At 37.0% G+C, this 57,671-nt stretch carries 39 protein-coding genes and 1 tRNA gene (2 of these 40 only partly in view); 19 read left to right on the top strand and 21 right to left on the bottom strand.

The features are described 5' to 3' along the window. Both BW964_RS15830 and BW964_RS15825 read left to right on the top strand, forming a co-directional pair. Positions 1 to 2,897: the 3' portion of a S8/S53 family peptidase gene (locus BW964_RS15830; protein WP_076508600.1), read on the top strand. 343 nt of this gene lie to the left of the window's left edge; only the last 2,897 of its 3,240 coding nucleotides appear in the window; its start codon lies beyond the left edge, outside the window; the stop codon is at positions 2,895 to 2,897. An 87-nt stretch (positions 2,898 to 2,984) separates the two neighbouring features. Next, positions 2,985 to 3,500: a DUF6702 family protein gene (locus BW964_RS15825; RefSeq protein WP_076508598.1), complete on the top strand. Its 516-nt coding sequence runs from the start codon at positions 2,985 to 2,987 to the stop codon at positions 3,498 to 3,500. Positions 3,501 to 4,128: 628 nt separating this feature from the next. On the opposite strand, the gene BW964_RS15820 is transcribed toward BW964_RS15825, so the two are convergent. From BW964_RS15820 to radA, 4 genes are all read right to left on the bottom strand, one after another. Then, positions 4,129 to 4,725: an acyl carrier protein phosphodiesterase gene (locus BW964_RS15820; RefSeq protein ID WP_076508596.1), complete on the bottom strand. Its 597-nt coding sequence runs from the start codon at positions 4,723 to 4,725 to the stop codon at positions 4,129 to 4,131. Next, complete coding sequence (locus tag BW964_RS15815) at positions 4,722 to 5,429, bottom strand: VanW family protein (protein WP_076508595.1); 708 nt, start codon at positions 5,427 to 5,429, stop codon at positions 4,722 to 4,724. Before BW964_RS15815 ends, BW964_RS15820 begins: the two co-directional genes overlap by 4 nt. Beyond that, positions 5,426 to 6,094, bottom strand: coding sequence for a class I SAM-dependent DNA methyltransferase (locus tag BW964_RS15810; protein ID WP_076508593.1), 669 nt, complete (start codon positions 6,092 to 6,094; stop codon positions 5,426 to 5,428). The genes BW964_RS15815 and BW964_RS15810 overlap by 4 nt, the downstream gene beginning before the upstream one ends. A gap of 77 nt (positions 6,095 to 6,171) precedes the next feature. After that, positions 6,172 to 7,521 (bottom strand): DNA repair protein RadA, encoded by a 1,350-nt coding sequence (radA, locus tag BW964_RS15805; RefSeq protein WP_076508591.1) that lies wholly within the window; start codon positions 7,519 to 7,521, stop codon positions 6,172 to 6,174. 55 nt (positions 7,522 to 7,576) lie between these two features. On the opposite strand from radA, the gene BW964_RS15800 reads away from it, so the two are divergent. Both BW964_RS15800 and BW964_RS15795 read left to right on the top strand, forming a co-directional pair. After that, positions 7,577 to 7,987 carry a hypothetical protein gene (locus BW964_RS15800; protein ID WP_076508589.1) on the top strand — a complete coding sequence of 137 codons (411 nt, stop codon included), beginning with the start codon at positions 7,577 to 7,579 and terminating at the stop codon, positions 7,985 to 7,987. 61 nt (positions 7,988 to 8,048) lie between these two features. Beyond that, complete coding sequence (locus BW964_RS15795; RefSeq protein ID WP_076508587.1) at positions 8,049 to 8,618, top strand: YceI family protein; 570 nt, start codon at positions 8,049 to 8,051, stop codon at positions 8,616 to 8,618. Positions 8,619 to 8,763: 145 nt separating this feature from the next. Here BW964_RS15795 and BW964_RS15790 read toward each other — a convergent pair whose 3' ends face one another. From BW964_RS15790 to BW964_RS15755, 8 genes are all read right to left on the bottom strand, one after another. Then, entirely contained in the window at positions 8,764 to 10,458 is a 1,695-nt protein-coding gene (locus BW964_RS15790) for a bifunctional alpha/beta hydrolase/class I SAM-dependent methyltransferase (RefSeq protein ID WP_076508586.1), read from the bottom strand. 3 nt (positions 10,459 to 10,461) lie between these two features. Then, positions 10,462 to 11,832, bottom strand: a complete 1,371-nt coding sequence (locus BW964_RS15785) for a phosphatase PAP2 family protein (RefSeq protein WP_084175925.1) — start codon at positions 11,830 to 11,832, stop codon at positions 10,462 to 10,464. Continuing rightward, positions 11,739 to 12,500 (bottom strand): SDR family NAD(P)-dependent oxidoreductase, encoded by a 762-nt coding sequence (locus tag BW964_RS15780; protein WP_076508584.1) that lies wholly within the window; start codon positions 12,498 to 12,500, stop codon positions 11,739 to 11,741. Before BW964_RS15780 ends, BW964_RS15785 begins: the two co-directional genes overlap by 94 nt. 658 nt (positions 12,501 to 13,158) lie before the next feature. After that, positions 13,159 to 14,196 carry a patatin-like phospholipase family protein gene (locus BW964_RS15775; protein WP_076508583.1) on the bottom strand — a complete coding sequence of 346 codons (1,038 nt, stop codon included), beginning with the start codon at positions 14,194 to 14,196 and terminating at the stop codon, positions 13,159 to 13,161. Between the two features lie 4 nt (positions 14,197 to 14,200). Beyond that, the gene (locus BW964_RS15770; protein ID WP_076508582.1) at positions 14,201 to 15,004 is read right to left on the bottom strand and encodes a phosphatidate cytidylyltransferase; all 804 of its coding nucleotides are present in this window, start codon (positions 15,002 to 15,004) and stop codon (positions 14,201 to 14,203) included. Next, the gene (locus BW964_RS15765; RefSeq protein WP_076508581.1) at positions 14,994 to 15,596 is read right to left on the bottom strand and encodes a CDP-alcohol phosphatidyltransferase family protein; all 603 of its coding nucleotides are present in this window, start codon (positions 15,594 to 15,596) and stop codon (positions 14,994 to 14,996) included. Before BW964_RS15765 ends, BW964_RS15770 begins: the two co-directional genes overlap by 11 nt. A gap of 48 nt (positions 15,597 to 15,644) precedes the next feature. After that, positions 15,645 to 16,151 carry a hypothetical protein gene (locus BW964_RS15760; protein WP_076508579.1) on the bottom strand — a complete coding sequence of 169 codons (507 nt, stop codon included), beginning with the start codon at positions 16,149 to 16,151 and terminating at the stop codon, positions 15,645 to 15,647. Next, positions 16,132 to 16,680 (bottom strand): hypothetical protein, encoded by a 549-nt coding sequence (locus BW964_RS15755; RefSeq protein ID WP_076508578.1) that lies wholly within the window; start codon positions 16,678 to 16,680, stop codon positions 16,132 to 16,134. The genes BW964_RS15760 and BW964_RS15755 overlap by 20 nt, the downstream gene beginning before the upstream one ends. A gap of 106 nt (positions 16,681 to 16,786) precedes the next feature. Here BW964_RS15755 and BW964_RS15750 point away from each other — a divergent pair, with 106 nt between their 5' ends. Further along, on the top strand, positions 16,787 to 18,394 hold the full coding sequence (locus BW964_RS15750; RefSeq protein ID WP_073334257.1) for a CTP synthase: 1,608 nt from the start codon (positions 16,787 to 16,789) through the stop codon (positions 18,392 to 18,394). 180 nt (positions 18,395 to 18,574) lie between these two features. Next, on the top strand, positions 18,575 to 20,371 hold the full coding sequence (gene yidC, locus BW964_RS15745) for a membrane protein insertase YidC (RefSeq protein WP_076508576.1): 1,797 nt from the start codon (positions 18,575 to 18,577) through the stop codon (positions 20,369 to 20,371). Positions 20,372 to 20,461: 90 nt separating this feature from the next. Here the strand turns inward: yidC and BW964_RS15740 are convergent, their stop codons facing one another. Next, on the bottom strand, positions 20,462 to 21,046 hold the full coding sequence (locus tag BW964_RS15740) for a ribonuclease HII (protein WP_076508575.1): 585 nt from the start codon (positions 21,044 to 21,046) through the stop codon (positions 20,462 to 20,464). A 314-nt stretch (positions 21,047 to 21,360) separates the two neighbouring features. On the opposite strand from BW964_RS15740, the gene BW964_RS15735 reads away from it, so the two are divergent. From BW964_RS15735 to argS, 7 genes are all read left to right on the top strand, one after another. After that, the gene (locus tag BW964_RS15735; RefSeq protein ID WP_076508573.1) at positions 21,361 to 24,336 is read left to right on the top strand and encodes a SusC/RagA family TonB-linked outer membrane protein; all 2,976 of its coding nucleotides are present in this window, start codon (positions 21,361 to 21,363) and stop codon (positions 24,334 to 24,336) included. Positions 24,337 to 24,346: 10 nt separating this feature from the next. After that, complete coding sequence (locus BW964_RS15730; RefSeq protein WP_076508572.1) at positions 24,347 to 25,975, top strand: SusD/RagB family nutrient-binding outer membrane lipoprotein; 1,629 nt, start codon at positions 24,347 to 24,349, stop codon at positions 25,973 to 25,975. 383 nt (positions 25,976 to 26,358) lie between these two features. Continuing rightward, positions 26,359 to 29,352 carry a SusC/RagA family TonB-linked outer membrane protein gene (locus BW964_RS15725; RefSeq protein ID WP_076508570.1) on the top strand — a complete coding sequence of 998 codons (2,994 nt, stop codon included), beginning with the start codon at positions 26,359 to 26,361 and terminating at the stop codon, positions 29,350 to 29,352. A 12-nt stretch (positions 29,353 to 29,364) separates the two neighbouring features. Next, complete coding sequence (locus tag BW964_RS15720; protein ID WP_076508568.1) at positions 29,365 to 30,786, top strand: SusD/RagB family nutrient-binding outer membrane lipoprotein; 1,422 nt, start codon at positions 29,365 to 29,367, stop codon at positions 30,784 to 30,786. A gap of 413 nt (positions 30,787 to 31,199) precedes the next feature. After that, positions 31,200 to 34,223, top strand: a complete 3,024-nt coding sequence (locus BW964_RS15715; RefSeq protein ID WP_076508567.1) for a SusC/RagA family TonB-linked outer membrane protein — start codon at positions 31,200 to 31,202, stop codon at positions 34,221 to 34,223. A 5-nt stretch (positions 34,224 to 34,228) separates the two neighbouring features. Next, positions 34,229 to 35,665: a SusD/RagB family nutrient-binding outer membrane lipoprotein gene (locus tag BW964_RS15710; RefSeq protein ID WP_076508565.1), complete on the top strand. Its 1,437-nt coding sequence runs from the start codon at positions 34,229 to 34,231 to the stop codon at positions 35,663 to 35,665. 120 nt (positions 35,666 to 35,785) lie between these two features. Continuing rightward, a complete protein-coding gene (gene argS / locus BW964_RS15705) occupies positions 35,786 to 37,546 on the top strand; it encodes an arginine--tRNA ligase (protein ID WP_076508564.1) in 1,761 nt (586 codons plus the stop codon). 97 nt (positions 37,547 to 37,643) lie between these two features. Here the strand turns inward: argS and BW964_RS15700 are convergent, their stop codons facing one another. From BW964_RS15700 to ccoN, 5 genes are all read right to left on the bottom strand, one after another. Then, positions 37,644 to 38,573, bottom strand: a complete 930-nt coding sequence (locus tag BW964_RS15700; RefSeq protein ID WP_076508562.1) for a YihY/virulence factor BrkB family protein — start codon at positions 38,571 to 38,573, stop codon at positions 37,644 to 37,646. A 1-nt stretch (position 38,574) separates the two neighbouring features. Then, complete coding sequence (tamL, locus tag BW964_RS15695) at positions 38,575 to 40,899, bottom strand: translocation and assembly module lipoprotein TamL (RefSeq protein WP_076508560.1); 2,325 nt, start codon at positions 40,897 to 40,899, stop codon at positions 38,575 to 38,577. Next, positions 40,899 to 45,923, bottom strand: coding sequence for a translocation/assembly module TamB (locus tag BW964_RS15690; protein ID WP_084175922.1), 5,025 nt, complete (start codon positions 45,921 to 45,923; stop codon positions 40,899 to 40,901). The genes tamL and BW964_RS15690 overlap by 1 nt, the downstream gene beginning before the upstream one ends. 287 nt (positions 45,924 to 46,210) lie before the next feature. Next, a complete protein-coding gene (locus tag BW964_RS15685; protein ID WP_076508559.1) occupies positions 46,211 to 47,098 on the bottom strand; it encodes a cbb3-type cytochrome c oxidase N-terminal domain-containing protein in 888 nt (295 codons plus the stop codon). Positions 47,099 to 47,117: 19 nt separating this feature from the next. Then, complete coding sequence (gene ccoN / locus BW964_RS15680; protein ID WP_076508557.1) at positions 47,118 to 49,397, bottom strand: cytochrome-c oxidase, cbb3-type subunit I; 2,280 nt, start codon at positions 49,395 to 49,397, stop codon at positions 47,118 to 47,120. A 185-nt stretch (positions 49,398 to 49,582) separates the two neighbouring features. Between ccoN and BW964_RS15675 the strand changes: the two genes are divergently transcribed. From BW964_RS15675 to BW964_RS15650, 6 genes are all read left to right on the top strand, one after another. After that, positions 49,583 to 49,876, top strand: coding sequence for a helix-turn-helix domain-containing protein (locus BW964_RS15675; RefSeq protein WP_076508556.1), 294 nt, complete (start codon positions 49,583 to 49,585; stop codon positions 49,874 to 49,876). 117 nt (positions 49,877 to 49,993) lie between these two features. After that, the gene (locus BW964_RS15670; RefSeq protein WP_076508554.1) at positions 49,994 to 51,421 is read left to right on the top strand and encodes an amino acid permease; all 1,428 of its coding nucleotides are present in this window, start codon (positions 49,994 to 49,996) and stop codon (positions 51,419 to 51,421) included. A gap of 184 nt (positions 51,422 to 51,605) precedes the next feature. Then, positions 51,606 to 52,409, top strand: a complete 804-nt coding sequence (locus BW964_RS15665; RefSeq protein WP_076508552.1) for an AraC family transcriptional regulator — start codon at positions 51,606 to 51,608, stop codon at positions 52,407 to 52,409. A gap of 108 nt (positions 52,410 to 52,517) precedes the next feature. After that, complete coding sequence (locus BW964_RS15660; RefSeq protein ID WP_076508551.1) at positions 52,518 to 53,132, top strand: hypothetical protein; 615 nt, start codon at positions 52,518 to 52,520, stop codon at positions 53,130 to 53,132. A 4-nt stretch (positions 53,133 to 53,136) separates the two neighbouring features. Then, positions 53,137 to 54,240 carry an agmatine deiminase family protein gene (locus BW964_RS15655; protein ID WP_076508990.1) on the top strand — a complete coding sequence of 368 codons (1,104 nt, stop codon included), beginning with the start codon at positions 53,137 to 53,139 and terminating at the stop codon, positions 54,238 to 54,240. Positions 54,241 to 54,608: 368 nt separating this feature from the next. Next, complete coding sequence (locus tag BW964_RS15650; protein WP_076508549.1) at positions 54,609 to 55,247, top strand: HdeD family acid-resistance protein; 639 nt, start codon at positions 54,609 to 54,611, stop codon at positions 55,245 to 55,247. Between the two features lie 269 nt (positions 55,248 to 55,516). Here BW964_RS15650 and BW964_RS15645 read toward each other — a convergent pair whose 3' ends face one another. From BW964_RS15645 to BW964_RS15635, 3 genes are all read right to left on the bottom strand, one after another. After that, entirely contained in the window at positions 55,517 to 57,136 is a 1,620-nt protein-coding gene (locus tag BW964_RS15645) for a T9SS type A sorting domain-containing protein (protein WP_076508548.1), read from the bottom strand. Between the two features lie 167 nt (positions 57,137 to 57,303). Further along, positions 57,304 to 57,377 (bottom strand) — tRNA-Gln (locus tag BW964_RS15640). Positions 57,378 to 57,588: 211 nt separating this feature from the next. Beyond that, a protein-coding gene (locus BW964_RS15635; RefSeq protein ID WP_084175919.1) for a tail fiber domain-containing protein crosses the window boundary here: on the bottom strand, positions 57,589 to 57,671 show its final stretch. It continues 904 nt past the right edge of the window; the window shows 83 of its 987 coding nt (coding positions 905-987); its start codon lies beyond the right edge, outside the window — the gene reads right to left on this strand; its stop codon occupies positions 57,589 to 57,591.

Genomic DNA, 57,671 nt, shown 5'->3' with positions numbered 1-57,671 from the left:
CAACCGCACTGGTGACCATTGAAGATATTGAAAAGCTGATGAAACTTCCTTATGTGACTTCAGTAATGGCACCCGCTTTTGACGAGCTTCATAATGATGTGAGCAGAGCTCAATCCGGAGCAAGCCTCTTGCAGGATGGAGTTTTTAATAATACGGCCTATAACGGGACCGGAATTTTAGTGGGAGTTTATGATACAGGAATAGATTGGAAACATCCCGATTTCAGAAAAGCAGCCGACCAGACGAAAAGCCGAATTGTTTCCATCTGGGATCAGACATTAACTGCTCAGGCAGGTGAAATACCACCAGCAGGATTTGCAACGGGAGTAGAATATACAAGAGCTCAGATTGAAGATGAATTAGATGGAAGCCCTGCAGGTTTTGTCCGCGAAAATGACATCAACGGTCATGGAACCCACGTATCCGGAACAGCTGCAGGAAATGGGGCTGGTTTTGCAGATAAAAGACATAAAGGTTTTTCTTCCGAAGCAGATATCGTTTTTGTGAAAGGAGGAAATGGTTCTTTTCCTACTACCAATACAATCAACGCGCTGACCTACTTTCAGAATGTAGCTACCGCATTAAATAAACCCATCGTTGTTAATATGAGTATCGGAGGGCAGGGAAGCGCCCACGACGGCACCTCTTCTCATGAAGTAGCTGTTAACAGTTTTACAACGGCAGCCCCCGGAAGGGTAGTGGTGATTTCTGCAGGAAATGATTATGGAGCCAACCTTCACCGGAAAGTTGATATAGAACCTAGCGCTGCACAGTCTTATACCTTTACTGTAGGAAGTAATACTTCTGCGTCTTCGGTATTTGCATTTCTGATGTATGCCAATAATGATACTGCTGTTACTGCAAAACTGACAACACCCGATGGGCAGCAATATACCCAAAACGTAAGTACCAATACGGCACATAGCATATTGGGCGGAGGTTTTACGGCATCGATGTACAATTACTGGGGTACAGACAATAACAAACGTTATGTACAGTTGGTCATCAGTAGAAATGCAGGTTCTACAGTGAACTGCGCCGGAACCTATACTTTAGAAATCACGAATAACGGAACTCAGGCGATCACCACTCACGGGTGGTTATATAGCACGGGAACAGGCATTACTGCTGCCCTTCAAAATGGAGATAATGAATATGTTGTGGGAACTCCCGGTAATGCTTCTAACGCTATTACTGTAGCCTCATATATGGGAAGAGGAAGCTGGTATACTGCTGCAGGCGGATATTTAACACCCACTCCACAAGAATCTATTTCCTCATTCAGTGGACAGGGACCTAGGGTAGATGGTTTTCAAAAACCGGACATTACTGCTTCAGGTCAGAATGTTATTTCCTCCAGATCAGGAGATTCAGCTCCTGGAGCAACGGATATTATCAACGGGACCTCTTTATATGTGAAAAATCAGGGAACCAGTATGTCTTCGCCGGGAGTGGCAGGAGCGGTAGGATTGCTGCTTCAGGCTAATCCTACATTGACAGCAGCACAGGTGAAGAGCCGGCTTACCGCCAATGCAAGAAAAGACGGAGCTACAGGAAATATCCCGAATACACGATGGGGATACGGAAAATTGGATATTTATAAGGCTGTAACGGATGAACTGGGATGTGTAAAATCCAATTTTGAAACAGTCACTTATGATGAACCTTATATTCTGGTAAACGCAGAAAATAACAATTATTTTGATAATGCGGCGTTGGCCGTTCGATATACACCGACACTTACAGGGAAACTAGGAGGTTTTTCTTTCTCAACAGGAACATCCGCTATTCCAAGTGATATGGCTGTGGATATTCAAATAAGAAAAGTAAATGCCAATGGAGATCCGGGTGATATCATTGCTGCCAAAACAGTTTCTTCATGGGTGAACGATATTCAGAGGTTTACGTGGAACTATGTGGATTTGTCAGGATTAAATGTGCAGATGGTGACAGGAAAGGACTTTTATATTGTAATTAACGGACTGAGTGGAAGAATTTCTATGAAGAACGAATCCGTTTCAGCCAGCGGGCGCAGTAAAACTTCAACCAATGGAACCACCTGGACGGCGAGAACTTTTGATCTTAAAATGAGAGCAACGGTATATGAAAACATCGCTGAAGTGAAAAACCTGGCGACCTCAAATCTGAATAAAACAGCGACAGTATCCGGAGGATATAACTATTTTACCAATACCTGCCAGTTGATTGCCAGAGTGGAAAAAGAAACAGCGAGTACCGTTTCGGGGGATATCACTTCAAAAGTATGGGTTGATAATGCGCAGTCCAATTATGTTTCAAGGAGATATGAGATCAATCCTGCAACCGCTGCTGCTACTGCTACAGGGAAAGTTACTTTATATTTCAAGCAGGCAGATTTTGATGCGTACAACCTTACCAGCAGCGTGAAGTTGCCTATGTCTGCCACTGATAATGCAAACAAATCCAATCTTGTGATTGAAAAATATGCAGGAACCAGCGCTAGCAATACCGGTACCACAGCGTCTTTCGGAAGTTCAGCTACCATTATCAATCCTAATGTAAGTGATATTGTCTGGAATGAAACCTATCAGTATTGGGAAGTGAGTTTCCAGACTACAGGTTTTGGAGGATACTTTGCTAAAGCCAGCTCCAGCGTACTAGGAGCGGCAGAGGTTAAAATAAATGCAGAGGTTACGATTACGCCAAATCCGGCAAAAGATTACGTTAATGTCATTTTAGGAAAATATACCAAAGCATCAGTAACAATCTATGATGCCTCAGGAAAATTGATTAAAACAGCAAGTATTGATACTTCTGCCAATAGAATTAATGTTTCAGAATTGGTAAAAGGGGTATATGTATTTACCGTTGTATTGAATGATAATACCAAAGTTACCAAGAAAGTAGTGAAAGAATAATCACTGTTAAAACTTGTCAATAAAAGCCTTAAAAAGCAGCAGTTGCATAACTGCTGCTTTTTTTATATTTGTTTAAAAATAAATTCAATGCAGGGTACATTTCTTTTCGCCTTTCTTTTTACGATAGCTTCCTTTTTTCAGAGTTTTGCAAAAACCGACTATGTTCATCCTTATCATGTAGGTTCTGTAGAAATTAACTATAATGCCAAATCCAAATCTTTTGAAATTACCGGAAGGTTCTTTCTGGATGATCTGGAAAACGGATTAGGTAAAAAATACGGAAGCTCCTTTCATTTTAATGATGAAAAGTATAAAGCTAAGCTGAATGAGGCTTTGGAAAAATACTGTGCAGAATATTTTAAGCTAAAGGCTGAAGGCAGATTTTTGAAAGTAAATTATGTAGGTTATGAAGAAGACAGCGAATCCGTGAATATTTTTCTGGAATCAGAAACGGTTTCTTCCCCCAAAAAAATAGAGACTGCAGTAAGTTTTCTGTATAACCTTTTTGATGATCAGATCAATATTGTTCATCTGATTGTGAACGGACAAAGACAAAGCGAAAAACTTACTTATCCTAACCGTTATCTCTACCGCCAGTTTTAGTCTTTTTTTGTTGATTTTTTTTAAATTACAATTCCACTTTAGAATGAATATTAAATCACCGAATATTGATTAATAATTTTGAATTGTATTTGTTTTAAAATTATTTTTAATGAGTAATTCTTTGTTTAATGTCTTTTTTATTGATAATAATTCAAGAATAAATTATATTTAATTAATTAACATTATAATATTTGTTTTTTGTTTAAAAAAAATTATATTTGTGTAAGTGCAATTTTGAGTAATTAATTTTTGATTAATGATTTGTTAAAGAAAATTTTTCATGAAATTTAAGATTGATAAATAAAATTAAATAGAGATCAGACACTATCATGAAAAAGATAAAAACGATTGAGATGAAGAACGTTTTTTTAATTGATGATCTTCTTTACGATTAAGTAGGGATTAGTACATTGATTTTTAAAATATACTGACAACCAGTTAAAAAAGTTATAAACAGCAATATAAAAGATCAGCTCTTTAAAAGCAGAAATAAAAAGATTTAGAATGGGATGACCCAATGGTTTTAAATAAGCCTTTACGGTAACATTCCCGTTTTATTATATCAAACACAGCGGATTCTAACAACACAAATTGTTAAAAAGCACTTACGTTCCCTGTAGGTGTTTTTTTATTTGTTGTCCAGTTGAATTTCTGCATTGATACTCTTGGCATGAGCCATCAGATCAGGAAAAAAATCGTTATAACACTCCTGAAGAAAAGGTTTGTTCTTCATAAATGCTTCAAAAACAGGGATGTCGGGTTCCAGGTATTTGGCTTTATTGAGAACATTGCGCATGCTGAATTTGATTCCCCAGTCTTCGCGGTAATTGTACAACCAATCGTCTTCCTCCATTTTTACCAGCATTTTTTTGAAATGTTCAGGAAGCCATTCTTCATTTTCGTTCAGTACTCTGTAAACCCTGAGCGAATGGGCTTTCCATTCAGCTAAAGAATGCAGACTAAAATCAGTTGCCACAAAATAATCCATAGCAACGTCTACAAAAGCACCGGCATATAATCTGACAAGAGGAGAGAATACTTTTTTGGCCTCATGAATAGCCGGATGAGAATCTGTGAATGTATCCACAGCCCTGTGCATCGTGATTCCATCCTGAATGTCTTTCGGAAAAGAATAGCGATCTCTGTTACGGATGAAATCTTCAAGAAACTGTCCTACGATCTGTCCGTCCGAAAAAGTAAGAAAAGAATGGGCTAAATAATTCATAAACGAATATAAAAATTTTTACACAATAACCTGCCTTCTGCAAAGGTCTCCACCCAGACTCCTTTTTCAGCATTGGTATATTTAAAATCAATACGATTTAAAAAGATCTTTTCCGCAGAAACCAGATGAAGGCAAAGTTCATTGTCACTCACGAAACTTTTGAACTGCACAGGATGAGAAAAGCAATTTTGAATCTGCAGATCTTTATAGCCATACACGACTGTACAGTCTGAGCCTAATGGTGTAAAACGCTCATGTTCTTGATAAATATCTATAGAATGAGGATATCTTTCAATAATCTTAAGTCCTGCCTGTAGAGCAGCATAATACAGAATGGATGAAAACTGGCAGATTCCACCTCCGGCTCCACTGGATAGATGATTTTTAATCAGATTCCGGCCTTCTCTGAAATTGTTCTTGGAAGTGGGTTGACCAATTAATTTCCAGAAAGAAAAAACTTCACCGGGTTGTAAGATCAGATGATGAATTTTCTCACCAACTATTTTTAAGTTGTGGATTTTATTTTCAGTGAATTCTCCCTTTTTTATGACTTGCTTCACTTCAAGAATGTGCTCACCGATTCTTTTTGAATCATATTCTTTTGGGTAACGATAACGGGATTGCAGCTCGCTAAAATACCGCTGCCACAATCTGATGTGCAGTTTTAATGAATCGGGAAGAAGTTTTTTTAAGATCCTTTTCATTTCTTTTCCAGAACTACGATATGATAAGAAGCCCACTTTTTCAGAAAAGTACGGCAGAGAAGAATATCTAAAGGTAAAAAAAGCTTTCTGATGCTCTTGGGAAGTCGGTGCACGGGAAATAATAAAATACCAGTAGTATTCCTGATAATCCATTTTTCACCGGATACAATTGAAATTTCAGAGGCCGTAAAAGTATTCCCGGCATGCCAGTCTTGCTGAGGTGAAACAGTCTTTCTCCTGGTTTTTGTAGGATAATCGAAAATCAAGATTCCATGATGATCTAATTTCTGAAAACATTCATCAAGGAATTTTATTGTTTCCTCTTTCGTCTGATGCATGATCACATGAAAGCAGAATATGCAGTCAAAGACTACATCAAACGGGATTTTTGAAATTTCACCAACAGCGGTTAGTTTTCCCGGATTTTTTTCTTTCGCAATACGGAGCATTTTCTCACTGAAATCTGTACCATGGCTGGCAAACTTAAGCAATCTGCCCGTTCCACATCCCAGATCCAGAACTTTTGAATAGTTTTTATCCTTGAAAAAAGAATGTAGAAAAACATTCTCCTGCTCGTCGATATACCTACCGTAAGAATTTCCAAAACGGTTTTCTTCATAGGATTCTGCAAGTTGGTCATAGTATTCATGGATACTGTTTTTCATTGTTTTAAACTCTTTAAGGATACTACGAATCCAGCATTGTCCGTCAATATCTATTCCAATTTCTTCCGGAAATATTATTAGAAAATTCTTTCGTGAAAATCCTCAATTTTGCTTACTTCTTCAATCTTGATTCCAAATTTTCTTTTCGGAATTTTATTGAGATTAGAGACAAATATTTTTTCGTACCCTAATTTTTCAGCTTCTGTAATTCTCTGTTCAACCTGTGCGATAGGGCGAATCTCTCCACTTAACCCGATTTCTCCGGCAAAACAGAAATGTTCGGAAATCGCAATATCTTCGTTGGAAGACAGAATGGAAGCCACCACCGCAAGATCCAGAGCCGGATCGTCCGTTTTAATTCCTCCCGTAATATTTAAAAAGACATCTTTCGCGCCCAACTGAAAGCCTGCACGCTTTTCCAGAACAGCCAGAAGCATATTCAGTCTTTTGGCATCAAAGCCTGTGGAACTTCTCTGAGGAGTTCCATAAACAGCCGTGCTTACCAGGGCCTGAATTTCAAGCAACATCGGTCGGTTTCCTTCCAACGTCACTGCTACCGAGTTTCCGGAAAGTTCTTCAAATTTTTTGGTAATGAGGATTTCTGAAGGATTTCTGATCTCTTTTAAACCCTGGGAAACCATTTCGTAAATTCCGATTTCTGCAGTAGATCCGAAACGGTTTTTATTCGCTCTTAGCAATCTGAAAAGATGGTTTCTGTCGCCGTCAAAATTTAAAACGACATCTACCATGTGCTCCAATACTTTCGGTCCTGCAATCTGACCATCTTTTGTAATATGGCCTACCAGAAAAACGGGAGTGTTATTTTCTTTTGCATATTTAATGATCTCATTGGAACATTCTCTGATCTGGGAAACGGTTCCCGGCGAGCTTTCGATTAATTGGGATTGTAAAGTTTGAATAGAATCGATGATCATGAAATCCGGTTCCAGTTTTTTGGCTTCGTGAAGGATTTTTTCCAATGCAGTTTCAGTAAAAAGAAAACAGTTGGGATTCTGAACATCGGTGAGTCTGTCCGCCCTCATTTTTATTTGTGAAGCACTTTCCTCTCCTGAAACATAAAAAACTTTTTTCTTCATCTTTAAAGCGAGCTGAAGCAAAAGCGTAGATTTTCCGATTCCGGGTTCACCACCAATCAAAGTGACCGAGCCCAGCACAATGCCTCCTCCCAGAACACGGTTGAGTTCTTCAGAAGGTGTTTTGATTCTGGGTTCTTCGCTGGTCACTACTTCAATAATGTTGATGACATGCTGTTTTGATTTTGAAAAAGGAGGAGTTTTAGATGAGGTTTTCTCAACGACTTCTTCCACAAGGGTATTCCATTCTCCGCAATTTTTGCATTGCCCCATCCATTGGGAATATTGGGTTCCGCAGTTTTGACAGAAATATGCTGTTTTCAGTTTTGCCATACTGCGAAGTTAAAAAAAATGAATCTCCTTTCAGAATTTTAATTAATTTTCAACCATGAAAAATATTCTTCTTAAAAGTGTGATCCTATTTGTTGTGATGAGTGGTCTCAATGCGCAGCTAGCCAATTGGAGCGGAAGAATTCTTAACTTGTCTGCTGGTCAATTGGGAATGCTTCCCACAGTGGTTTTTTTTGGATCTCTCATCATTGCAGTCATTGGGTCGGTCACCATATTGATATTCAGGAGAAGCTATGATTCCCTGTGGAAAATGGCCGTTTTATTTGAAATCCTTTATCTGCTGATGCTGTTGCTGTCGGGTATTAATCCTTTTATTTATTTTATTGAAGCAACGGATAATCATTTGATAGACTTAATGTTGTACCTCAATTCAATCATTGTTTTCCTTATACTGTATGTTTTTGGTCTCCTTTATTCTAAAATGATGGGAGCTAACGTTAAAAACTAACCTACATCAAGAATAGGGTAATCAATATGTATTATCTTTACTCAACTAAAAATAAGTTATAATGAAAAAAGTATTTTTATCTTTCGTTTTTACGCTGTTAAGCGTTTTGGGTTTTGCACAAACGGAATGGACTGTAGATCCTATGCACTCTTCCGTAAATTTCAATATCAAGCATATGGGAATCAATTTTGTGCAGGGAAGATTTGACAAATTCGAAGGAAAAGTAATCGCGGAAGCAGCCAATTTAGATAATGCCACTTTTGCTTTTGAGGTAGAGGTGAACTCAATCAATACAGGAACAGAGATGAGAGACAAGCATCTTAAAAGTCCGGATTTTTTTGATGCTGAAAAATATCCTGCCATGAGTTTTCACAGTAAATCGATCACAAAGGATAAAAATAATACCTATATACTGAAAGGAGCTCTGAAAATAAAGGAAGCTGTAAAGGATGTGAGCATTCCTGTAACTTTTGGAGGAGTTACTAAAAATCAGCAAGGAAAAGAAGTAATGGGCTTCCAGGCAAAATTCACGGTTAACCGTTTAGACTACGGAATCAAATATGACCCGACTGGTGCGGGCGTAGCTAAGGATGTAGATGTAAGTTTATATTTTGAACTGGTAAAACAATAGTTTTACAGACCATTTAGATAAAGAAAGGTTTTTCAAGTAATTGAAAAACCTTTCTTATTATTGAGCTCTCGCAAATTCAGCCGATCAGGCAGATCTAACGCAAACATCTGTTCAATCTGCTCAATCTTAGCGTGATTTTTTAGTTTTAAGAATTAATCTTCCCGGAAGAAACTGTAAAAATACCGTAATCATCAATCAGCATATTTTCCTTTCGGACCCCGCTGTGTTTCATGACTCTGTCAAGCTCTTTCTGGGAACGTCTTCTCATGATCCAATCTTTGTTCTGATGATTATTCAAAACATAAGCAATCATTTTAAGTTGCGGATGCCACGGCTGCCCTGTGTAGACGATAAAAGAATCTTTTTCAGAAATAGCAGATGCTCCCTTAACGGCTTTAGTAGCCATTTCATTATCTCCAAAAAGTTCCAGAATTCCTGAAATAATGGTAATGTTAGGTTCAAAATCTATCTTTTTATAGGTTTCAGAATCAAAACAGTCAAAATTCGTAAAACGGATATTCTGATAATTTTTTTCTTTGATTACTTTTTCTCCGATCTCAATATTAGCTTTAACAAATTCATTAATAACAATCTCGGCATCAGGATATTTTTCTTTAATATCGAATAAATAATTTCCTGTTCCACCGGCAATATCAAGAATTTTAATTTTTCTGCCTTCTTTCTTAAGGTTTTCAATGTTCTGCTCCAAAAGCTGAATCAAATGTTCCTTACGGATACGAATTCCTTTCCAGCCAATCGCATTGAGGTAATTTTTATCCATCATTTTCCCAAAACCAAATTTTCCTTTCGGCTGGTTCTGATACACATAATGGAGTGAAGCACCGGAATCAAAGCCATATTTCAGACCGATCGCCATTCCGTTGCTTATTTTTCCGATGGTATTCAGTGAAAATTTCTGAAGTTTGAAATTCAGATTATTTCCGATATTATTCTGAAGATCCTCATATTCCTTTACAGAAAAGCGGTCAGGATGAAGGGAAGCTGTTTTGTGGGTTCTGCTGAAACACTTTTCAGCAAAATCAACTATTTTGTCGTATACTTTTTCTTTTCCGGTATCGAACAAGATTCCATGGAAAAAGCCTGATAATACTTCATATTTCTTTAAATCCGTATCAAGCTTGTCATAAAAAGTTTTCTGTTCTTTATTGAAAACCACATGATCTTTTTCTGCTGCCAGGATCAATGCAGGGGTATCCATGGCTTCAGCATCTTCTACCAGACGTTTTCCAGCTTTGGCAAGGTCAATAAGAAGTTCGGCGTCGATAGATCTTGTGATCAGTGGATCTGTGTCATACGCTTTTTGCTGTTCCGGGTCATGGGTAAGCATTTTAGACTTCACATAGCTTTTGATAATCAGTCCTTTTTTAAGCTTTGTTCCAAGCGTGATCATTTCATTGGCCAGCGGAACGATGAGATTGATTTTAAAAGCAGGTGCCAGAAGAGCCATTCCGGCAATATCAGGAGCGAAATCATGCGCCCAGGCTGAAGCGACAACACCTCCGATGCTGTTAGCCAAAACGAAAACATCAGAAATATTTATAGCATATTTTGATCCTAAAAATTTGGAGAAAGAATCCAGATCTCTCACATAATCCATGAATACGGAAGACGTTTTTGTCTCGGTATGTCCGTGTCCGCGAAGATCAAATGCGAAAATATTGTATTTTGAAAACTGAGGAGATTGTGCAATATCATTCAGTCTTTCTGAATGCTCATGACCGCGGTGGATGATGATGATGCTTTTTTGTTGTGGCTGATAATTCCATTCACGATAGAAAATAGTACTGCCGTCGAAACTCTTAAAATGTCCGCTGTTCATAGTTTAAATTTTTTTCAAAAAATCCTTGAGATAAGGATGAATGACTGCTTCTTTATGAATGCCTTTCATGGTATCCACTGCTTCATCTAGAGGTAAAGATAGAATATTTTTCATTACTAAAATGCCTATAACAGAGCTTCTTGTCAATCCCATGGTGCAGTGAATGACTATTTTTCCGTCTGCCCTAAGCTTTCTATAGTTCTCTGTGATTTCATTGACCAGCTTTTTCGTCTCATCGATATCCAGAGTTCCGATATCCAGAAAAGGAACCGAATGATAGGAAGATTTCTTTTTTAAGTCCTGTATTTCTTCCATTTCTGCTGAAAGATCATAGACCAACATATTACTGGTCACCTCAAAATAATGCAGATCTTCCCGGCCGGGTCTTGACGAAATGTATATGCGAGGAACGATCTCCAGCGGTTTTTTGTTCTTCCGTAAAAATTTCCAGAAAATCAAATAGATCATCCGATAAGGCGTATAAAAGACCTTTTTCCACAATGAAATTTTTCCGTTTTTATCCTTTAGAAAATGAGTGGTATTTTTTTGGTAGTGATACCCAATAATGATCGCCATTCCTGCAGGCCAAAGCAGAATCAACCATAGATGACTGTAAAAACGATCCAAAAGAACGGAAGCTGATATTAAAATCCATCCAGACAAAAAATAAAAATTGGCAACGTGGAAATTTCTGTATTGGAAATCATGTTTTCGGTACGGAAAGATGATAAAACTGAGATGCGCAAGGACTGTTCCTGCAAGAATATCCATGAAATGATGCTGGTAGGTTGTCAGAGTAGAAATTCCCACTGCAATAAGCCATACCATCAGAAAGGTGCGGAATCTTTTTAAGTTTCTGAAGACGGTCCAAAAGATCAACGCATAAGCGATGTGCAGAGACGGAGACTGGTTGAAAGGCGAATCAAACATCTTGAGAAACTGAAAAGAGTAGTCTACAATAGAACCGTCTGTTGTGGGTTTTGTTAAAGAAAACCGCAGTGGAAACAGAATAAAACAAGCGCCTGCAACGATAGTCGTAAAAAGCATTCTCTTGGTTAAAACCTTAAGCTGTTCATGATTTTTACACACAAAAAAGACTAGACAAAAAAAGCAGACACTCGTCATGTACGGAATAATGCTCCATGGTAAAAATGGAATGTGCTTTTCAAAATCAAATGTGAACGATGGTACTTTTTCAGACTTTGAAGTATACCATGCTGCAAAATTGTAAACCGTCATGAATACAAACGCACAGAGCGCAAAAGCATAGGTTTGCTGTTTTAGGGTTGGTCTTGTTTCATCCATCGGGCTTTCCTGAACATGATTGTATTTAATAAAAAAGAAGGAAGTAGGGACAGCGATTTCATCATCCATTTCATTTTTGCAGGAAAAATCACTAGTTTTTCCTGGTTTTCAATCGCTTTGGAAATAATGTTGACAGCTGTTTGTACATCAGTAAGGAAAGGTTTTTTATGAAGGTCATTATGATTGAGCTGTCTGAGTTTTTCAGTGTCTACATATCCCGGGGCGATTGCTGTTACAGAAATCCCGAACGGTTTCAGCGCCCGACGGTAAGCATCAGAAATCTGGATCACCGACCGTTTTGTTTTGGTGTAAAGACTGGAATTTTCATAATCTAAAATCCCGGAAACAGAAGCAATGACTGCGATGCTGCCTTTTTTCTGTCCTTTCATCAGTTTACGGGCTGTTTCAAAACAGTTTACAGTCCCTAAAATATTGGTTTGAAGCATTTCTTCAGCTTCTTCGTAAGAAATTTTTCCAGCTACATCTTCTGCATAGCTTCCTGCACAGTTGATAAAAAGGTCAAGATTTTCGCGATCGTTCAAAAAGGAATGTACCGCAGTGGCAATAGAATCCATATCACAAACATCTGCCTGAAATGCTTTTAACTTTTCAAAATTATTTTCAGAAATCTTTGCCGGATTTCTCCCGCAGATTCCTACAGTATATCCTTTTTCAAGATAATGCCGGGCAAGAGCATAGCCGATACCGGACGTTCCGCCTGCGATAAAAACATTCATTGGGTTGTCGCGATTTGAATTTTGTGTAAAAATAGATTTTAAAACTGAAAGTTGGATTTTTATCGACCACAAAAGGTTCAAAAGTTTTTAAACACTTTTAGTGGTTTTAAGTGTAAGGGTTTGAGGATAGAAGTTCACATGAGTTTTTGGAAAAATCAAAGATTTTCAATATTCGATGGAAACTGAAAGTTGGATTTTTATCAACCACAAAAGGTTCAAAAGTTTTTAAACACTTTTAGTGGTTTTAAGTGTAAGGGTTTGGGGATAGAAGTTCACATGAGTTTTTGGAAAAATCAAAGATTTTCAATATTCGATGGAAACTGAAAGTTGGATTTTTATCAACCACAAAAGGGACAAAAGTCTTGAAACACTTTAGTGATTTTAAGTGTAAAGGGGTTGAGGATAGAAGTTCACATGAGTTTTTGGAAAAATCAAAGATTCTCAATATTCGATAGAAACTGAAAGTTGGATTTTATCAACCACAAAAGGTTCAAAAATTTTTAAACACTTTTAGTGGTTTTAAGTGTAAGGGTTTGAGGATAGAAGTTCACATAAGTTTTTTTGAAAATCACTGATTTTCAAAATTCAATAGGCCCATTTACTGAAAATACCAGCAATATCATTCGGCTTTAGCCAAAATATATTTCATCATAAAAAATCATCTACGAATAGATTTCATAGTCTGATCAAAACCATACTGCCACTGCATTTCCATGTCTTCTGCAAATTGTTCATAGGTTTTCGGGAAAGAAAAATCAATCTCAAATTTTCTCCAATTAATTCCTTTTTTGAGATAATGTCCTTTTAAATCCTGCTTAATTCCCGTTGTATCGATCTGGAAATCTGCTGAAAGTTGTTCAATCTCTAAAAGTCTTTCATTACCACTGAAACCAAGTACAGCCCGGACAAAAGCTTCTTCAACAGAACTGTAAGATTGTTTTTTTTCGGTGATGATTTCGTCGGCAAGATGACTGGCCAATTCGATCGGGATAAGGTCGATGGCTCCGCCTGCAAAATATTTTCCATGAAGGAAAGCGGGTTCTACATAAAACATGTCGGAAATAGAAATACGGGTGCTTTCAAGCAAAGAAATATCGGTTCTTATCAACGGAAGCATTTCTACAGCGCTATTCATTACATTGTCGGATCCGATAATGATCTGTTCCGGATTGATTTTTTCTGCCGTCTTCTGGTCAGTGATTATGATTTTTTGATAAAGCTTCCTGCCATTTCTTTCCTGTCCGGTCTCATTGGGATCAAAGAGAAGTTCAGATCCGATGATGACTGTAGGAATACTTTGCGAAAACTGAAGGTTCTTTAATGAAGGAAAAACTTCGGACAGATCCTGGGGCATTTCAACAAGGTATCTGTTAAAAACATCTTCAATCAAAGGAGCTCTTTTTTTGTACAGTAATTTTTTTATTGAGAAAATTCCGATTTGAGAAAGCTTTTTATGTTCTGTTAATACTGTTCCGGATACAAACCTGAAGTATTCCTCCGACTTGAGATATTCTTTTCGGGAAATGTTGTCAGGAAAAGCATTGATCACCGTTGCGGCAAATGCTCCGCCGCATGAAGCAATTACTATATCAGGCTTCAGATCCAATTCTTCAAGGGCGGCGAACATTCCAAGATAAATCATCAGCCTGGTTCCTCCTCCTGAAAACAGAACCGCTCTTTTAAATTTTCCACTCATGATTTTAATTTTTTACAAGGAGAGAAAGAATCCAGAAGAAAATAGGAGCATTGAAAATCAGGCTGTCCATCCGGTCGAGTAAACCGCCATGTCCGGGAAGAAGTGTTCCTGTATCTTTTACATTGGCTTTTCTTTTTAAATAGGACATAAAAACATCTCCGAAAAATCCTGAAATCCCCAGAATAGTTCCCAAAATCGTATTCACTAAAATATCTGTCTTTAACAAGAAAAAACCTAAGATATTACTCAATATCACCGTAAGAAAAACCCCACCGATGAACCCTTCCATAGTTTTATTGGGACTTATTGCAGGGGTAATTTTATGCTTTCCGAAAAACTTGCCCATCAGATATTGAAAAACATCATTAAGTTCAGTCACAACCACAACGAAAATAATAGAATTTAACCCGGAAACGGGTTCCCTGATGAAAGAGAGATGGGGAAAAGCAAACAGGCAGACCAGTAGTGCAGTGAAGACTCCGTAAAGTTGTTTTAACGATGTTTTCAAAATTAAAAAGTACAGCAGAACAACTAATGACAAAATAGAACTGTATATAAAATAGTTTTCAATGGTGAAAAAATATAACAGGAAAAACTGTGCGGCTCCAAGAAATAAAGAAGAAATACGATGGTTTGAATTAATCTTGAATAATCTTAAAAATTCAAAGAAACACTGCAAGCTGATCCATGAAACGAAAAGCTTCATAGCGAGAGGATATGATATTCCCATTACAAAAACGAGGATAATATAGATCCATGTTTTAACCCTTAAAGGAACGTCTGCAAATTTGTTTTCTTCAGGCTTCATGCAGTGATTTCTTTAGTCGGATATAGGTACTGATGGTCAACAGAACAATAATAGACCAGAAAATATAGAATGAAATTCCTGAAATGGTCGCTCCGAAAAACAGGGTCAAACCATAAATTCCCAGAATCAGAGCACGGTCACTTTTCCCCATCGGACCATCGTAACGGCGTTCTTTTCCAACCACTTTTCCTATCAGACCTGCAAATTCATTGATGATGCTTAATAGTATAAAGATCACGATAAGGTATAGACTTTCGGGCTGAAATTTTAATAAAGGAAAAAAGATGATCACATCGGAAACCATATCGCCCACTTCATTTAAGACTTCACCCAGTCTGCTGGTCTGATTGAATTTTCGGGCCATCATTCCGTCTAATGCATTCAGAGCCATTCTTAATAAAAGGCCTATGGGAAGGCTTAGAAAAAACCATTTGGAGAGGTTTGCATTCCAGAATAGGATTCCTATAAGAACAGATAACACTATTGAAGCTATCGTAATTTGATTGGCTGTGATCTTATTTTTATGCAGGAATAATAAAACCGGAGTAAGCAGCTGCTGGAATTTTGGTTTTAATTTATATACGGAAATCATGATGGCTATTTCAAATTTTTAGTTTTGTCGACAATATGTATGTAGCTATTAAATACTCTGAAAGTCTTTTACTATTATACAGTTTGAAATAATTATATCTCTAATGAAAGCTTTAACAGATTTAGGTTTGTGATCGGATATCTTTTCATTATTTTTAAAAACAGAGATTTCAGAATGAGGATACATACAGTTAGTTGGGCAATGGAGAATTTTAAAGGTATAATTGTCTGGAGATCCTTCTGGTGAAAAAGACTCACTAAGAATATAATTTGAATTGATTTTTACAATTCCGTAATTTAGAAAGTGATCATCACAATCATTAGCCATTATATTAAAAAGAACATCATCAGCTTGAGAGTATTTTTCTCTATTGCATGAGTCATCCTTTATTGGAAATATTGCCGCAGAAATTTTATTATCATCGATTTTGCTACTATCTATAGAAATTCTTGTTCTTCGGAATAAATTTTCATCAGTGAAATCTTCATCAATTGGCCTTGCATTCCAATGTAATTCTGTTGGAATACAAATTTTCTCACAAGGATTCTGATCCATAAATATCCTGTTTTAGTATATTCAGCAATTGTGGAAGATGATCAGTCGTTAAATCCCAAGCCTTCCTTTTGTCGTTTTCTCTGATAAGAAGAACAATGTCATTATCATGAAAAAACTCTATTAAATAGTATTTATCATTGTAAATAAATTCCAATAAATAACTTTCGGTAGTTTCTTTAGGTTCGATGTTTTGAATACCTAGTATTGCTAAATATTTTTTTGTAATTTTAAGACTGGAGATAAGTTTGTTTGAATCAGTTTGCTCTATTATTATATTTCTATTATAATACCTTGGATACCTATGTCTAAATTGAAACATATATTTTCCCTTTCTTTTTTTTGATACCGTCCTGCTTTGATTTTTTCTGTTCCCAAATGATAAAGGAAAACGTGAGTTTGCCGGATAGGTATATAAAATTATATTTTTAGATGAATCTTGAGTTAGATTGTATGTGTATACACGCATCTTTTCATTTGATTCACCTGAAGAAGGGTTTATTTTAATATTTTTTTTATCTATCGTTGACATTTTTGATATAGCTGATAATCAATAGTAAATATACTAATTAATTATAATAGAAACAAAAAATTGACTTGTGTCTCTTTTTCCCATAACTTTGCACAAACCTAATCTAATGAGTAAAAAGAATACAAAGTACATCTTTGTGACAGGAGGTGTAACTTCATCTTTGGGAAAAGGAATCGTGTCTGCTTCTCTGGGACTTTTATTAAAATCACGCGGTTTTAATGTAACGATCCAAAAACTTGATCCTTATATTAACATCGACCCGGGAACACTGAATCCATATGAACACGGAGAATGCTACGTAACCGAAGATGGCGCAGAAACGGATCTGGATTTAGGCCACTATGAGCGTTATCTTGATGCTCCTACTTCCCAAAACAACAACGTGACGACTGGGAAAATCTACCAAACGGTTATCGAAAAAGAAAGAAAAGGAGATTTCTTAGGGAAAACAGTTCAGGTAATTCCTCATATCACCAACGAGATCAAACGCAGAATCAAAATGCTTTCCAAGCAGAACTACGATATCATCATTACCGAGATCGGAGGGACGGTAGGAGATATTGAATCTCTTCCCTACATTGAAACGGTACGCCAGTTGAAATGGGAGCTTGGTGAGAAAAATTCTATGGTGATTCACCTGACGCTATTGCCTTATCTGGCTTCCAGCGGCGAATTAAAAACAAAACCATCTCAGCATTCTGTTCGTCAATTGATGGAAAGCGGAATTATGGCAGATGTTTTGGTGTGTAGAACGGAGCACAATATTCCAAAAGATCAGAGAGCAAAACTGGCTCAGTTCTGTAATGTTTCTTTAGATAATGTCATTGAATGTAAAGATCTGGAAACGATCTATGAAGTTCCGATGTATCTTCAGAAACAAAACTTTGATGATGTCGTTTTAAAAGAGCTTGATCTTAAAAATGATAAAGAAGCTGATCTGAAAGACTGGAAAACTTTCCTTAAAAAATTTAAAAACCCTAAAAGAACGGTAGAAATTGCCTTGGTAGGAAAATATATTTCTCTGCAGGATTCTTATATTTCTATCGCTGAAGCTTTCAAACATGCAGGAGCAAGTCTTGAAACTGAAGTGAAAGTAAGATGGGTATACAGTGGAGATATCACCGCTGAAAATATTAAAGAGACCTTAAGTGGGGTAGACGGAATCCTTATCGCTCCAGGTTTTGGCGATAGAGGAATTGAAGGAAAAGTACTTACGGCTCAATATGCTAGAGAAAATAAAGTTCCGATGTTGGGAATTTGTTTGGGAATGCAGATCATGACGATTGAATTTGCTCGAAACGTTCTTGGTCACTCAAAGGCCAACTCAATGGAATTTGATACGTCTACACCAGATCCTGTGATTTCTATTATGGAAGAGCAGAAAAATGTAGTAGACAAAGGAGGTACAATGCGTCTTGGAGCATGGAAGTGTTCATTGAAAAATGCTTCTAAGCTATATGATATCTACGGAGCTAAAAATATTTCTGAAAGACACCGTCACCGTTATGAATTCAACAGTGATTATCTTCAGGAGTTTGAAAAGAACGGCTTCCTGGCAACAGGGACCAACCCTGAAACAGGATTGGTAGAGGCTCTTGAAATGCCGGATCATCCATTTTATGTAGGAGTGCAGTATCACCCGGAATATAAAAGTACAGTAGCAACGCCGCATCCTCTGTTCAGAGCTTTTATCAAGGCTTGCGAAAAGAAATAAGGTAATAGTATACCATAAACGTCTTATCATAAACTCAGGCTGATTATTCTCAGCTTGAGTTTATTATATAGTAACATGGTAATGCATAGAGTTTTGATAAAAAAACAGTATTTTTGTCAGCTCAAAAAGTAGCACATTGTGATACTTGGGTTAAATTTAAAATTTTAATATAAAAATAAAATGCAAGAAAACAAGGGAATCGATAAAAGTCAGATGATCAGTTTTGCGGTTTTATGTCTGGTTCTTTTCGGATTCATGTTCTATTTTCAGAACAAGCAGTCGAAAGAAGAGCAGTTAAAAGCTCAGGGACAGAAAACGGAGCAGGTAAAAAATGCTGTACAACAGACTCAGGCAAGCAATATCAATCCAAATGTAACTCCCAGTGCCATTCAGACTGCCAGTTTGAACAACAAAGAACTGAATGTGGAATTCTCAAGCTTGGGAGGACAGGTTTCTAAAGTACAGCTTTCGAAATACAAAGCATATGATCATAAAACAGACAGGGCAGATCTTCCTCTTTATCTGATCGATAAAAAAAATTCAAACTACGGCTTTCAGTTTAAAGATAAAACCGGAAAAGTAATCAATACTAAAGACTTAGTTTTTACACCGGCTGTTAATGGAAATGCTGTAACGATGACAGCGGATTATAATGGTGCTGTTATTCAGTTTATTTATACCTTACTTCCAAAATATACACTAGACTTTAAAGTAAGAACGAAAGGGCTTGCTGCCGTTACTTCTGATAATAAAGCAGACTTTATTTGGGATTACAGTGTAAGAAACCTGGAAAAAGGGAGAGCACAGGAACAGTCTCACTCGGAGTTCTCCTATGCTTTCAATAATTATAAAGATTATGATTATGATGGCAGAACGGAAATGAGTGAAGAAAAAGAAACCCTTAACTGGATTGGTGTAAAACAACAGTTTTTCTCTTCTGTTATCGAAGCTAAGAACGGTTTCACCCATAGTAAAGGAAATCAGGAAGCAATTGAAGAAGGTGAATATCTGAAGAAATTGAATTTTGAAGGATTCGTTCAGATGACAGGAAGCGAGCTTAATCAGGATTTTACGTGGTACTTTATGCCGCTAGATTTGCCTTTGTTGAAATCATATGACAAAAACTTTGACGAAATTCTACCATTAGGATGGTCTTTCATTGGAGGAATGAACCGTTATTTCTTCATGCCGATGTATAATTTCATCGCAGGATGGGGACTTACAGCAGGTTGGGTGATTTTCTTAATGACCATCATTGTGAAACTGATCTTATCGCCGATTATGTACAAACAACATAAATTGAGTGCGATGATGAAAGTGATTCGTCCTGAAATTGATGAAGCAAATGCAAAATTCAAGGATGCAGATCCAATGAAAAAGCAGCAGGCTACAATGGAAATCTACCGAAAGGCGGGTGTGAATCAGATGGCAGGATGTTTACCGGCATTGGTTCAGATTCCTATTTTCTATGCTTTATTCCGTTTCTTCCCGAACTTTATTGATCTTAGAGGACAGGGATTCTGGTTCGCAAAAGATTTGACGGCTTATGATGATCTGATCAAACTTCCATTTAAAATTCCTTTCTTAGGAGATCATTTAAGCGTTTTTGCACTGGCGTGTACGATTGTTATCTTGATTTATACAGTAATGACTTCAGGGAATATGCAGCAGCCTCAGCAGGAAGGAATGCCAAACATGAAAGTATTGATGTATATCTTCCCGATTACTTTCCTATTCTTCCTTAATACATCAGCATCTGGTCTTTCATGGTATTATTTTGTATCGAATGCGATCAACATTTTAATTATCCTGGTTATTAAATATCTGATCCTGGATGAAAAGAAAATCCATGCACAGATTCAGGCTAATAAAGAAAAGCCTAAATCAGAAGGCAAGTTCCAGAAGAAAATGAGAGAGATGATGGAGAAAGCTCAAAATCAACAACAGATCCAGGAGCAACAGAAAAAAAAGAAATAAGTTAACACTTTATCATAACAAAAGAGAAGCAGTAATCTGCTTCTCTTTTTATTTTATAGTAGGTGCTCAATCTCTTGGTAAAAGACTTGTCTAATCATATTTAAGTCTGAACGACTGTCTGTGATGTATTGTGGGACCATATTTTATTAAAGCTTGCTGATGAGCTTTCGTGGCATAACCAAAATTGGTATTCCAGCTATATTCGGGATGTTCTTCATGGAGCTCGATCATTAACTTATCCCTGTAGTTTTTCGCCAAAATGGAAGCAGCCGCAATCGACAAAACTTTTGAGTCGCCTTTTATGATGCATTGATGAGGAATAAAATTATAGGGATGGAATTTATTTCCATCTACCAAAATCAGCTCAGGTCTTATCGTCAATTGATCTAAAGCACGATGCATCGCATGAATGCTGGCATTAAGAATATTGTGTTCATCAATGAATACAGGTGGTAACTCTGCGATGGCGTAGTTCTTTACATTATCTTTGATATAGCTGTCCAGTTCCATTCTGGTTTTGAATGTTAACTTTTTGGAGTCATTAACTAAATTCTGCTTAAAGCTATCATCTAAAATAACCGCAGCGGCAACTACCGGCCCGCTTAGGCATCCTCTTCCTACTTCATCACATCCTGCCTCAATGTAGTGATCTGTCCATTTTTGTAATAAATCCATGAGTTTATTTATATCATATTATAAATGATAGGTAAAATTAGTGAAAATTGCATTTAAGGGGATCTGCTTTTTTTTTAGAAATATTTTATTTTTAATAAATATATTACTTCTATTTAACATAATTGCTGTATTATACTTAATAAGAAGTTTTTTGTGTTCTTTTGAATAATATGGTTTTTTTGTTGATATATTTCTAAGTATTCGGTTTATTGGTGTTATGATATTTGCTAAATTAAATATTTTTAACGAAATATTTGGTGATTTTAAGAAAGTTTCACATATTTGCAATCATAAAAAAAATAATCAATTTAAACATGAAGAAATTAACTACAAGTGTTTTAGTGGTAGTTCTAACTTCGACTTTTGCAATAGCAAGTGGACAGAAGCGAGATACTATTAAGACAACGGAGATTGGTGAGGTAATCATGACCGGAGCCATGAACAGAAAAATGAAGCTTGATGCTCAGACTTCAACAGCTGCCGTTATTAGTAAAGAAAAGCTTACACAGGCTGGAGCTCCCAATGCTATTGCGGCTTTAGCAAGTAAAGTTCCGGGACTTACTATTAATAAAACAAGCAGTAGTGTTGATGGTACATATGATATCAAAATCAGAGGCTCGAGAACATTAACCGGAAGTACTGCCCCACTAATCGTTATTGACGGTGTGATTTCTTCTATGAATATTTTTCAGTCATTACCTTCTGATGCGATTGAATCTGTTACTACTCTATTAGGTCTTCAGGGTGCTGCTCTATATGGATCTCAGGGTGTAAATGGTGCGATTATCATCACAACTAAAAAAGGGAGTGGTTCGAGAAAACCAAGAGTTAGTTTTAACAGCAATGTGGAATTCGAAAATGTACTTTTTACTCCTAAAAGACAACAAAAATATGGTCAGGGTTGGTATGGTGATAGAATCCACGTTGAAAATGGTTCTTGGGGACCAGCGTTTAGTGATCCAGCTTATGCCGGGCAAAATGTAGCGATTGGTGTTCCTTTTTATGATGTGAACGGCGATGGGATTATTTCTGTTAATCCAGATGGAGATGTTCCTGCTGCAGATGCAGCAGCATCTGTTTTTGCTCCGTTTGCTGCAAGAAGCAAGGATAACGCCAAGGAATTTTTTAATACGGGATTGAATTTAAATAATACATTGAGCGTAAGTGGAGGAAGTGAAGGCGCCTATGCAGGATTGACAATTAACCGTCAAGACAGAGAATTTATTGTTGCCGATGATAAGTTGAAGAAGACCTCTATCACATTGAATGGAGGCTTTAAAATGGATAAATTTACTTTAGATGGATCGGTGACGTATATCAATAGCTCTGTTAATACTACTGATCCTGCTTTATATAGAAATCTTCTTCAATCGGCTCCTGAAATCCCAATTACGGAATTCATAAACAGCCCAAATCCGTATGCATGGACCTTGTTTTACACTAATCCATACTGGACTATGAGAAATGTAAGGAATACTACAAAAACGGATATTTTAAACGGAACGATTTCACTAGGTTATAAATTTAATGACCATATTTCCATTACCAATAATGGAACAGCCCAAATCACTTCTACGGATATACTGAACTATAATAATGGATACGTTCCATCAACAGCAACGCCGAGAATTGTGTCAGCTCCTAATCCGATTACATCGACATTTTTGCAGTCTAATGCAGTCAATAGGTATTACTATAATGACTTAATGGCTAATTTTAATTATGACTTTACAAAAGATATCAACTTTAAATTAACATTAGGCTACAACGTTCAGCGAACAGAATTGAAAACCACCAGTGTAGGAGGTAACGGTATCAAGATTCCGGGGATTTATCAATACTGGAATCTTACGAATCTGACAAATCCATATAGATTGAATAACCGAAGGTTTATTGATAACAGGTATGCCTATTTTGCCAATTTAGATCTATCATACAAAGATTATTTATATGTGAATGGTACAGCACGATATGAAAATTCATCTAAGCTGCTTCATTCTGATAAGAGTCAGCCAAGTGAATCTGGGTACTTCTATTATTCAGGTGGGGTTTCCTTTATGCCTTTGAAAGCCTTCAATATTGAAAGTAATACAATAAGCAGATTAGTAATCAAAGGATCTCATACCAGAGTAGGAAATGATCCGGTAAATGTTTTCGCAATAGAAGATACAGTTGTTTTAGGTGCAGGTTATCCGTTTGGTACTGGTCCTTTAAGTTTTACCAACAATCAGACTCCTACAGATACGAATATCAAACCGGAAAAGGTAACCAGTAATGATATCAGTTTAGGTTTAGGATTTCTAAAGAACAGAATCACATTAGATGCCAGTGTTTATCTTCAAACAACAAAAGACCTAATTACTAATCAGACTACTTCATCTGCGTCTGGATTAAGATTTACTCCAGTTAATATTGGGGATATCCGTAATAAGGGGATGGAGGTAAGTTTAGGGTTGGTACCTATTAAAGGTACTGATTTTTCATGGGACTTAAATCTTGCATGGTCAATTAACAGGACCAAAGTAATTGAGCTGGCTAACGGACAGGATGAGGTCAATCTTACTACAGGAGGGATAGCTGGTATTTTTGCAGTTAAAGGAGAGGAATTTCCAATGTTGAAAGGTACGGCGTATATGAGAGATGAACAAGGCCGAATTATCATTAATCCTGACAATGGAAATCCTTATATCAGTAATAAATATGTTAACTTTGGTAGAGTAACGCCTAATTATACATTAGCATTAAATACGAATTTTAAATATAAGAATTTTGGTTTCTATGCGGTTCTTGATTATAGAAACGGGGGTAAATTATACTCAGGAGCTATGAGTGGATTGGCATTCAGTGGAAACTTAGAACAGTCCGCGGAATTTGACAGAACTCAAGGGGGCTATGTTATTCCAAATTCTGTTTATATGAATTCTGCAGGGCAGTATGTTGAAAATACATCCATAAAATCCGGAGGAAATGATTACACAGGTTTGCCGGACTATTACGGAAAGATATACGGGGGAATTGCGGAAAACTTTGTTATAAGCGGTACAGCATTCAGAGTTAGAGAATTAGGGGTATCATATACCTTAGGTGCTGATATGGCAAGATCAATTGGGCTTTCAGGATTAAGTTTCAGTGTGTATGCAAGAAACCCATTCTATAAGTTTGCAAAAGACAATAAAGGATATTCTGATCCTGAAGGATCGTTTGGAACAGGCAATATAGCTGGTCTTACAAATAATAACCAATATCCATCAACTAGAACGGTAGGTTTTACCACCACTATTAATTTTTAAATAAATCATAATGAAAAAGATATTAATACCTATTTTAGGAATGACCACACTGCTGTTTTTTAACTCGTGCAGTGATGATTTCTTAGATGTCAATCAAAATGTGAATGAAGCTTATACCAATCAGGTAAGCCCTAAAGATAGGCTGTCAGCTGCTGAGTCTATAGTCTTCAGAACACAGGGAAATACCATGAACAGGTTTGGTAACCTAATGATGAATGCGTGGGCAGGAAATATTTATTACTTTGCTTCTCCATATGGGGATGAATTCAGAATGGCTGCAGATGCGCAGTTTTATGATAACATTTGGGATAACCTTTATTTGGGAGTTTCCAACTTACAGTCTGTTATTGATGCTCCTGGTGCTGAAAATTATCCACACCATGTTGCAGCAGCGAAAGTGATGAAAGCTTACTATATGCAGATGATTGTAGATCTTTATAATGATGCTCCTTATTCTGAAGCATTTAAAGGACAGTCTAATAAGAATCCCAAATACGATAAATCTAAAGATATATATAAAGGATTGATGGCGGAGCTTAATCAAGCGTTGGTATTAATTGATAAGACGCCTGCTGCTTCTAATGCTTTAGTTTTTACTGAAGATCCAATATACCAGGCTACTGCTGTTGCTAATAATGAAACACAAAATGTTGCTAACTGGAGAATATTTTGGAAAAAAATGGCAAATACAGTGAAGCTTAAAATGTTAGTAAGATTGTCTAACTGTACTGATGCAGAGGTGACTACATGGAGAAATGCTGAACTTCAAGCAATGACTTTGCTTACCGCTAATCCAACTGTTAACTTTATTGATAAAGATGTAAAGATTAATCCGGGCTATGTTACTTCTACTCCAGACCAAAGAAACCCGTTCTACGGTACTTTCGGAAGAATTGACTTAGATGCACAAGATATAGGTCAGGATTTCAGAATTACTGTAGCATCAGATCATATGATCAAAACTTTAAAAGGGGAAACAACTGAAACATCTGGGGTTGTAGATAACAGAATCAGTAGATTATTTAAAGCTAATGGAATTGGGGATGACGCTAATAATTTAGTAGTTAATATGAAAGGTCAGGTTCAGGGAGGAACCAAAGAAGTTGGAGCTGTGGAAAGTGATTTTGCGACTTTGGGTGACTTTATGATTTATAATAGTGGTGCTGGAGCTACTCTTCCTGGGCTTTTACTGACAGCTTCTGAAGTGAAGTTTTTACAGGCCGAAGCTGCGGTAGTATATCCTGCTACAATGGCATTTAATGCCCAGACAAGCTTTAATGATGGTATTACTCAGTCGTTTGTAACATTTGGTTCTACACCAGCTGCTGCAGCTACTTATCTTGCTGCAATAGCTGCAAAACCAGGAATGGGATGGGCTGCTACCGCTAACAAGATCCAGGCAATTCAGTATCAAAAGTGGATTGCGTTGACCAATATTAATCCAACGGAGACTTATATCAGTTATACTAAAACTGGATATCCTCAGTTGCCAATGCCAATAGGATCTTACTACCCGTCAAGACCTAAGAGATTAATGTATCCGCAATCTGAGTATGTTTCTAACAGTGCCAATGTGCCGAATCCAAGTGTTAATGATATGTATAATATCAATGCTTATTCTCCATTCTGGTTGAAATAAGTAAGACAAATTTTTAATATATTTTTATTACCGCCTTAGGGCGGTTTTTTTTGTTTTATAGTTTTTGGTTCAGCTTTTCGTGAATAAAATGATGTAAGCGTTCAATAATAGTATTTAATGATTTATTAATATTTGCTTCATATATATTTGATAATGAATGTTTTTTGTGTTATAGCGAATGCTTTTATAGTATATTTTAGATTTTGAAAAAAAGTAACTATCGTGTGATTTGTCTTGTTTAATATTCTGTGTATATATTGTTTTATGAAATAAATTACTATAATTTATTTTATTTGATGTATAAGTATTGTTTATTTTGGTAATTCTTTGTGTTTTTAAGAAAGTTTTGCAAATTTTATAAAGTAATAAAATCAAATATTGATATGAAGAAATTAACAACAAGCGTACTTATACTTGTGTTATCTTCGTCGCTGGCTGTAGCCAATGCTCAGGAGGTGAAGAATGATACTGTGAAGGCACAAGAAATCGAAGGAGTGGTTGTGACGGCACTCGGTATTAAAAGAGAGAAAAAGTCTTTGGGATATGCTTCTCAAGAAATTAAGGCAAGTGCTCTTTCTGATGGAACTACAAACACGGGGAATATTGCCGCACAATTATCAGGTAAAGTAGCAGGTCTTAATGTTACCACAAATAATAACTTTGGAGGGTCTTCCAATTTGTTGATCAGAGGTGTAAAAGCATTAGGAGGAGGTAATCCACTTATCGTTATTGATGGGTCTCCTGTTAATAATGGTAATACTCAGGCGAATTCAATTGATTATGGAAATGCCCTTTCTGACATTAACCAGGAAGATATTGAATCTATCAACGTATTAAAAGGTGCTGCAGCATCTGCACTATATGGAGACAGAGGACTGAATGGAGTTATTGTGATTACTACTAAAAATGGTAAAGGAAAAGATGACGGATCTTTGGGAGTAACATTCTCTTCTGCTATACAAGTAGGATTTATCGATAAATCTACTTTTCCTGAATATCAGACTAAATATGGTGCCGGATATGCTCAGTCATTCGGATCAAAGGCGGCTGATGGTTTAAATTATGCAAATTTTGGAGCAGATGCTTCTTGGGGACCTAAATTTGACCCGAATTTGATGGTATATCAGTGGGATTCATTCAATCCTTTATCTCCTAATTACCAAAAAGCAAGACCTTGGACAGCTGCTAAAAATGGCCCGATTACATTTTTCAATAATCCTGCTACATACATCAATAGCGTAACGTTGGAAAAAGGACAGAAAGGGAAGAACATTACCTTTACTTATGAAAATATGATGTCTGACGGGTTGATGCCTAATTCACATCTTAATAAAAACAATTTCTCTTTAAAGGTTAATTATGATCTGACTCCGAAATTACACTCTACATTCTATTCTAGCATGACTTTGCAGGATACGAAAGGGAGAAGTATTACAGGATATTCAAATAATATTGCAACAGGCTTCAGACAATGGTGGCAAACCAATGTGGATGTTGCTGATCTTCAAAGCATGTATTTAGCGAACATAAATGTTGCCAATTCATCCAATAATTATGGTAACGTTACCTGGAGCAGAAAATCAGCAACTAACGGGGCTCCTGCTTATTGGAATAATCCATATTTCCAGGCTTATCAGAACTATTCTTCAGATAAAAGATATAGAAACTTTACTTACGGCCAGGTAACGTATGATTTGCTTGACAATATCTCTGTTACCGGAAAAGTTTCTTATGACAGAACAAGTCTTACCGCTGAAACCAGATTGGCTGTAGGATCCTTACCTCAGGCTTTTGGACAGTCAAATAACGTAATTGGCTCGGGGTATGGAAGACGTGATATTATACAGGCGGAAACCAACTATGATTTGATGGTGAATTATAAATTCAATATAACGGATAATATTAACATTTCCGGAGTGTTGGGAGGAAACATCCGAAGAAACTATAACAGTTCAATCTATGCATCAACAGAGGGAGGATTAGTAGTTCCTGGAATTTATGCACTATCTAACTCTAAAAAAGCACCTCTAGCATCAGATGAACTTGAATCTACAGAACAAACGAATTCAATGTATGCTACTGCCTCATTTGATTTCTATAAGAAATTCTATTTAGATGCAACCTGGAGAACAGCTGAATCATCAACATTAAAAGCTGGTAATAATATCTATAATTATCCGTCTATTACAGGAGCATTAATTATGTCTGAAATTCTTGATACCAAAGAATGGATGAACTTCTGGAAATTAAGAGCCAACTATGCAGAAGTGGGAGGATCAGCAACTCCATACCAATTGTTTAATAATTATAGATCAGCTGGAATTTTATCAGGTACGGGTATCTATAATTCTATTTTAACACGGCCTTTTGAAGATCTAAGACCTCAAAGATCTAAAGAATTTGAAATAGGTACCGAAGCACACTTTTTAAGAGACAGAATCACGCTTGATGTAGCTTATTATAAAACAAAAACAATTGATCAGATTATTCCTCTTGCTGTTTCTGCCGGTACCGGATTTACTGCAAAAGTAATCAATGCTGGTAGAATTGATAATACCGGAGTTGAAGTACAGCTAGGGCTAGTTCCGATAAAAACAAAAGATTTTACGTGGAACATTGATGCCAACTGGTCCAAAAACCAAAATAAAGTTATAGAACTGAATCCGGGAATCACCAATTATTTATTAAATAGTTTCCAAGGAGGAGTATCTCTAAATGCCAGAGTAGGTGAAGCGTGGGGAACATTAGTAGGAGCAGATTATACTTACCTAAACGGGGAAAAAGTAATTGATCCGAAAACCGGAAAATACTTACAAAATCCTAATCAGGTGATTGGTAATACGACACCGGATTGGATTGGAGGTATTAGAAATAGCTTCAGTTATAAAGGATTCTCTTTAAGCTTCTTAATTGATATGCGTAAAGGAGGAGATATATTCTCAACCGATATGTATTATGGATTATCATCTGGTCTTTATAAAGAAACAGCTGAAGGAGATTACAGGGATAAACCTATTGTTTTATCTGGTGTTCTTCCTGATGGTACCCCAAACAATATTCAATTATCACCGGCTGATAATAATGGTGCTATGGGATATAAAACTCAGCCTTCAAGGGAGTTTGTTTATGATGGTTCATATATTAAGCTAAGAGAAGCGAGTATCGGATATATGCTTCCTAAATCTTTATTAGAAGGAACTAAAATTTATGATGCAAAAATTTCGATTGTGGGAAGAAACCTATGGATAATTCACAAAAATTTACCATATGCTGATCCTGAAGCTATGGTAGGTGGAGGTATTAACTCTTACGGCTGGTCTATTGGTTCTATGCCAACAACAAGAGATTTGGGTATCAATGTTACATTTAAATTCTAAATTACTTAAAAAATGAAAAATATTATAAAAATAAGTTTGGTATCTGCATGTATTGGGTTGGCTTTAAGTTCATGTCAAAGTGATTTAACCTCTCTTAATGTTGATCCTAAACATCCATCAGTTCTTCCATCTGATAATCTGTTAGCGACTGCTATGTATCAGTCATCCTACTATATGGATAATCCAAGTGTGAATTTTAATAACTACAGATTCTTTACACAACAATGGGCAGAAACTCAATATCCGGATGAAACTCAATATAATCTGGTAACCCGTAACCAGCCTCGTAACCATTTTAACAGAATGTACGTTTATAGTATCAATAATCTGAAACAGGCAAAAATGAATCTGGTTAATGAAGTTGAGACGGATGATATACGTACCAACAAGTTGGCAACCTTAGAAATTGAAGAAATTTTTATCTGGGAAAATATAGTTGACACTTATGGGGATGTTCCTTACTCTGAAGCTTTTAAACCTGATGAGATTTTAACACCTAAATATGATGATGCCAAGACTATTTATCTTGACTTAATTAAAAGGATCGATGCAGCTAATGCTACTATAAAACCTACAGCTACTGGTTATTCTGATCTGGTATATGGTGGTAATATGACTAAATGGAAAAAATTTGCTAATTCTATTAAATTAAGATTAGGAATGAATTTGGCAGATGTTGACCCAGCATTATCAAAGACAACTGTCGAATCTGCCATTGCAAGTGGGGTAATTTCTTCTGATGATGAAGCTTACAAATTCAAATATGACGGAGGGACTTTCTCAAATCCAGTATATGATAATTTAGTAGCTTCCAATAGAAACGATTTCATTCCAAGTCAGTTAACTATTAATACCATGAGTAGTTTATCAGATCCAAGAATGGACATATGGTTTACAAAAGTTGGAGGAGTTTATAAAGGAGGAGTTTTTGGAGAATTAAATGATCCTTATACTAATTTCTCTCAATTAAGTTCTTACTTTAGAAGTGCTACTACAGCATCTAACCTGTTAAGTTATGCGGAAGTAGCCTTCTTAAAAGCTGAAGCTGCAGCAAGAGGATATTCTGTTGGAGGTACTGTCGCAGATCTTTATATTGCTGCTGTAACAGAATCTATGAGAGAAAATGGAGTAAGTACAGCCAATACAGTAACGTATTTAGCTGTTAATCCGTTTAATGTGGCCAACTGGAAACAATCTATCGGTACACAAGCTTGGATTGCAATGTTTAACAAAGGTTTTGCTAGCTGGAACTTTACTAGACGTCTGGATAACCCAATCCTCGTTAATCCTCCAAAATCTAATTTGTCATCTGTACCTTATAGAATGCCCTATTCTGACCAGGAATATGTATTGAACGGAACAAATGTTAACGCTGCTGCCAGTAAAATTGGAGGTGATAAAGCAACCACAAAATTATTCTGGGATATCAATTAATTTGATCTTAAATAATATTTAAAAAACCGCCGAGGGCGGTTTTTTGTTGTTTTAGTATATAATAGTCAATTTTAAAGCTGAAAAATATAATATGCATAGCATTGTATTGATGGTCGGTTATTTATTTATTTTTCATTGTGATATTGCTAATGGTTCTGACTATCAATTTGTTATTGTTATTTTTTGTTAATGTTTTATATAGAGATTATCAATTAAATGGATTTGTATTTTTCTGAAAAAAAATATTGCTTAAATGGTTTATTTTTGTTAATTGATTATATTTTAACTTAATTTAATAGATTTTAGTGTTTTTATTTTGAAAATTAATGAATATTTAATAATTTTTTACGATTTTGTTTTGTGTTTTTAAGAAAGTTTTACAAATTTGTACAGTCACAAAATTAAAATTTGATATGAAGAAACTAACAACAAGTCTGCTTGTTTTGGTATTGTCTTCATCTGTTGCCATTGCTAATGCTCAACAGAAGAACGATACGGTAAAAACAAAAGAAATTGAGGGGGTAGTAGTAACTGCACTCGGAATAAAGAGAGAGAAGAGATCTCTTGGCTATGCAACTCAAGAAGTGAAGGGTGATGCTGTCAATAAAAATCCTACTACTAACTTCTTAAATAACCTATCTGGAAAAGTAGCTGGGCTAGAGATTAAGCAAAGTACCAACTTTGGGGGATCTATTAACGTGGTTACAAGAGGTTATAAATCAATATTGGATAGCAATCAGGCACTTTTTGTTGTGGATGGTGTTCCGGTAATGAATAAAAATGTCAATAGCACAAACCAGACAAATGGTGCAGGAGGGTATGATTATGGAAGTTCCGTTTCAGATATTAACCCCAACGATATAGAGACAATTAACGTTCTGAAAGGGGCAGCAGCTACTGCGCTATACGGTTCAAGAGCTCAGAATGGAGCAATTATCATCACTACAAAAAGAGGAAAAAAGAACAAAGAGGGCATTGGATTAGAGTTTTCCAGCTCTATCACAGTTTCATCAATAGATAAATCTACTTTCCCGAAATATCAGACGCAATATGGACAGGGCTATACTGGAAATAGTTTTTCTGGAACTTATCAGGGAAGCCCTATTGTAGGCTTTGGAAATGATGCATCTTATGGATCTGCTTACGATGGTTCTATGGTCTGGCAGTACGGAGCTTTCATTCCAGGTTCTCCTACAGAAGGCAAGATGACCCCATGGAAAATGGCAAAAAACGGACCTATTACTTTTTTTAATAAAGCAACAAATTACGTAAACAGTATCTCCCTAAGTGGAGGAAATGATGTGGCTACTTATAGATTCGGATATACCAATACCAATGCCACTGATATTATGCCAAACAGTGAATTGATAAAAAATAATTTTACGGGTAATGCTTCATATAAGTTAGCGGATAACTTAACAGCCAATTTTTACGCGAATTATATAACACAAAAAACAACAGGTAGAAATACTACAGGTTATAATGATAATATTATGACCAATTTCAGACAATGGTGGCCAACCAATGTAGATGTTAAAGATCTGCAATATCTATACAGTACTTTTAGAAAAAATTACACATGGAATATAAGAAGCAGAACGGATCTGAGACCTGCATTCTGGGATAATCCATATTTTCAGAGGTATGAAAATTATCAGAATGATTCAAAAGATCGTTTTGCGGGTAATTTCAGCTTAAATTATGATGTTTCAAAAGATATTAACTTACTATTTAGAGCAGGAAGGGATACTTATACTATGATGGTTGAAGAGAGAAAAGCTGTGGGATCATATGCAGGGAACACTTTTGGGTTAAATATAGTTAACCAGCCATCAGGATATGCATTGAGCGAATATAAGTTTTCAGAGACCAATTATGATTTTATTGGAACCTATAAAAAGAATATTACTGATGATTTCAATGTGAATGCCTTAGTAGGGGGAAACATCAATGTCCAGAGAGATTATGCTAATCAACAATCTACGTCCGGTGGATTATCAGTTGCGGGCTTATACTCGATTGCCAATTCTGCATCATCCCCTGCCAGACCTGTGATTTCAGATTTGTCTAAATACATCTATGGTGTTTTTGGACAGGTTTCATTAGGTTATAAAAATACCTATTATTTGGAAGGTACCTACAGAAGAGATCAGACTACAGCTTTGAATAATGGGAATAATGTATATACATATCCTTCTATATCAGGAAGTATTGTATTCTCAAATTTAATTCAACAAAAATGGCTTAGCTTCGGTAAGTTGAGGGCAGCTTATGCATCTGTAGGATCAGATACAGCGGCAGATAGATTAAAAGACAGATATCTTTCTCAAGCTTCTTTTGGAGATCTCCTTTCAAACGCTTACAATGCAGTACTTAGAAATCCAGACCTTAGATCACAAAGCCTTAAGAATATGGAATTTGGTATTGAAGCAAGACTGTTTAATAATCGTTTGGGATTTGATGTGGCTTGGTTCCAAAATAAAGGATATGAGCAAATTCTTCCATTGCCGGTTTCTCTAGCTAACGGAGCAACAGCTAAATTTGAAAATGCAGGTGAATTAACGACAAAGGGGTTTGAAGTTAGTGTTAATGCAACTCCTATTAAAACGAACAATTTTTCATGGGATTTAACATTAAACTGGTCCAATCCTTGGACGAAAGTAACAAAACTTAATGATGGCATAGAAAATATTACCATTGGAGCACTTCAGGGGGGGGTAAGTATTAATGCACCTCTTAATGGAGATTATGGTTCAATCTGGACTTCCGATTATGTTTATGACTCAAACGGACAGAAGATTGTAGGTGCTAATGGAGCTTATTTAATAACAGATAAAGCAATATATAACCAAGGAAGTTTTCAGTCTAGATGGAGTGCGGGGTTAAATAATACATTGAACTATAAAAATCTTTCATTAAGCTTTTTGATCGACTGGAGACAGGGTGGGAAAATTTATTCTTTAGATCAGTTTTATGGATACGGAACAGGTCTATATCCTGATTCAGTAGGGACCAACGATTTGGGGAATCCTATCAGAAATCCGCTTGCAAATGGAGGTGGTGTAATTTTACCTGGAGTAATGCAAGACCCTAACAATCCAGGTCAATATATTCCAAATACAATCAGATTGGATAAATCGCAATCCAGCCAGGTTTTACAAACTGACCTTCCTGGAGCTGCCTATGTTTATGATGCTAGCTTTGTAAAATTGAGAGAAGTAGCGATTACCTATAGATTCGATAAAAATGTCTTTAATTCAAAATTTATACAAGGCATGTCCATGAGCTTAATTGGAAGTAATCTTTGGATCATTCATAAAAATCTGCCTTATTCAGATCCTGAAGCAGGATTGTCCTCTGGAAATATTCAAGGGTATCAATCTGGAGTAATGCCAGCAACAAGAAATATCTCGTTTAATGTAAAAATTAACTTTTAGAAATTATGAAAAAACATATAATACTAACAATATCAATACTGGCATTTTTATTAACAGGCTGCCAAACGGCTGAGGATGTGAATTCAGATCCGTATGCAAGCTATGAAACACTGCCCGAGCCACTTCTTACTTTCGCACAAAAAGAATTAAGTGATTATGTGACGACCCCCAACGTTAATGAGAATAATTTTAGGTTGACAATGCAGTACTGGACGGAAACAATCTATGTAAACGAGAGTAATTATGATTTTACCAATCGTAACGTATCTAACCAGGTTTGGAGAGATAATTATGTAAATGTATTGAAGAATCTCGATCAGGCATCTAAAATTATTACAGCTTATGTTCCAACGTTTGCTGAATCTGCTACGTGGCCTGCAAAAAGAGATAATCAGCTTGCTATAATAGATCTTATGAAATCTTACACATTTCAGATTTTAGTGGATACATATGGAGATATACCATATACCCAAGCGCTTGATAATGATCAATATCCCCTTCCAAAATATGATAAAGCAGTTGATATTTACACAGATCTTATTACAAAAGTAAAAGCTGATGTAAATAAATTGACGCTAACTGGAGGTACTTTTGGGAACGGTGATATATTTTATAAAGGAGATATTGGTAAATGGAAAAAATTTGGAAACTCTTTATTATTGAAGATGGGAATTGCATTAGCTGATGTTAATCCATCTTTAGCTCAAAATACAGTAAATCAGGCAATCACTGGTGGGGTGTTTACTTCAGCGGGTGACGACTGTAAATTTCAGTATTTGGCAGCATCACCAAATCAAAGTCCAATATACTTAGAAACTGTTTCCAGAGACGATTTTATTGCTGGGAAAACACTTGTTGATTTTATGAATAACAATAATGATGCGAGAATAAGTCAATATTATTCAGATGTAGATGGAGACTATATAGGCCAGGTTATTGGTGCACCGGGAGACTTTTCTTCTTTCTCTAATGCCGGAGATTTTGCATATACAAATACTACACCCGGAATTATTTTGAGTTATACTGAAGTTGCATTCTATCTAGCAGAGGCATCAGCAAGATGGGGTATAGGTGGTGCTCCTGCAGCGTTATATAATACAGCAGTAACTTCATCATTTACTGATTGGAATTCAGCAGCAGCAGCTCCTGCTTATATTGCAGCCCACCCATATAATGCAGCGAATTGGAAAAAGTCAATAGGTGAACAAGCTTGGGTAGCGATGTATAATCAGGCAGTAGTTTCTTGGAACTTTTATAGAAGACTTGATTATCCTCAATTAGTTGCACCAAGTACAGCTATTCCTAATGCAGCAGGAAAAGTTCCTGTAAGACTTCAGTACCCACCATTGGAATCTACGACTAATGGTACTAATTATTCCGCCGCAAGTGCTGCAATAGGTGGTGATAAACTGACTACAAAAATATTCTGGGATATCAACTAAAAATATACATTCATATCAAAAACCGCCTTCGGGCGGTTTTTTTATTTCCGTATATTTGTATCTCAAAATTTTTAGACGAAATGGGCTGATTTATCTGGCCTTTAAAAAGTAATTATACACATGAATATTAAAGATATTATAGAAGAGAAGCTTTCGGAGGTTATTTTAAACATATTCCAGTTGAAAGATATTAAGCTTGAAATTCAGGAAAATAAAACGGAATTTGAAGGGGACTTTACCATTGTGACATTCCCATTGGTAAAGCAACTTAAAAAAAATCCGGAAAGCATTGGTGTTGAATTAGGAGGTGCTTTAACAGAACAGGAAGGGCTTTTTGAAAGTTTTAATGTGGTAAAAGGTTTCCTTAATATTAAGGTGAAAAACCAGTTGTTTGTGGATAACTTCAGATCTGTGAGCAACGACTTTGATAGTATAGAAAAGAAAAATTCAACGGTAATGGTGGAGTATTCTTCTCCAAATACCAACAAACCGCTTCATTTAGGGCATGTCAGAAATAATTTATTAGGTTTTTCTGTAGCGCAGATTCTTAAAGAGGCAGGATATGATGTGATTAAATCTCAGATCATCAATGACAGAGGAATTCATATCTGCAAGTCTATGCTGGCGTGGGAGAAATTCGGACATGGAGAAACTCCGGAATCTACCCATACCAAAGGAGATAAGTTTGTAGGAAATTATTATGTAGAATTTGACAAAAATTATAAGAAAGAAATTTCTGAACTTGTAGCACAGGGATCAACTGAAGACCAGGCTAAAAAAGACGCTCCATTAATTGTTGAAGCTCAAAAAATGCTTTTAGATTGGGAAAAAGGTGATGAAACGGTAAGAAAGCTCTGGAAAGAAATGAATGCCTGGGTGTATAAAGGTTTCAGCGAAACATACAAAAGATTAGGTGTTGATTTCGATCAGGTTCAATATGAAAGTAATACGTATATTCTGGGGAAAGATTTGATTCAGGAAGGCTTGGACAAAGGTATTCTTTATCAGAAAGAAGACGGTTCAGTTTGGTGCGACCTTACGGATGAAGGTCTGGATCAAAAGCTTTTGCTTCGTTCGGACGGAACTTCTGTTTACATGACTCAGGATTTGGGAACAGCTGTTGAGCGTTTTAAACAAAACAATATTCAGAAACTCATTTATACAGTAGGAAACGAACAGGATTATCATTTCCAGGTTTTATTTAAAATCTTGAAAAAATTAGGCTACTCGTGGGCAGATCAATTATTCCACCTTTCTTATGGAATGGTAGAACTTCCTAACGGTAAAATGAAATCCCGTGAAGGAACCGTTGTAGATGCTGACGAGCTGATGCAGGAAATGTATGAAACTGCAAAATCAATCACTACTGAATTAGGAAAACTGGAGGGACTTTCAGATGAAGAAAAAGAGGTTTCTTATGAAATCATAGGATTAGCTGCTTTGAAATATTTTATGCTAAAGGTAGATCCAAAGAAAAAGATGCTGTTTGATCCTGCTGAAAGTGTAGAATTTTCAGGAAATACAGGTCCGTTTATTCTCTATACCTATGCCCGTATTCAATCATTATTGTCAAAAGCAGAGGTAGATTATAAGGAAGTTTCAGAGGTGACTTTAAATCAACATGAAAAAGAACTGATCATGTTATTAACTAATTATAAAACAGTAGTTGCGAAATCAGCAGAAGCACTAAGTCCTGCTTTAGTAGCCAATTATGTTTATGATTTAGTGAAGGCTTATAATTCATTCTATCAGAGCAATGTCATTCTGAAGCTTGAAGACAAAAACTTGAAAAAATTACGTTTGAATCTATCAGATCTCACTGCAAAAACAATTAAAAAATCACTCACCCTGCTCGGCATCGGAACCGTAGACAGAATGTAAAAAATAAAGCCTCCTGAAATTTCAGGAGGCTTTATTTTTAATGTAAAATCGAATTGCTGATAATGGTAAGTATCGGTTAAAAAGAATCTCATACCTCTCAGCTCTCATTCAAATCATCCTTTCTACTATCTCTGTACAGCTTGGCCGCACTCCATTTGGCATGTTTTGAAAGAACAATGGGATATCCCTTTTTATTATTATAGACTTTAGTAAACTCTGCTCCGAAAAACACAAGCATACAGGAATAATTGATCCACATCATAATTAATATCACGGTTCCGGCAGTTCCAAAAGCAGAAGTCGGTTTAAAATTCCCAAAATAAAGGCTTAGTAAAAATTTACCCAGCGTAAATAAAACCGTAGTAAGCAAAGCGCCTTTCCATACAGGATTCCAGCTGATCTTTACATCAGGAAGCACCTTGAACATGAGCGCAAACAGCAGCATAACCAGGCCAAAACCAATTCCAAAATTCACCAGCTCTACAATCATATAGGTTTCGAGGCCAAAATAATTCGTGATCCAGTTATTAAACAGACTGATCATGGAAGATAAAATCATGGTGATCATCAGTAGAAAACCGAGAATAAGAATCATTCCCAATGAATTGGCTCTGTCTAAAATGAATTTCAACAAAGCTTTTTTAGGAGCTGCTTCTACATCCCAAAGCGTATTTAAAGAATGCTGCAGCTGAAAAAATAAAGTGGTAGAACCAAAAACTAAAGATCCGATTCCTATTATTTTCATGAAAATATTCTGCTTGTCAATCAATGCACCGGCAATCATTCCTTCAATACTTTTTGCAACATCCGTTCCCATTAATCCGCTGATCTGGTTACTGATTTCACCACGGATAGCTTCTTCACCGAAGAAGTTTCCTGCGATCCAGATAATAATAATCAATAATCCGGGAATAGAAAATATCGCATAATAGGCCAGACTTGCCGAATCTTTTGATGCGGAAGAGCTGTTCCATTCGTCGAAGGTCTCTTTAAGTACCTCCCAGAAAAATTTGATAGTGTGGGTCATATTAGAAAGGGTATCCGATGGCTATATTGAAAACTAAATTATCTTTCCTCCAGCTTGAATCTCCAAAATTGATTCGGTCAAATGCCCAGCGCTCTCCTTTTTCATAGTAAGGAACTCTTAAAGGCATAGCAAGATCCAGTCTTAAAATTAAGATAGAGAAATCAAGTCTTAGACCAACTCCGGCTCCAACTGCAATTTCACTTAAAAATTCTTTTGAAAACTTAGCCCCTGGTCTATCAGGATCATCATGCATCAGCCAAACATTCCCTGCATCTACAAAAGCCGCTACATTTAAAAATTTATAGAGATTGGCACGGTATTCTGCATTTAATTCCAATTTAATATCACCTGCCTGGTCTATTAAAATTCCCGGTTCAATAGTTCTCGGATCAAAGCTTCCCGGGCCTAAAGTTCTTGCACGAAACGCTCTGATACTGTTACTTCCTCCTGAGAAAAACTGTTTAGAGAAAGGGATGAATTCAGAATTTCCATATGGATAAGCTACTCCTCCAATAAATCTTGTAGCCAGGGACGTCTTTTCTGTAAATTTATGATAGAACCTGAAATCATTTTCAATTTTTGCATATTGACTGAAAGGAACTCCAAAGATTTTTTTCTCTTTATCATTTTTTACATTGGCACCAGTCACCAAACCGGTAATATTTCCTGCAAGATCCAATGTTCCTTTATAATAGATCGTATTGGTCTTAGGAAGCATTGTATTGGTATAGGTATAAGAATACGTAGGTCCGAAAATAAGCTGCTTCTCAACGACTCTTCGTGCGGCAGGAGTGGTTGCCTGTTCATAAAATTTAGCAGTCACATTAGCTGGAGAGACCAGTGTAATATCAATAACCTTTAATTCATGCTCCTTTCTGGCATTCTCTTTCCACACGTAGCCGAAGGCCGCATTAAAATTATTAAGGGTATAAAGTTGAGTACGGTTTTGAAACTCATACCCCAACGTAATATTCGTTCTCGGAACAAAGGCACTTGAAGAATTAAAGCGGAAAGGTGCTACAATTCTTGGAATTGAAAGCTGAACATTAGTTCCTGCACGGAATAGATTCTGTGCATTTTCCTGGCCTCCCATCTGAAAATCGAAGGCTCCGTAAACCGCTGCTTTAAATTGTTCTGCTCCCTTGAAGAAATTTCTGTGCGTCCAGTTCAGGTTGAGTTCACTACCTGCATAATTCGCCGAGTTCGTTCGGCCTAAAGCTTCCAGTCTTAGCGACTGAATTTGTCTTGGGGTCAACAAATAATACGCATCGAATTGATGTTTTAATGAATCAGAAACAATAAATTCATTTTTCACAAATTTAAAGACTCCTAAACTGATCAGACGATTAAGGGTAAGATTATGATTAGAGCGGTTATAAAGATCCCCTTTCTTGAAATATAGCGCTCTGTCAAAGATTTTAGGTTTAAACTTATGTTGTGGATCAATGACGTAGATGTCATCATAAGCATATTGGGCCAGTGAATCAGGATTCATCGGGACGCTGTATTTTCCTCTTTTGACATCCTGAATATTGTAATTAGGGAAAACAATAACATTATTAATGCTGAACTGTTCCGTGGCCAGATCAGGAGTGTCTTCTTTTAATTTTACGTTGAGCTCTACTTTGTGATTTTTGCTCACTGTACTGTCAGCCTGAACAATAACATTGTCCGGACTGAAATAGTAGAAACCTCTTTCCTTCAGGCCATTATCAATACGCTCTCTCTCATCTTTGATCACATCAAGGTCGAAAGGTTTTCCAGGTTTAAGCAAGGTTTTATTAGCGAAGTTTTGAATTTCCCGGTTGATAAGTGTGGAATCCTGCTGAAACTTAACGTTACTCACCAGATACCTTGCACCAGGTCTTAAGGTGTAAATAACCTGGGCTTTTTTATTTTTGGATACCGTATCATACGTAGCTTTTGCATTGAAATACCCTTTGTTTTCAGAATAGTTTTCAATAATCTTTCTGTTGAATTCACGATCTACATCCCCCAGTAAAACAGGTTTTTCACCTACTTTATATTTTAACCAGTAATTAAATCCTTTGTCTTTTTTAGGCTCTTTGGCAATATTATAGAAATATAATTTCGGACGCAGACCTAATAATTTAGAATTAGGTTTAGGAACTAAATTTTCCTCCAGCGCCGCCTTGAGCTCATTCTTTTCCTTTTTTGAAAGACTGTCATTTTCGACTTTCACTTCTCCGCCGATGTACAGCATCTGGCCTTCCTTGAGAAATTTTGTATTGCTACACGAGACCGAAACAGCGGCAAACCCCGAAACGAACAAATATTTACAATATATATTAAAATTACTTTTCATTATTTAAATTCTACCACTTGGTTATTCTTGTTTTCTTTTTTACGTCTTTCTTTCTTGGATTTTTGGAAAATCTCACGGAATTTATCATAATCAAGAGTAATGATAAACCCTAATCCTGTTTCTATGATCTGCCCCTGAAGAGCCACCTGATATTCATCCTTACGATACGCCCTCATCATGTATCGGCCATCTTTCGACAAACTGTAATCTATCGTTACGTTTCCTGCAATATTCGTTGTGTTTTCGTTTTGGCGGGCTTCCCCTTCCAAAGCAAAATTACTTCCTACAGAAACTTTCAGACGGTCATTCAGTAATTTTTTACTTACGCCCACATTCAGGTCTGTTCTTGTATTTTTTTGTCCCGTAGAATAATCTTCAGAAGAATCAAGACCTAAATCTATGTCCACTCCTTTGATCAAACCGGCCGCGAGATTATTCAATTGCTGGGAAAGAATTTTACTCACACTCTGTCTGGCCATAGCTTCTGCCGACATTCCTGCCCCGGACTCAAATGGATTTTCTCCAATAAAGCGGTTCAGTAAAAGAAGGGCGAAAACCTGCTTATTCATTTCCGATTCCTGAGTCCTTAACTGAGTAAGTTTCTGATCTACAACATCGGTTACCGCAGATGAAACAGCATTGTTTTTTTCGTCGGTGGTAATGTCGAAACTGATTTGAGGTTTTAGAAGTTCTCCTTTCATTTTCAATAAAGTATTGAAGGGAATCCTTTGTTTAAGCTGATTTAATACCGTCGGATCATCAACCTGCTGTTCAACAAGGTCAATAGGGGGTGCTTCCGTTTTATAAACAGCCGTAATATCCATCATAGCGGCAGTAGGCTCTCCCGTCCATGTGATCGTACTTCCTTTCTGGATATCAAATTTACGTTTCAGAAGGCTCACAGAAAGTTCGTAAGATCCTTTTTCCACTTCATAAACTCCTACAAGGGTTGTTTTTCCTGAAGGATCAATTCCTCCGGTTAATTCAGCTTCACCCTGAAGTTTTACAAAATCTCCGTTGGCTTTATCAATAACGATAGACATTTTTGCCTCCTTGCTTACTTCAATATTCACGCTTACATCCATTCCTTTGAAACGGCTTTGAGCTTTCAGAGAATCAGCCTTGATCGTTTTATTTAAAACCACCTGATCCTGATCGATGAACTCTACAATTCCATCTCTTTCCTGAAGGGAAGGACTGGACTGTGGAAGAACAAAGGTGAAGTCGGTGTCATCAGAAACGGCCAGTCTCCCGTCAACTTTCGGAAGATCCAGATTGCCACGAATACGAAGTCCCGCATCAATAGCTAGAATTCCGTACATCATCGCATCATTGGATTTTTCTGAATTAACCACTTTGAAATCTTTGGCATTAACGTCAAGATTAAAAGCAAAATCTCTGTAAGTCTGCGTAAGAACCTGCCCGTTGATCACAAGAGAATTTCCATCCTTATCATTGATTTTAAACTTGTCAAACTCGATACCACGATTGGTAAAATCAATTTCATCATTCAGCTTTCTGAAATCACTGCCTGTTTTTGCAATTTCCAGTCCGGCATCATTGAATTTTACTTTCCCTACAATATTCGGTTGATCCGTATTTCCTGTAATCTTTAAATTTCCGGAAAGATAGCCTTCCGTATTGGTGATCGCATTCATGGAAAAGCCCTGGACACTTTTCATCTGAAGCTTATTGATCGCCATATTCAGATCAAATGTGCTGGAAGAAGTATTATAATCTCCAAGAATTTTCACATCATTATTATTGCCGGAAAGAGCAACATCCGCATTTAAAACATTCGGTGAAGCGTTGTTCACTTTTACAGCAAGGTTCCCCACCGCATTTCCATAGACGATCAGGTCTGAAATATTGAGATCAGAAGTGAAGGTCATTTTTTTGGTAACATCACGAAGCTGTGCTGTCCCATTGATGGTTCCTCTTGCCAATACTGTATCTTTCTTGATCAGTTCAGTGATCGTTTCAATTTTAAAATCTTTCAGCGTAACATTGAGGGGACTGCTTGGGCTGTCCGTTTCAGACTGAAGAGATATTTGGCTTCCCGCATTGGAAAGAATAAAATTGTCTGCCAGAATGCCTTTGCTGCTGATCTGAATCTTATTATTCTCAGCAACATTCCAGTCCGAGTAGTTGAGTTTTAAACCATTCGGATTCAATGAAACTTCAGTGATATCATTCAATGATTTTGCATGGCCGGCGATAAGGAACTGCGTAGCATCTTTATCGTCTTTTGTGGTAATATTATAATTAATGGTATTATCTGCGACATCTCCGCTTACAGCCACTTTTTTCAAGGTGAAGCTTGAGCTTTTTAAAGCAGCTGCATTAAGATTGTATTGTAACGCCTGATTTTCATTAGTCACTTTTAAAGCGACATTTTCAAGCGAATTTTCACCATACAGCAACTGCGGGATCTGACCGTCAATTTCAATTTTTTGAGAATCTGCATTGTAATTTCCAGCTAAATTGATCGTTTCAAAACTTTTCAGCTCCGGAACAAACTTTCTGATCAGATCATCATTTTTGATCTTGGCATTGAAGGTGAAAAATTGTCCCGGATCGATTTTCTGACCTTTCGCCGGTTTCTGGAACTGATAATATTGATTAATGGTCTGCGTTAAAGCTCCAAAAATCTGAGTCAGTTTATATTTCCCCTTTAAAGAAACATCAGCAATTTGAGAATTGAAAATAATCTGGGTTGAATCCTGAGTTGAAGAAGCTTTCAGATTCACTTCCTGCACAGGATAAACCTCTTTGGTGTCTGAAAAAGCGAAATCCTTCAGGTTTAAATAGCCATTCAGGGCATCCGGATCAAGGCTTGAAAAATCTCCGTCGATTTTTCCTGCAATAATCATAGGCTTCTCATAGAAACCAAGTTTATTCACATCGAGTTTGATCACCTCTCCATTGATTTTTACAGTAGGATTTTTTTCATTATAAACTCCGGAAGCGATTAAATTCAGATTCGCATTCGGATCTTTTGAATTTAAAACAATGTGGTAAACTCCTTTATTAATCTTACCAGTAAGATCCATATTCTGGTAGCGGTATCCTTTATAGACAGCCGATGCTACATGGCCTTTCAGATCAGCTTTTGCATTTTTGAAATCAAAACTTTCACCTTTTGCAGAAATCTGAGCGGTAATGGCTCCTACATCCTTATTCCTGATGATCTTTCCGATCTGAATTGCCTGAAGATTAGCTTTTACATCATACAGTTCACGATTTTTTCTGCTCATATCCACCTCTGCCACAATAGCAGCGTTTCCAAGGGTAGAGTAGAGGTTAAGATCTGCCTTTACAACTTTGGTCGTTCCCTTTGCACTTCCTTTAATACTGAAGTGGGAAGGCAGAGAAATAGTGGAAGGAATCGTATTTTTTGGTACAAGATTATAAACTGTTTTTGCCTCGGCTGAAAATTCTCCGATCCTGAGATCATAATAAAGATTTTCAGGATTCATCGCATTTTTGATTCTTCCGGAAGCCGCAACTCTCAGCTGATCCAAACCTGACACCTTAAGATCTTTGATCAGAAGATCATTGACGATTCCCTGAACATTAGCATTGACATTCAGGATAGCGTTAGGATATTTGTTGAACGGAACGGTATTGCGTAAAGTAGGAACTATATTCAATAGATCAGCAAAACCAATTTTGGAATCTTTAATATTAGCTTTAATTTTTACACTGCCTGGATTTGAAGTCAGCTGCTCTAGGGAATCATAATTTAAAATCACCTCATCACGGATCAGCGTTTTGGGAGTTTGTAAATAAAGATCTTTTAAGTAAGCCTCTTTTTCAGCATAGACAAAATCTGTATTGAATTTTTGGATATCAAGTCCCCTTGCTTCCTGAATCTCCGCGGAATTCACTGTTCCTGCAAACGTATTATTCTCCATTTTGAAGCTTCTTACCTCTACATTCATTTTAGAGAAATTCATGTGATTGAAATCCATGCCCTGTTTTGTAGGAGCAATAGCCGTATTGTTGTAGACTGCTTTTACATCATTCAGAACAAGTTTTCCTAGAAGCACTTTCATCGCTTTATCCTGATCCGAAACTTTTGAAACTTCCGGTTCTTTTTGATCTTTCGGATTAGCGTTTTGTGCAGGAAGATAAAGATTCGCATTAATATCTGCCCCTGAAAGAACAACGTTGGAAATATTATAAGAGTTATTCTCAAGATCCAGTTTATTGATCTTCGTACTTAATTCTTTAAACAGAACTTTAGCAAAAGTTTTGGTATTGTCGTCTCCATAATCAATATCGAAATTGGTAAGTTTAATTCCTCTGAGGCCAATATTCATTGGTTTTTTATCGTTGAGGGAATCTACTTTTTTCTCGACTTTTTTAGAAACCTCTTCAATAAGGTCCTGTTTTAATTTTAATTTTAATCCGTCCAGATTAATATCATTAACAGCATAGGTGTTTTTACTAAGGTCAAAAGTTTTAACCCTTGTATCAAAAGATTTAAAATATAATTTGATATCATTCTTCGACTGCTGGTCGTTGAACGTCACTCCAATATCCTTTAAATTAATCTTATCAAGAGAAATAATAAAAGGTTTGGAAGAGCTTTCTTCTTTATCACTGGTTGCAAATGCATTGATAATATAATCGAAATTGAATGTTCCGTTGGGTTTGCGCACTACATTCGCCCGTGCTCCGTCAAGATCTACGGAGGTGATATCGGCAGTGGAGCTGATAAGTTTCAGCATATTTAACCCTACATCGAGTTTTTTGACAGCAAGAAGCGTGTCTACATCCTGTCCTTTCAGATACAGATTTTCCATGACAAGACTGTTCGGAAATCCTATGTAGACCCTTTCCAGACTTACTTTTGTCTTGATCTTTTTCTCAAGATATACGACCAGTTTGTCTTTAATGAAGTTTTGAACGGCAGGAAGCCTTAAACTCAGGATCAAAAGGGTAAGTAAAACCAGTATAGAAATAACGGTTATTACAAAACGCCTTAAAATTTTTCTTTTGTTAATTTTCAGTTCCAAATGCGATGAGGTTTCTAACAAAGATAAGAATACTATTTTATTAGTTCTTTGTTGTGGTATCCTACTGCAAGTACAAAAATCCTGCCTTGGCTGCCGTGATATGGAATTTAGTTAGTAGTTGTCAAGTGAATATGTTGATATAGACAACCAAGGTGTGGATTTTTCTCTTTAGAAAGCCCCCTTTTTAATCATTTTTAATGTTGAAAAGGTTAGCAAAAATGAAACTCAAATGTTAGACTAGTTTCAAAAAAGGGGGCGAGAAATATATGGAGATAATAAAATTTAGGTTAATTATTTTCGTTTTCCCACTTCACTTCTTCACCCTGCGGAGTGGCACCGCCCTGAGCTGGAGTGATAGGAGACGTTTCCTGATTGATATGATAAATATAGGCTGCAATTTTTTCAGCATCTCTTCCGCTGATGGTTCCTTCTTTGACGAAAGGTCGCATCGTAGGATTATTGGGTGAGCCGTTTTCAAGCATCCAGAAAACATTTTTAAAAAGACTTTTTTCTTTGATATTGATCCAGTGCGTGTCCGTAAGATTCGGGCCGATGCCGCCTTTTCCACCGTCACCATGACAGGTTACACAGTTGGTCTTGAAAAGCTCCTGGCCTTCTGCGATATTATCTGCACTGTATTTGGCTGTTTCCAGATCAATCTGAGGGGCTGTTTTTTCATATTCCGCGATAGAAGCGAGCATTGTTTTTACTTCTTTATCATATTCCGCTTCAGGATGCGCATATTCCGTAAAAGCAAAGGCAGTCATATACACTACACAGAATATACATCCAAACCAGAACAGACCTATCCACCATTTCGGAAGGGAGTTGTCAAGCTCTGTAATCCCGTCAAAACCATGATCGATAAGAATATCTTTTTCTTCTGTAGCAGACTGTTTTTTGAAGGCTGAATTCCACAGTTTCTGATAATAAGGGATGCTTTTTTCTGCTAAATATTCTTTCTTTTCCTCTTCTGAAAGTCTGCTGAAACTTTCGTTCTCAACAAGATCTCCGATAGCGTTCATGATCATCAGAAGAATAACAGTGATCACCAGCAGCCCCCAGAAAAACGGAGAAGAAAAATAGTCTGAATCTCCGGCGAACATTTCAAACGCCATGATCGTTAAGCCTATCGTGGTTGCGATATATATTGAAATTGGGGTTCTCTTTTTCATTACAGTACAATTTTAAAGTTTACTCAGCACTTGCAGTCTGGATCTGTGTCGTTTTAATATCGGTACCTAATCTTTGCAGGTAAGCAATCATGGCTACGATTTCTCTCTGCTCCAGCGGAACGTAAGAGGCACCTTTTGCCGTTTTTTCTTTTTCCATCTGATCTTTCAGATCATTTGCCTCAGAATAAATTCTCTTTACAATACCTTTTGACTGATTGTCTGCCCATTGGTTAGCCGAATCTATTTCTGCTTTTGAATAAGGGACATCGAAAGCATTTTTCATCAATTTCATCTTGTCAACCATTTGAGTACGATCCAGCTTATTCGTGATCAGCCATGGAAAACGGGGCATGATGGAACCAGCAGAAGTAATTCTCGGGTTGTACATATGTTTAAAGTGCCATGAATCCGGGTTTCTGCCACCTTCCCTGTGAAGGTCCGGTCCTGTTCGCTTAGATCCCCATAAGAAAGGTCTGTCATAAATAAATTCTCCCGCTTTAGAATACTGCCCGTTTTTACCTTCAAATCTTACGATCTCATCACGGAAAGGTCTGATCATCTGGGAGTGACAGGAGTTACATCCTTCCCTTACATAAAGATCTCTTCCTTCCAGTTCAAGTGGAGTATATGGTTTTACAGCGGTAATGGTCGGAACGCTCTGCTTCAGAGATAGGGTAGGAACAATTTCTATTAATCCGCCTATGGCTACTGTGATGAATGCTAATATTGAAAGCAGTTTCGGAGTTCTTTCCAGCCAAAGGTGTACGCCTTCTCCTTCTTTTCTTGAGCTGCCGATATCAGCCAGTGCCGGAGCCTCTGCAGGAACTTCCTTCTGGAATGAGCCTGATCTTACAGTTCTGATCACATTCACCACCATTAAAATAGCGCCTGAAAGATAAAGGATACCGCCTAAGAATCTCATCTTAAAGTAAGGAATAATTGCTGTTACCGTATCCAGCCAGTTTTTATACATTAAGGTACCATCCGGGTTGAATTGTTTCCACATCAATCCTTGAGTGAATCCTGAGATGTACATCGGAACTGCATAGAAAATAATTCCTAATGTTCCCAGCCAGAAGTGCCAGTTGGCTAATTTTTTAGACCACAATGGTGTTCTCCACATAATAGGAACCAGATAATAGACCACACCGAAGGCCATAAAGCCGTTCCATCCAAGGGCTCCCAGGTGTACGTGTCCGATCACCCAGTCGGTGTAATGCCCGATTTTATTTAAAGATTTTGTAGCCAGTAATGGTCCTTCGAAAGTGGCCATACCATAACAGGTAATCGCTACCACAAAGAATTTCAGGATCGGATTTTCTCTTACTTTATCCCAGGCTCCTCTTAAGGTAAGAAGACCGTTCAGCATTCCTCCCCATGAAGGGGCAATAAGCATAATAGAGAATCCCGTACCTACGGCCTGTGCCCATGCCGGAAGCGCCGTATACTGAAGGTGGTGTGGACCCGCCCAAAGGTATACGAATATCAGCGACCAAAAGTGAATAATGGATAATTTATAGGAGAATACAGGTCGCTGTGCCGCTTTCGGCATGAAGTAGTACATCAGGCCTAACACCGGAGTGGTCAGTACAAAGGCTACGGCGTTGTGACCGTACCACCATTGTACCAGAGCATCTTTTACACCGGCATATACAGAATAGGATTTCCAGCTTGTGAAGGATAGGGGAACTTCAAGATTATTAAAAATATGCAGCATGGCTACGGCAATCCAGGTTGCAATGTAAAACCAGATCGCTACATAAAGGTGTCTTACCCTTCTCTTCGCAATGGTTCCGAACATATTGATTCCGAAAATTACCCATGATACAGTGATCATAATATCAATTGGCCATTCGTGTTCAGCATATTCCTTGGAAGTATTGATTCCCATTAAGAAAGTGATCACTACGGCAACGATCATCAGCTGCCAGGTCCAGAAATGGAGCCATGAAAGCGTATCGCTGTACATTCTTGTTTTTAAAAGTCTCTGCATACTGTAATAAGCACCGCAGAAGAAGGAATTACATACGAAAGCAAAAATAACGGCACTTGTATGAAGCATTCTGATTCTTCCGAATCCCATGGCTCCCTGTGTATTGATAAGTCCCTGTATATTTCCGCTTCTCAGACTCTGAATCGTGGTGTCATCTGTCCCGAATAAAAACTCAGGCAACTCAGGGTAGAAAAGCATCAGCGCAGCCGAAAGTCCCAGCAGAAAGCCGACCAGCCCGAATACGATAGTAGCATACAAGAATGCTCTGACAATATTATTGTCATAATTGAATTTTTGCGTCTCCATAATTCCAATAGTGTTGTACCGAAGTGATATTTACCCTCTGAAATCAGAATTTATTTTATCTTGATTTCTGTTAAAAATAAATATCATGTAACGTGTATAATGTTTTGCCAAAGGTATTTATTAACTTTGTGTAAGTCTAGTAGGTCTCCTTCTAAACTATACTAAAAACTACTAAAACAAAAACGATGAAAGTATGTGGCCAAAATATCAGAAAAATACGTAGAAGTAAAGACTTTACGCAGGAGTATATGGCTTTTGAAATGGGGATTTCACAAAAGGCCTATTCCGACATTGAAAACTCTAAAGTCAAGATCAATCTGGATATCCTTACAAAGATCTCTGATATCCTGGAAATTAAACCTTCTGACATCTGCAGTATCTCACACAAATGCGGAACAGACGGCAATGAAGACCGTTATCAGTCGCTTTTAGAGTATATGAAAAAGAATAATATTTCAATTCCTGAGGAATATTTGTAAAGAATTACGGCTTTTTTAGTTTTTAAATCTTTATAAATGAATCTTTTGAATGTTCTTACAGCTTCACAGAAGGTAAATTTCTCTAAAGTTTTATATATTTAGGGCATAATTGATTTTATGAACAGCGAACAGAAAACGGAGTCCAATGATGGGGCTCTAGTAAGAGGATTAACCAACAGACATATTCAATTAATTGCCCTCGGAGGTGCTATAGGAACGGGATTGTTTCTTGGCATTGGCCCGGCAGCAGTTTTGGCGGGACCTTCCGTTATTCTGGGATATGCATTAGCAGGAATCATTGCATTCTTTATTATGCGTCAGCTCGGTGAGATGGTGGTTCAGGAGCCTGTTTCTGGAAGTTTCAGTCATTTTGCCTATAAATATTGGGGGAATTTTCCCGGTTTTGCTTCAGGCTGGAATTACTGGATTCTCTATATTCTGGTAAGTATGGCCGAACTTACCGCTATCGGGCACTATATCCATTTCTGGTGGCCCGAAATCCCGCTCTGGGTGTCCAGCTTATTCTTTTTTATTGTGATTACAGCTTTAAATCTGGCCTCTGTCAAAGTGTATGGGGAAACTGAATTCTGGTTTTCCATCATTAAGGTGGTCGCCATTATCGGAATGATTATTTTCGGTATTTATTTATTGTTGAGTGGTACCGGAGGAGATAAAGCGAGTATTACGAATTTGTGGAACGATGGTGGATTTTTCCCCAAAGGATTTTTTAATAAAAGCGAAAGTGGATTTTCCGGACTGTTTGCCGCTATGGCGATGATTATGTTCTCTTTTGGAGGATTGGAATTGATTGGAATTACGGCAGCAGAAGCTAAAAACCCTGAAAAGACCATTCCTAAAGCAACTAATCAGGTTATTTACAGGATTTTGATTTTCTATGTGGGAGCTTTGGTAATTTTATTTGCATTGAGCCCGTGGAGAGAAATTACAGAAGGGACAAGCCCTTTCGTAATGGTTTTTCAGAATTTAAATGGATTTGAATTCAATATTTTCGGAAAGGTCATCCAGTTCAATGTCTTAATCGCCAATATTCTTAATCTGATTGTTTTGACAGCGGCTTTGTCCGTGTATAACAGCAGTGTTTACAGCAACAGCAGAATGCTTTTCGGACTGGCTCAGCAGGGAAATGCACCAAAGTTTTTAAAGAAACTGAATAAAAATAGTGTTCCTACCAATGCGATCCTGATTTCTTCCTGCTTTGCCGGAATTTGTATCATCATCAATAAACTGGTTCCGGAAAAGGCTTTTGAATATTTAATGGCTCTGGTAGTTTCTACTCTGATTATTAACTGGCTGATGATCTGTTATACCCATTTGAAATTCAGAAAAGATAAAGACCAATCAGGAGTGAAGACTCTATTTCCTTCCATATTTTATCCTATATCCAACTACATCTGTATTCTGTTTTTAGTAGCAATTTTGGTATTGATGAGCATTACAGGAATGGAAATTCAGGTGATCTTAATTCCAATCTGGCTGGCGTTCCTGTTTTTGATGTTTAAGTTATACAAACCTAAAACGCAATAATAAATTGACGCTATTATAAGCGTCTGAAAAGGATGACAATTTATAAACGATAGAACAGATTTACATAAATTTATATCAAGGATGGGGTTTACTCCGTCCTTTTTTGTGTTCTGAAAGCAAAAGTCAACTGAAATGCTTTATCTTTAGAAGTACGTAAGCCAGCCCATTTGCAAAATATACAACCGTGCCTATCCGTTTTAATGAAATACAAAAGATCGTTGATCATATCGAAAACAATTTTGACAGGGAGATCACAGCCGCTGAAATAGAACATCTGTCTCAGTATTCTTACCGTAATTTTCAAAGGATTTTTTTTAAGATTTTTAAAGAAACAATCTCCGGATTTCAAAAGCGTCTCCGTCTGGAAAAATCATATAAAAAACTGATCTATACTCCCGATAAAATATCAGATATTGCATGGGAAGTCGGCTACCTCAATATTCAGTCTTTTTCAAAGGCATTCAAAAAACAGTATCATATCTCACCTGCGGAAGCCAGAAATCAGAAGCAGGAGATTTTTAAAGAATTTCTGGAAAGAGAGGCTGATGATCTGAAGTATGAAATCAAATACAAGGATGCTATTTCGGTATACTGTACGTTCATTAAAGCTAAAGATTATAATAATCAGGAGATTAATGATTTATGGAGCACTATCGGACAAGAGAACGGAGATTCTTTTCCTGCTTATGGGATTGTATGCGATCAGCCACTGATTACCAGCCGTTCCCATTGCAGATACGGAGCCGCTTTATTACAGGTTGAGACGGGAGTTTCCGGATTTCAGAAAACGGAAATTTTTGGAGGAAAATACATCAGGTTTACTCATTACGGATCTTTTGAAAATATTTTAGAAACCTACCGGGCCTTTTACCGATTCTGGCTTACCCAACCAAACCTTCTGCTTGATCATTCAGATGTTATAGAAGAATATATGCAATCTGAAAAGGGAGAAATGATTACTCATATTTATTTTCCGCTGTATTCTTAAGGATGTCCTTTTAGGACAAGTTTTGTTTTTCTGATGATCTAATTTTGTCACAGATAAATACCATGAATGATCGGATTTATCTCACAAAATTTTTAGAAAAACAACGGAATGAAAAAAAATGGTCTTTTCTTGATGATGTTCATTTCATCATATGCACCATCTCAGGTTTCTATACAGGCCTATGGTGGAAATAAGGAAGCTGAGGTGTTGGGAATTTATGATAAGGATTTTGGGAACAGGTGGAATTATTTCGTTTCGGGAACGGTTGCATATGACTATAAAACGCGAAAAGTAAGCCCTGCGGTTTATCAGAGCGTTAATTATTTTGTAGGTAACAATTGGGGCGCTTCTGCCGGGGTTTATACTTCTGCCGAAGAGGTGATGCCTTCATTGGGTTTTGCTTTTGTGAAAGAAACCCGAACTTTAGGAATTAACCTGTTTCCTGCCGTAACGTACTCTTTTGATACCGGAGAAGCAGGTCTGGGACTTTATACCTTACTGGAATATACTCCCGAATTGAATGAACAGTTTAATTTCTACAGCATGCTGATGGTAGAATCTGATTTCAGTTTTCAGGAACATCAGGCCAGCAGCCAGATCATCCGTTTGGGATTGGAAAACAACAAAAAAATGCAGTTCGGGATAGGAAGTACAATATCTCAGACCGGAAGTTCTTTTGAAACCGATATCAATTTCGGACTATTTATTGGAAAAAAATTTTAAAGATATGAAACCACTATTCGTACTCACTTTTTTATTAAATATAGCTTTTTGTATGGCACAGACGTATCACTTCCCAGAAGAATCTTCCCCCCATGAAGGAACCTGGCTGCAATGGCCACATCATCATCAGCATGGCACTGAATACCGGAAAAGAATAGAGCAGACCTGGATAGAGATGACGCGGGAGCTTCAGACCGGAGAAAAAGTTCACATTATCGCTTATGATAATGCTGAAAAGAAAAGGATAGAGGATCTTTTGGAAAAAAACAAAATTCCATTAAAAAATGTTGATTTCAAAGTGTATCCTACTGATGATGTCTGGATTAGGGATAACGGTCCTGTTTTCGTAAAAGATGATCAGGGACATGTACTGATAGAAGACTGGGGATTCAATGGCTGGGGCGGAAAGTATGATTCCAAAAACTGTGATGAAATACCTCAGCGAATCGGGGAAGATTTGGGAATGAAAGTAATTGATCTTAACGAGGAAATGGTCAATGAGGGAGGTTCTGTGGAAACTGACGGAAAAGGAGTTTTGATGGCCTGTAAAAGTTCAGTGATCAGTCAGAAAAGAGGATCTGTAAGAACAAAAGGAATTACACAGCAGGAAGCTGAGGAGATGTTTGAACAATATTATGGAGTTTCTAAAGTGATCTGGCTGGATGGCGTTACCGGACTGGATGTTACCGATATGCATATTGACGGTTTTATGAAGTTTATCAATCATACGACCATGATTACGATGGATGAGGACGGTCTTTTTGAGATGGGGCTTACCGATAAAGATATTAATACACTTTACACAGCATCCGATGCAGAAGGAAAAGAATATAGAAAAGTATATCTGCCGGCGACGAAAAACAAAGTAAAGACAGCTTACGGAAAACAGCTCGAGGACAAAGGCTCGTACATCAATTTCTATGTTGCCAATAAAGTCGTTCTGGTTCCAAACTATGGTGATCCCAATGATAAAATGGCCAATAAAATGATTCAGGAGCAATACCCTGACAGAAAAGTTATCGGAATCGATGTACGGAATTTATATGAAAATGGTGGGATGATTCATTGTGTAACCCAACAACAACCAGTGGGAAGCTTTCTTAAATAAAGAAAGAGAATAAGGAACTGAAAAAAGCATCCGAAAAATAGATTGAATTAAACCCATTTTTTTTCTGATGCTTTTATAAATATTTTTATAGTAAATGAATGTTTACAGGTGCATTTTCTTTTGCTAATAAAGAATGTCGAAAAGAAATACACTAATTGGCATTGAAATGAGATTTTCAATGGTTTTTTAGCAACATCTATGTTGTGTTATTAAATAATTAATGGAGATTACTAGGTGTTTAATCTATTAGTTTTTTGTATCTTGGCAGGAGTATTTATTTCAATACTTAGTGAATTTAAGCTTGTTTGAATTCCTATAGAGTGATCTATATACCGAGAGCAAAATAAACCAATCAAAAATACACACTTATGGCTAATCTATTTCAAACCCTTACGAACACGGTAAAGCATTGGTATATTCCATTGATTTTCGGGATTATATTTTTAATCTGCGGTTTTTATGTATTCACTGTACCGCTTGCTACGTACGTTACTCTCTCTATTTTTTTCAGTGTCTCATTTTTGTTTTCGGGAATTACGGAAATATTTTTTTCCTTACAGAATAACAAGTCATTGCAGGGATGGGGCTGGTTCCTGATAAGCGGATTGCTGACAACGGCAATCGGGGTATATCTTGTCAGCAATCCACAGATCTCGATGACGGTTCTTCCATTTGTTATAGGATTTACATTATTATTCCGTTCTTTTCAGCTTTTAGGCTTTGCCTTTGATCTTAAAAGTCAGAAAATTTTAAGCTGGGGAAATGTGGCCCTGGCAAGTGCAGGAGGTATTATATTCTCCTTGCTATTGATATTTAATCCTGTCTTTACCGGACTTTCCTTAGTAACCTTAACAGCGGTATCTTTTATTTTTATTGGAATTGCTTCCATCATGCTGGCTTTAGACCTTAGAAAACTCAAAAGATTTCCTTCCAAGATAAGTGAAGAGCTTAAAAATAAAGTCAGATCTCTTCAGGAAGAGATTGATGAGTTGAAAAATAGAAAATAAAAAAGAGCTCTACTGATCATCATAAAAAAAACTGACAAAAAAATGACTTTTCGGTTGCAGCCTTATATTTATTAATATGAAAAAGATATATAAGAGGTCAGACCAGGGACTGACCAAATTAGAGAAGGAATTTTTCACTCCTGAAAAAATAAAAAGAATTATTTTTTTGATGAATTACCGTTCTCTGTAAACCAATAAAACCCGCGAAAGCGGGTTTTATTTTTAAAGGTATCATTTTAATTATTGGATACAACAGTCAATGACAAGGATTATTGCTTTACAATTTTCTTGACGATCTTCTTTCCTTCCTTATTTATCCCATGAAGAAAATAAATGTTTGCGGGTAAATGATGAAGATTGATTTGTTGGCCCGATAAGATTTCATAAACTATTTTTCCATCCGAAGTATACACTTCAATGGAGCTGAGTTCCTCTGAAAAATGGAGGATATCTTTTACCGGATTAGGATGAAGGGAAATGTTTTTTGAAGGTTTTGCTTCTTCTGTGCCCAGGTTACCGGCACCTAATTTTACCAGCCAGAAATCCGTAGCAGAAGAATTAGGATGCATCCCCACCACATCGCCATTCACAGAATTGGTAGTTCCTGCAATCACATATCCGCCGTCCTGGGTCAGATCTAAAGAATAAGCAGAGTCTCCATTAGTTCCACCCAGAGATTTGGTCCATGATTTATTTCCTGATGCATCCATTTTCACCACCCAATAATCATTGGTGTTATTATTTCCGTGGTGATCTGTAACATCTCCGTTGGCAGAGAAAGAAATTCCTGTTACAATATAGCCTCCATCGGGAGTCTGTTTAATAAAATGTGCCATGTCCGTTTGGCTTCCGCCCATACTTTTTTGCCATTCCAATCCACCACTGGAATTCATTTTAACTACCCAGAAGTCATTATTTCCATGATTTCCGGTGACATCTCCGTTAGTAGAATTGGAATATCCGGCTAGAATATATCCTCCATCCGTAGTTTGCTGAATAGAGTAGGCATTGTCTTCTCCCGTTCCTCCTAAACATTTTTGCCACTGTAAAGTTCCTTGTGCATTTAATTTTACGACCCACGCATCTCTTGAGGCAAGGTAGGCTGCGTCACTCGAACTCCAGTAGGTGTGATTTCCGGAAACATCGCCATTATTTTTAGTTTGGGTAGAGCCTGCAAGGATATATCCTCCACCTGTGGTCTGTTTTACAGAGTAAGCTACTTCATCATCTGAACCTCCAAAACTTTTACGCCATTCTATATTGCCATTGGGATCAGTCTTTATCGCTACCATATTATACCTGGTCACCGGGCTGACTCCGGCAGCATATATCGCTCCGGCAACTATAAAACCTCCATCTGATGTCTGCTGAATAGAATAAGCTTTTTCATCATCGGTAGTTCCCAGATTCTGGGTCCACAATTTATTTCCTGCCCCATCTAATTTTACAATCCAAATATCGCGGGAACCAAAATATATAGGTACATCTCCGTCATCTACAGTAGAATATCCGGCAATAATATATCCTCCGTCACTCGTTAGTGCGAGAGCTGCAGCAGAATCATATCCTGTTCCTCCCAGTGCCTTTTGCCACTGAAAATTTCCATGACTATCTGTCTTTACTACCCACATATCTTGTGCGTTGCCGGAGCCATGCACACCGGAAATATATCCTCCGTTGGAATTGGTATTGCCTGCTAGAATATACCCTCCATCAGGAGTATGCGCAACCGGTAATCCATAAAGTCTGTTAGAGGTATTAAAATCTACGCAGGCACTTTCAGTCCCAATATCTCCAAGACATACTGCCCATTCAATAGCAGGCGCTTGTTGAGCGGTTGAAAAATGATGTATTAAAAGAAAAAATGAAAGAAATAGTGTTTTTTTCACGGTTATAGAATTTATGATTAAATATGAATATTGCGAAAGTAAAAAAATAACCTAATAATAGACGAAAGAACGTATGAGATATTATTGAAAAATCATTACTGAGATGAATTTTAATCATCAGACCTTGTGAAAGCAAAAAAAAAACCATCCTTTAAAAAAAGGATGGTTGGTAGACCCACAGGGATTCGAACCCCAACTGATGGTACCAAAAACCAGAGTGCTACCGTTACACCATGGGTCTGTATTATTTTAGTGGTGCAAATTTACTAATTTTTTATTTATGTGCAATACTTTGGACTGTAAGAAGCTGTTTTTTTGAATTGAAAATATAAAATAGAGCATACCTAAAGCGGGCTCACTCAAAAAAAAATATAGAATAGTCTATGGTTTTCAGATTCTTGTAATTAAAAAAGCCTTCTGGTGTGAAGGCTTTGTATTCCAGTATTTTTAAATTATTTTTTCGTTAAACCGTTAATTTTTGATTCAAGTTCGTTGATTCTTTTTTCAAGATTCTCATTTTTCTGATGCAGAGCTC

The organism is Chryseobacterium shigense, assembly GCF_900156575.1.
In the GTDB taxonomy this organism is placed as follows: Bacteria; Bacteroidota; Bacteroidia; order Flavobacteriales; family Weeksellaceae; genus Chryseobacterium; species Chryseobacterium shigense.
The sequence above is the reverse complement of the archived record's forward strand: the minus strand, read 5'-3'. Positions and strand labels throughout refer to the sequence as shown.

Coding starts and splice junctions, on each gene's coding strand:
- BW964_RS15720 (WP_076508568.1), top strand. CDS start 29,365: ATGAAAAATATTATAAAAATAAGTTTGGTATCTGCATGTATTGGGTTG.
- BW964_RS15785 (WP_084175925.1), bottom strand. CDS start 11,832: ATGGATGATGAAATCGCTGTCCCTACTTCCTTCTTTTTTATTAAATAC.
- BW964_RS15775 (WP_076508583.1), bottom strand. CDS start 14,196: ATGAGTGGAAAATTTAAAAGAGCGGTTCTGTTTTCAGGAGGAGGAACC.
- tamL (WP_076508560.1), bottom strand. CDS start 40,899: ATGAAAAGTAATTTTAATATATATTGTAAATATTTGTTCGTTTCGGGG.
- BW964_RS15670 (WP_076508554.1), top strand. CDS start 49,994: ATGAACAGCGAACAGAAAACGGAGTCCAATGATGGGGCTCTAGTAAGA.
- BW964_RS15655 (WP_076508990.1), top strand. CDS start 53,137: ATGAAACCACTATTCGTACTCACTTTTTTATTAAATATAGCTTTTTGT.
- BW964_RS15765 (WP_076508581.1), bottom strand. CDS start 15,596: ATGATTTCCGTATATAAATTAAAACCAAAATTCCAGCAGCTGCTTACT.
- ccoN (WP_076508557.1), bottom strand. CDS start 49,397: ATGGAGACGCAAAAATTCAATTATGACAATAATATTGTCAGAGCATTC.
- BW964_RS15815 (WP_076508595.1), bottom strand. CDS start 5,429: ATGAAAAGGATCTTAAAAAAACTTCTTCCCGATTCATTAAAACTGCAC.
- BW964_RS15660 (WP_076508551.1), top strand. CDS start 52,518: ATGAAAAAAAATGGTCTTTTCTTGATGATGTTCATTTCATCATATGCA.
- BW964_RS15795 (WP_076508587.1), top strand. CDS start 8,049: ATGAAAAAAGTATTTTTATCTTTCGTTTTTACGCTGTTAAGCGTTTTG.
- BW964_RS15730 (WP_076508572.1), top strand. CDS start 24,347: ATGAAAAAGATATTAATACCTATTTTAGGAATGACCACACTGCTGTTT.
- BW964_RS15725 (WP_076508570.1), top strand. CDS start 26,359: ATGAAGAAATTAACAACAAGCGTACTTATACTTGTGTTATCTTCGTCG.
- BW964_RS15650 (WP_076508549.1), top strand. CDS start 54,609: ATGGCTAATCTATTTCAAACCCTTACGAACACGGTAAAGCATTGGTAT.
- BW964_RS15820 (WP_076508596.1), bottom strand. CDS start 4,725: ATGAATTATTTAGCCCATTCTTTTCTTACTTTTTCGGACGGACAGATC.
- BW964_RS15675 (WP_076508556.1), top strand. CDS start 49,583: ATGAAAGTATGTGGCCAAAATATCAGAAAAATACGTAGAAGTAAAGAC.
- BW964_RS15780 (WP_076508584.1), bottom strand. CDS start 12,500: ATGAATGTTTTTATCGCAGGCGGAACGTCCGGTATCGGCTATGCTCTT.
- BW964_RS15770 (WP_076508582.1), bottom strand. CDS start 15,004: ATGAAGCCTGAAGAAAACAAATTTGCAGACGTTCCTTTAAGGGTTAAA.
- BW964_RS15800 (WP_076508589.1), top strand. CDS start 7,577: ATGAAAAATATTCTTCTTAAAAGTGTGATCCTATTTGTTGTGATGAGT.
- BW964_RS15685 (WP_076508559.1), bottom strand. CDS start 47,098: ATGAAAAAGAGAACCCCAATTTCAATATATATCGCAACCACGATAGGC.
- argS (WP_076508564.1), top strand. CDS start 35,786: ATGAATATTAAAGATATTATAGAAGAGAAGCTTTCGGAGGTTATTTTA.
- BW964_RS15790 (WP_076508586.1), bottom strand. CDS start 10,458: ATGAACAGCGGACATTTTAAGAGTTTCGACGGCAGTACTATTTTCTAT.
- yidC (WP_076508576.1), top strand. CDS start 18,575: ATGCAAGAAAACAAGGGAATCGATAAAAGTCAGATGATCAGTTTTGCG.
- BW964_RS15810 (WP_076508593.1), bottom strand. CDS start 6,094: ATGAAAAACAGTATCCATGAATACTATGACCAACTTGCAGAATCCTAT.
- BW964_RS15715 (WP_076508567.1), top strand. CDS start 31,200: ATGAAGAAACTAACAACAAGTCTGCTTGTTTTGGTATTGTCTTCATCT.
- BW964_RS15740 (WP_076508575.1), bottom strand. CDS start 21,046: ATGGATTTATTACAAAAATGGACAGATCACTACATTGAGGCAGGATGT.
- BW964_RS15760 (WP_076508579.1), bottom strand. CDS start 16,151: ATGGATCAGAATCCTTGTGAGAAAATTTGTATTCCAACAGAATTACAT.
- BW964_RS15755 (WP_076508578.1), bottom strand. CDS start 16,680: ATGTCAACGATAGATAAAAAAAATATTAAAATAAACCCTTCTTCAGGT.
- BW964_RS15750 (WP_073334257.1), top strand. CDS start 16,787: ATGAGTAAAAAGAATACAAAGTACATCTTTGTGACAGGAGGTGTAACT.
- BW964_RS15710 (WP_076508565.1), top strand. CDS start 34,229: ATGAAAAAACATATAATACTAACAATATCAATACTGGCATTTTTATTA.
- BW964_RS15700 (WP_076508562.1), bottom strand. CDS start 38,573: ATGACCCACACTATCAAATTTTTCTGGGAGGTACTTAAAGAGACCTTC.
- BW964_RS15735 (WP_076508573.1), top strand. CDS start 21,361: ATGAAGAAATTAACTACAAGTGTTTTAGTGGTAGTTCTAACTTCGACT.
- BW964_RS15825 (WP_076508598.1), top strand. CDS start 2,985: ATGCAGGGTACATTTCTTTTCGCCTTTCTTTTTACGATAGCTTCCTTT.
- radA (WP_076508591.1), bottom strand. CDS start 7,521: ATGGCAAAACTGAAAACAGCATATTTCTGTCAAAACTGCGGAACCCAA.